The 57,671-nt window shown below is 38.5% G+C and carries 32 protein-coding genes and 1 rRNA gene (1 of these 33 running past the window's edge); 19 read left to right on the forward strand and 14 right to left on the reverse strand.

Annotation, left to right across the window (positions count from 1 at the left end; all coding sequences use genetic code 11):
- Nucleotides 1–96, forward strand: a 5S ribosomal RNA gene (rrf, locus tag BR30_RS35450); the annotation flags it as partial.
- A 103-nt stretch (nt 97–199) separates the two neighbouring features.
- Here rrf and BR30_RS0126685 read toward each other — a convergent pair.
- The 7 genes from BR30_RS0126685 to BR30_RS0126710 form a co-directional block, all read right to left on the reverse strand.
- Nucleotides 200–3,043, reverse strand: coding sequence for a GAP1-N2 domain-containing protein (locus BR30_RS0126685; protein WP_026567693.1), 2,844 nt, complete (start codon nt 3,041–3,043; stop codon nt 200–202).
- Entirely contained in the window at nt 3,040–4,308 is a 1,269-nt protein-coding gene (locus BR30_RS0126690; RefSeq protein ID WP_026567694.1) for a TRAFAC clade GTPase domain-containing protein, read from the reverse strand. The genes BR30_RS0126685 and BR30_RS0126690 overlap by 4 nt, the downstream gene beginning before the upstream one ends.
- A 14-nt stretch (nt 4,309–4,322) precedes the next feature.
- A complete protein-coding gene (locus BR30_RS0126695; RefSeq protein ID WP_035446257.1) occupies nt 4,323–4,961 on the reverse strand; it encodes a hypothetical protein in 639 nt (212 codons plus the stop codon).
- 6 nt (nt 4,962–4,967) lie between these two features.
- On the reverse strand, nt 4,968–5,102 hold the full coding sequence (locus BR30_RS38570) for a hypothetical protein (RefSeq protein WP_269320655.1): 135 nt from the start codon (nt 5,100–5,102) through the stop codon (nt 4,968–4,970).
- Nucleotides 5,103–5,121: 19 nt separating this feature from the next.
- Nucleotides 5,122–7,470 (reverse strand): hypothetical protein, encoded by a 2,349-nt coding sequence (locus BR30_RS0126700; RefSeq protein ID WP_026567696.1) that lies wholly within the window; start codon nt 7,468–7,470, stop codon nt 5,122–5,124.
- 146 nt (nt 7,471–7,616) lie between these two features.
- Nucleotides 7,617–11,009, reverse strand: coding sequence for a tubulin-like doman-containing protein (locus BR30_RS0126705; RefSeq protein WP_026567697.1), 3,393 nt, complete (start codon nt 11,007–11,009; stop codon nt 7,617–7,619).
- A gap of 125 nt (nt 11,010–11,134) precedes the next feature.
- Nucleotides 11,135–12,856, reverse strand: a complete 1,722-nt coding sequence (locus BR30_RS0126710) for a vWA domain-containing protein (protein ID WP_231507828.1) — start codon at nt 12,854–12,856, stop codon at nt 11,135–11,137.
- A 258-nt stretch (nt 12,857–13,114) separates the two neighbouring features.
- Between BR30_RS0126710 and BR30_RS36990 the strand changes: the two genes are divergently transcribed.
- From BR30_RS36990 to BR30_RS0126725, 3 genes are read left to right on the forward strand one after another with little or no spacing between them, the layout of a single operon-like run.
- Nucleotides 13,115–13,264, forward strand: coding sequence for a hypothetical protein (locus BR30_RS36990; protein ID WP_155928862.1), 150 nt, complete (start codon nt 13,115–13,117; stop codon nt 13,262–13,264).
- Nucleotides 13,265–13,322: 58 nt separating this feature from the next.
- Complete coding sequence (locus BR30_RS0126720; RefSeq protein WP_231507829.1) at nt 13,323–14,189, forward strand: hypothetical protein; 867 nt, start codon at nt 13,323–13,325, stop codon at nt 14,187–14,189.
- A gap of 15 nt (nt 14,190–14,204) precedes the next feature.
- A complete protein-coding gene (locus BR30_RS0126725) occupies nt 14,205–15,986 on the forward strand; it encodes a hypothetical protein (RefSeq protein WP_026567700.1) in 1,782 nt (593 codons plus the stop codon).
- Nucleotides 15,987–16,070: 84 nt separating this feature from the next.
- Here the strand turns inward: BR30_RS0126725 and BR30_RS0126730 are convergent, their stop codons facing one another.
- A complete protein-coding gene (locus BR30_RS0126730; RefSeq protein WP_026567701.1) occupies nt 16,071–16,370 on the reverse strand; it encodes a DUF4359 domain-containing protein in 300 nt (99 codons plus the stop codon).
- Between the two features lie 351 nt (nt 16,371–16,721).
- Here BR30_RS0126730 and BR30_RS0126735 point away from each other — a divergent pair, with 351 nt between their 5' ends.
- Nucleotides 16,722–17,648 carry a CPBP family intramembrane glutamic endopeptidase gene (locus BR30_RS0126735; RefSeq protein WP_197032419.1) on the forward strand — a complete coding sequence of 309 codons (927 nt, stop codon included), beginning with the start codon at nt 16,722–16,724 and terminating at the stop codon, nt 17,646–17,648.
- A gap of 41 nt (nt 17,649–17,689) precedes the next feature.
- Here BR30_RS0126735 and BR30_RS0126740 read toward each other — a convergent pair whose 3' ends face one another.
- The gene (locus BR30_RS0126740) at nt 17,690–18,301 is read right to left on the reverse strand and encodes a hypothetical protein (RefSeq protein WP_026567703.1); all 612 of its coding nucleotides are present in this window, start codon (nt 18,299–18,301) and stop codon (nt 17,690–17,692) included.
- Nucleotides 18,302–18,640: 339 nt separating this feature from the next.
- Between BR30_RS0126740 and BR30_RS35455 the strand changes: the two genes are divergently transcribed.
- A complete protein-coding gene (locus BR30_RS35455; RefSeq protein ID WP_051633803.1) occupies nt 18,641–20,032 on the forward strand; it encodes a L,D-transpeptidase family protein in 1,392 nt (463 codons plus the stop codon).
- A gap of 137 nt (nt 20,033–20,169) precedes the next feature.
- Here the strand turns inward: BR30_RS35455 and BR30_RS0126750 are convergent, their stop codons facing one another.
- Nucleotides 20,170–20,745 (reverse strand): 3D domain-containing protein, encoded by a 576-nt coding sequence (locus tag BR30_RS0126750; RefSeq protein ID WP_026567704.1) that lies wholly within the window; start codon nt 20,743–20,745, stop codon nt 20,170–20,172.
- A 330-nt stretch (nt 20,746–21,075) separates the two neighbouring features.
- Between BR30_RS0126750 and BR30_RS0126755 the strand changes: the two genes are divergently transcribed.
- Nucleotides 21,076–21,591, forward strand: coding sequence for a hypothetical protein (locus tag BR30_RS0126755; protein WP_026567705.1), 516 nt, complete (start codon nt 21,076–21,078; stop codon nt 21,589–21,591).
- 194 nt (nt 21,592–21,785) lie between these two features.
- A complete protein-coding gene (locus BR30_RS35460) occupies nt 21,786–24,776 on the forward strand; it encodes a S8 family serine peptidase (RefSeq protein WP_231507841.1) in 2,991 nt (996 codons plus the stop codon).
- A 49-nt stretch (nt 24,777–24,825) separates the two neighbouring features.
- On the opposite strand, the gene tagU is transcribed toward BR30_RS35460, so the two are convergent.
- Complete coding sequence (tagU, locus tag BR30_RS0126765) at nt 24,826–25,758, reverse strand: polyisoprenyl-teichoic acid--peptidoglycan teichoic acid transferase TagU (protein WP_026567706.1); 933 nt, start codon at nt 25,756–25,758, stop codon at nt 24,826–24,828.
- A 269-nt stretch (nt 25,759–26,027) separates the two neighbouring features.
- Here tagU and BR30_RS34670 point away from each other — a divergent pair, with 269 nt between their 5' ends.
- Nucleotides 26,028–30,488 (forward strand): bifunctional 2',3'-cyclic-nucleotide 2'-phosphodiesterase/3'-nucleotidase, encoded by a 4,461-nt coding sequence (locus BR30_RS34670; RefSeq protein WP_155928866.1) that lies wholly within the window; start codon nt 26,028–26,030, stop codon nt 30,486–30,488.
- A 54-nt stretch (nt 30,489–30,542) separates the two neighbouring features.
- On the opposite strand, the gene BR30_RS0126775 is transcribed toward BR30_RS34670, so the two are convergent.
- A complete protein-coding gene (locus BR30_RS0126775) occupies nt 30,543–31,751 on the reverse strand; it encodes a HupE/UreJ family protein (RefSeq protein WP_231507830.1) in 1,209 nt (402 codons plus the stop codon).
- Nucleotides 31,752–32,026: 275 nt separating this feature from the next.
- On the opposite strand from BR30_RS0126775, the gene BR30_RS0126780 reads away from it, so the two are divergent.
- The 3 genes from BR30_RS0126780 (at nt 32,027) to BR30_RS34685 (ending at nt 40,651) form a co-directional block, all read left to right on the forward strand.
- Nucleotides 32,027–38,104 (forward strand): Ig-like domain-containing protein, encoded by a 6,078-nt coding sequence (locus BR30_RS0126780; RefSeq protein WP_026567708.1) that lies wholly within the window; start codon nt 32,027–32,029, stop codon nt 38,102–38,104.
- Between the two features lie 251 nt (nt 38,105–38,355).
- A complete protein-coding gene (locus BR30_RS35465; protein WP_051633805.1) occupies nt 38,356–39,627 on the forward strand; it encodes a serine hydrolase in 1,272 nt (423 codons plus the stop codon).
- Between the two features lie 70 nt (nt 39,628–39,697).
- Entirely contained in the window at nt 39,698–40,651 is a 954-nt protein-coding gene (locus BR30_RS34685; protein ID WP_051633806.1) for a C39 family peptidase, read from the forward strand.
- A gap of 189 nt (nt 40,652–40,840) precedes the next feature.
- Here BR30_RS34685 and BR30_RS0126795 read toward each other — a convergent pair whose 3' ends face one another.
- A complete protein-coding gene (locus tag BR30_RS0126795; RefSeq protein WP_026567709.1) occupies nt 40,841–41,965 on the reverse strand; it encodes an acyltransferase family protein in 1,125 nt (374 codons plus the stop codon).
- Nucleotides 41,966–42,136: 171 nt separating this feature from the next.
- Here BR30_RS0126795 and BR30_RS0126800 point away from each other — a divergent pair, with 171 nt between their 5' ends.
- The 6 genes from BR30_RS0126800 to BR30_RS38575 all read left to right on the forward strand — a co-directional run bounded on the left by BR30_RS0126800 (nt 42,137) and on the right by BR30_RS38575 (nt 53,856).
- The gene (locus BR30_RS0126800; RefSeq protein ID WP_026567710.1) at nt 42,137–42,853 is read left to right on the forward strand and encodes a polysaccharide deacetylase family protein; all 717 of its coding nucleotides are present in this window, start codon (nt 42,137–42,139) and stop codon (nt 42,851–42,853) included.
- Nucleotides 42,854–43,447: 594 nt separating this feature from the next.
- A complete protein-coding gene (locus BR30_RS34690) occupies nt 43,448–45,622 on the forward strand; it encodes a bifunctional glycosyltransferase/CDP-glycerol:glycerophosphate glycerophosphotransferase (protein WP_081825601.1) in 2,175 nt (724 codons plus the stop codon).
- A gap of 6 nt (nt 45,623–45,628) precedes the next feature.
- Nucleotides 45,629–47,047: an MBOAT family O-acyltransferase gene (locus BR30_RS0126810; protein WP_026567711.1), complete on the forward strand. Its 1,419-nt coding sequence runs from the start codon at nt 45,629–45,631 to the stop codon at nt 47,045–47,047.
- 17 nt (nt 47,048–47,064) lie between these two features.
- Complete coding sequence (locus BR30_RS0126815; RefSeq protein ID WP_026567712.1) at nt 47,065–48,267, forward strand: DHHW family protein; 1,203 nt, start codon at nt 47,065–47,067, stop codon at nt 48,265–48,267.
- Nucleotides 48,268–48,314: 47 nt separating this feature from the next.
- Nucleotides 48,315–51,020 carry a bifunctional glycosyltransferase/CDP-glycerol:glycerophosphate glycerophosphotransferase gene (locus BR30_RS0126820; RefSeq protein ID WP_026567713.1) on the forward strand — a complete coding sequence of 902 codons (2,706 nt, stop codon included), beginning with the start codon at nt 48,315–48,317 and terminating at the stop codon, nt 51,018–51,020.
- A 319-nt stretch (nt 51,021–51,339) separates the two neighbouring features.
- Entirely contained in the window at nt 51,340–53,856 is a 2,517-nt protein-coding gene (locus tag BR30_RS38575; protein WP_051633807.1) for a glucosaminidase domain-containing protein, read from the forward strand.
- A gap of 49 nt (nt 53,857–53,905) precedes the next feature.
- Here BR30_RS38575 and BR30_RS0126830 read toward each other — a convergent pair whose 3' ends face one another.
- Nucleotides 53,906–55,234: a glycosyltransferase family 2 protein gene (locus BR30_RS0126830; protein ID WP_035446258.1), complete on the reverse strand. Its 1,329-nt coding sequence runs from the start codon at nt 55,232–55,234 to the stop codon at nt 53,906–53,908.
- 345 nt (nt 55,235–55,579) lie between these two features.
- Between BR30_RS0126830 and BR30_RS0126835 the strand changes: the two genes are divergently transcribed.
- Nucleotides 55,580–57,671 carry the 5' portion of a CDP-glycerol glycerophosphotransferase family protein gene (locus tag BR30_RS0126835; protein WP_026567715.1) on the forward strand. 1,031 nt of this gene lie beyond the right edge of the window, so 2,092 of the gene's 3,123 nt are visible here — the first part of the coding sequence; its start codon is at nt 55,580–55,582; its stop codon lies beyond the right edge, outside the window.

Below are 57,671 nucleotides of genomic sequence, written 5' to 3' on the forward strand. Positions count from 1 at the left end.
GTCACACCCGTTCCCATACCGAACACGGAAGTTAAGCTTCTCAGCGCCGATGGTAGTTGGGACACGCGTCCCTGTGAGAGTAGGACGTTGCCAGGCACGAAAAGGACAATCTGAATACAGGTTGTCTTTTTTGTTGTTTTTTCCTAACTATTTTCTAGTCAAAAAGAGCATTCCTTAAGAATGCTCTACCGGACAACATTTATTGATTTATTACTTCCACAAACTTTTGCACTTCCTTTGAATACTCGTACATAAGCTCAGGTTCCGCTTTGGATAATATTAGTTGATGCCCCGCCAACTGCACATCAGCCTTTCCCTTTTGGACAAGTAGAGGTGTGAGCAGTTCCCCCACATTTTCTGTTCCATCTAAAGCATAAATCCAAATATAGGATTCTGCAAGATTGTCACTCGCAGCGAGGACGACCTCAGGTTCCCCATCTCCTGTAAAATCATGTTCCGTACTCGAGAGGGAGTAACCCTCTTTCAAAATCATGTTCTCATCAAAGGGGCTTGCTTCAGATGGGGCTGTCAGGTCTAACAGGTATTTTCCATCCTGATTATCAGTTAATATGATACTTTGCTTACCGTTCTGAACTTGTCCATAAATGGTTTTAGCTCTTTTTCCCTCCATATTTATTGAGAAAGTCTGTCCGGCCGCTCCTAAATAGGTAGGTTTGAAGGAATCTAAGGTCACAATCGATTCAGCCGTTTCCTCATTCCTATCCTTCGATGCTGCGCCCTTTGCCGTCCCCGTTGTTTTTACGACAGGTCCAGGCGTTTTGTCTTTACTGAAAAACTTATTTATCCCGTACCAGGCTCCACCACCAACACCGCCAAACAGTACAAACATTACCAAGAGTTTCAGGCCATACTGTTTTAAAAATTTCACTAGAGGTGGGGCCTTTTCGGTTTCTACTTCTTTTAAAAAATTTTTAAGGCTGTAGTTTTTAATTAATTTTAGTTCTTTTCGAAGAGATTTATTTTTCCAAATTGATTCAGGGTGGCTGACTAAATACTTTTTCAACGATGCTTTAAAAAATGGGTACAGGTCAATTAGTCTTGTATTACCACGAATAAAGGCGACAATTGTTTGGTCGTCACAGTTTTTTATCAGGTATTCCAATAAACCTTGATAGTCTACCCCGCTGCCCTCCGTTTCAAAAGCCATGAATAATAGCGGAAAATACTCAGGATTAGACTGGCTGCGCAGGACTTGTTTAAGTGTGCTTCTCATTTTCCCGCGAGTTGCACCGTTCAAGGCTCCGAAATTATACGTATCTGAATGTGCGGGATTGCTGACTACCTCATAAAGGGCCTTGATAATCAGATAATTTTCCTTCACCTTTGGATCCTTTATATCTCTAACATTTAGTCCCTTTGTAAAAAGCTGGCCAAAGGACATGATTTCGGTTACTGTCAGTTCCTCTAGACGAATAGAACGCAATAAGACGATTATTCCATTTGCGAGCAATTCCATTTTAAAGTGTTTAAATTCAGTGCTTTCCCGCTCGATGGAAAAGTTCTTAATGGCCAAGATATCCTTAAATGAAAGATAGGTAATCGCCGAAGACAGCTTTTTTATGGAAACAGCTTTAAATGTTTCATTTTCTAAAAGAGTGTGTAATTCCAACATTTGTTGTAACTCGGAAAGAATTTCGTCGACTCCAGCGGCTGGTTTAAGTCGTTCCATCACATAGACTTCAAGGAGCCCATTATAATCAGGATGGTTATTCATAAACAAGACGATGGATTGATAAGTCTCTTGGTCCTGTTCAATTTCCTTCCATAACTTATGGAAAAGCGGATCTCTTTGATGATGGTTCAATGTCTCGAGTATGAAGAGAGTGGCCTCATCAAATCTTAGAATTGAATTCAAAGAAACAACGGATTGGATGTAGTCGAGAGCTGTTTTCGGATCTGCGGCCATTTTTTCCTGATGAAGCAGCTTCAAAAAGAGATCCACCAAATCGGCTTTCTCTGCACAATTTACCTGCAAGAACTTTTGTAAACTATGTAAAAAACCAAGTTTATTTTTTTCATAGTATGAAGTATCTTGCCGTGATAAAGTTAAAAACAAGTCAGTCAGCTGATAGTAGCTTGAGAGTTCCAGCTTTTGTACTTCAGGTAAACCGGCTAATGAATGGTCAGCAAACTCAAGGAATGAATCGATTCGATCTAATCTTGAAAAATGTTCGAGTACATAATCCAAATACTCATGCGTCTGACCGCCAATATCTACACCGGAGATTCGCTCAGCGGCAAAGTCAAAAATAAACTGTTTTTCGATGCTTCGATCGGCTGTATTTAATGTTCCCGGCTCAAAAAATGTAACATGGATATAATTCTTGCTCTCCGGTGCACTAGTAAAGGTAATCGCTCCAAGTTTTCGGCGATAAGCATAGGGTAAATATACCGAAATTAGCTCTAAAAGTAATAGGGCGTAGTTCGTATAGTCTTGCAGCGGCACATCCAGTGAAATAAAAACCTTTTTCTTGCCTGCTATGGAGGTCATCACAGCAAATAAAAGCTGCTTGAATTGATCCTCGCTAATCGCTAAGCGGACTAACAATTCATCTTTTACTGCGAGAATATCGGTCGTGTTATATTCAACTGCCTCTACGTCAGGCAGGACCATCCCAGATTCGATATCATAAGAGGTGTGAAACTCGTTCCATTGAAATAATCTTTCCGGCTGTTTGACCCACTCATCCTTCAGACCCGGAGGAATAATATAGTTATGCATAAAATACGTGCTGCGGCTCCCCGTAAAATCCGCGGGAACAAAGACTGCCTGACCGATGACAAGATCACCGGTTTCAGGCTGAAAAAGGGTCACGGCCTCTGGATAGTATGAGGGATCTTTTTCGCCGCGTTCCGTTAAGGTCTTTGGTGCGTGATACATACAAAAGGGATGTAAGTATTTTTTTACAAAGTCTTTATCAAGGCTCTCGGAAATGGCAATGGTATCATATCCGTCAGTAGCATGAAAAACGCCGCCCCGTTCGCGTGTATAAATTTGCTGTGCTATCAACTTGCCGGTCACTTCTCATTTCTCCCTTCTATATAGCCCAACTTATAAAGCAGCCAAATTAATGGTTCATCGACACGAATCGGACTAATAATCCCACTGACCTGTTGATCGACAGGATTACTGCCGAGGGCCGATACGGCAAAATAGGAGGTATCCCGAAAGTAAACATCAAGGGCATTCACAAATGGGGTATCAACTTTTGTTAGGAATCTTCTAATCTCCCCGTTAATATTCTCGTACTCATCTAAATTTAAGAAACCCCGGTGAATCACATGGCGAAACACATTACTATTTGTCCGGATATAGTCTCCATCATCATGTTTTAAGGAATTTAAGAGATCGCTCTTTGTCAAAACAACTGCCGTTGGAATATCCGTTTTGCTGTTTTCGAGATGGGCAATAAAATCTCCAAACAGGGAAATGACCACCTCGCGCGGCTCATCGCCTTGACCAACAATTTTCCCAGGATTTTCACCCATTTGATGGATTAGCTTTTCACGGATGGCGCGGATTTGCATTGGATCCACCAAGAATAAAATCCCTGAAGAGTTTTTGATATGTGCGGCATGAAGCTTGATATAGTCCATGTCTGTCATTCCTTCGCCTGCTACATCGAAAAAGACGAGCGTTAATGGGGCTTTGTCATCATCCTTAAAGATGAATTGAAAAATAAACGGCTCCTGGCGGTTCGATTTCTCGGTTGATTGTAATAGACTGCCATTTTCAAAGAGTGGAATTTCATAGTTCACTCGAAATCGTTTACTAATCTCGTTATCAAGCGGAATACATGCTGCATCGAAATTGTTGGCCGTCACATGCTGAAGGGTATGAATCAGCGATGTCATATAAACAGATTTACCCACCGATGTTGCGCCGACAATGGAAACGATGTTACTTGGATATTTCCCCGCAGTGACGGGAAGATCATTATGGCAGGAAGGGCAAAGGCGATATCTCGTCACAATGGAATATTTATCAGATACGCCCATAAGAACACGGTTGGAATAAATTTTGTTTTCATCGGGAATCATTGAGGGATCGATAATCGCCTCGAGCTCATCGATGGGGGCAAGCCCAAATTTTTCCCTGTATTTGTTTAACAATTCATCTTCTTGTAGCGCTAATGTTTCATCATCGTCGCGGTGATGGGCGGCACGAAAAACAACCTCTTCATGCTGAAATTTCGAAAAGCAATAAGGACAAACAATATCATAAAATGGCAGCCTTTCCTTGGCCGGTTGTTTTTTTTCAAACATTCGTTTAAGCAGTGCGAACATACGGATAGTCTCCCTTATTGTGGAATTAACTCATAGCTTTGCGCTGATTTCTTTCCATCGCTAAAAAAGATGCGAATAAACTCATTTTTATCAATTTCTATCTCTGGCGGCACAGTTTTCCCGGAGGGGAACTCGCGCACAAATGGGTAGACGGTTCCATCTTCAACCGAAACGGGAACTCCTCCGTTTTTTTTCACATACACTAACAGATCTTTTTCGAGTGGCAGTTCGGTCATAATGGACATCTGTACTTTTTTGCGTGCCTGGAAAAGCTTATTTTTATAGGAAATGGAATAATAAATTCTTGCTTTCGAACCTGAAATATAAATGAGATTATGATCATTTTCCTGGTTGAAAACAATCAGTTTACCCTCCCGCTTTTGGCAGGGAAGAATGCGATATGCCGTGCGGCCAATCCCATCAATCCTGCCAAGATAGCCTTGATTTGCCTTATATTCCTCCCGTGTGTAAAGCTTTAGGTCCTGTAACTTGAGCGCGTGGAGAGGCTTCATATTTTCAGTAGAAGTTTTATAAATATAGACAAAGTCAACTGACTTTGGCCAAAACCATGTTAAATGAGCATCGGAATCTCGTATTGTCTTTTTAATATCCTTAATTTCATGATCAGGAGAAGAAATGGTTTCCCAATTCACCAACAATCACCCAATTTCTAATAGAATACATTTGCCATGGACTCGAGCTTGATTTTCAAGGTAAATCTTTTCAAAAACATTCGTTAATTCGTTCGCAATATCATCAGGCGGTTTTATGTTTGAAAAATTAAGAGAGTACAAGAATTGAAAGAGTTGTCTGCTAAACGGACGCCTCCGCTTTGGAGTGGAATTCAAATCCCTCATTACAATAGGCTTTGTAGTATTTTTCACCATTACGATAGTACATTAGGTCCGTTAAGTGAAATCCGCCCATGAGGGTGAGCTTTTCAATCCCGCTTGCCTTCTTTTCATGGGCACATCCGACTTTGTATTGTCTTGTTTCATGTTCTTTTTCTAAGGCGTACTCCATGAACTTACTGTAAAAATCACCGAAAAAGTATTTTTCTTCATAGCGGTGTTCCTGTGTGTAATTAAATACTTCTATCTGTATAGGCGATTGATCATCAAGGCGGTTATATAACTGCTTAAATAATTCACTTTTTGACAGAACTTCCTGGTTTTCATAATAGGTCATGACATTGGCCCGGTCTAACAGTTCATCCTCAAAGCTGCGATGGAACTCCTCTTGGGTGAGCACCTCACGACTGCAAACATGCAGGACCCGTTCCAACAGTGACTTGGTTCCTTTTTCAAGCAACAATGTGAGGCTGCCAAAAAAGCGATCGTCAGTAAAGAAGTGAGCCCCCCGTTTCTCCTTTAATTTTGCGGTAATCCTTTTCAAGATTTCTTCATAATATTCAGGGATATTTTTATCTAAATAATCATCTGCCTCATAAAGACTTTCCACTGCCATCTGTTTCAGATAGGAACCCACTTCGTTCAGATGTTCCATTTTGGTTCGTAATTTCAGGTGGTTTTCTTCAAGTACCTCTAAGTACTGCTTCAGAATTTCCCGCTTTACGTCAAGCTTAATGATTTCATACTTGGTGCCATACACCGCTTCAAATAAGTAGTGTAAAAAATTGTGCAGATTCTTTCTTTCGGAAAAAGGAAGATAACTCTTTTTAAAATCACAGCTATCGACCAGTTGCTGATAGTACTGCTCGAGCCATGCTTGTTTTTCAACTTGTTCATTTTTTGTGTCTTGGAGCATTTTGTGGATTTCATTGATGACACTCATCTCCGAACTATTTGAACTAGCGGTCCAGATGTAGGCACAATATAAACCGTATTGTTCATGATGAATCACCTGCTCATCAAGGCAGCGTTGGATTTGTACTTTCAAATTTAGCTGTGTAAGTCGCTCACGGACAGGTTCTTTGAAATTGGCAGCAAAGAATTGTTCCGTACCTCCTTCGAACAAGTAATCCTCCGCATCTCTGACCGACATTCGTTTTACCGTTTGATATGAATTTGTGGTACCAATTAATGCGTTCATATCTGCAAGCTTGTCAATGGAAGGCAGACATTTATGATAATACGTTTGAAAAGAAGAATCTGAAAGGGCAAATAAGTTAAGCACTTTTTCCCTGGGCTTGGAAATCGGCGCTTTCAATGCTTCCATCAGTTCATTATAAAAATAGCTTGCCGCATAAAGAGCAATCGCCTTGTTGGGACGATTTACCTTGGCAAAGCCAGCTGAGGCATAGACTGGTTCGTTTGAATTTCCACGAATTCCCTTACGAAAGGCTGCATGATTATAGCTGTCCATCTTTTCGTGATAGTCCTTGATCATCTTACGGTTTTTTAAAAGATTAAGATTACTGATGATTGCATAGTTTTGCAGCACGGCTTCACTTGATAGTAAGCCATCTTCATTTTTATCGCTTAGTAAATACACCATGTCGAAGAGTGGGGAGGGTGTGTGACTCACCGGCAGCCGAAGGTGATCTTCTGTCAACTGGAGATCTTGCAGAAAGGTGTATTCATCGCGTTGATAACGATCTAATTCTTTGAAAAAACTAATCCCAAGCGAGGTAGAGAGAGCAAAGTTAGTGCCGTCCTGTTTTTCCTTCATTAATCCATAGAGGTCAACTTCGACCAATCGGAATGATTCTTGAAGAATACTTTTTAGCAGTAAGGTGAATTCTTGAATAAGAATATTCGCCGGGTCATCAATTGCCGTGACTACGCACAGGTTTACTTTTTGAAGAGAGGAATACATCCTTCCATACTCTGCTATTTTTGAAGAAAGCAGACGATAGGCTTTATTTAGTTCAATCAATTTATCTTCATCTTGATAAAAAGCTTCATAGATATCCTTTCGCTGAGTTTTACGATCAATGTTATGGTCTGGCAGTTGAATAGAAAGCACGTTTGGATTCGTAATTGTCTCTGTTTGACAGGCGTGAAAATATAGCACACCTGAACTGTTATGCCATTTTTCTTCATTAATAGTCATAATTGATTTTAGGGCATCCAAGACGAGGTCCCCGATAAATAAGAAAACTATTGGATGGTTCACACTCCGCTGTTCATTTACTTCAAGTGTCATTTTTTCTAGTTGGTTGGAAAAGGTGTGTGCATAAGTTTGTAAAAGGTCTCTCAAGTTGTTTCCCCCCTCATCAGAAAAACAATAGTAGTATTCTACTTTGAAAATTGTCTAGCACCCAAGCGCTTGCGCTTTTATAATAGGCGGGCCACAAGCATATCCTGCATGTGGCCACATCAATTCTGCATCCTATCAATCTTTCATTATGATTTTAACTGACGGAGCATTTCCTGAACTTTAATCATCATGTTTTTATAGAAGGTGTACAATTCTTCACCGTTCACAAAATCCTTGTAGTCATAGTCAAGAGCTTCTTTTTCCTTTTGATAGGTGGCAGCCATTTCCTCTAAGGCAGAAATCAGCTCAATTGCCTGATCCTGGCTAACCAAGTCATTGCTCCTGCGTTCCGACTTTTTCTCGAGCTGGGCCATTTGTTTAGGATTCAACTTTTTGAACGCTTGATAAATCTCAAAATCTACAAATTTTGTCGTCTTCATCAAGTTCACGAATGGTTCCCAAGCATCCTCCTCAATCTCTTTATCGAAAACGTAAAGAGCACCCCTTTTTCGAATCGTCTTTGTATAAACCGCCTGGATAAACTGATTCAGGGAGACCTCTCTATCTTTTTGTAAGTCAATAAATTGCTCAATCTCTGCTATTTTCTCTTGAATAAGGCGATATTTTCGGACTTCTAACTTCACCTTTTCAATCAGTTTTGGTGAGCGAATGAAGTTTTCTTTGGCTAATTCCAAATTGGTGCTTCCGAAAATATCACTTACACCATCTGATTCCAGCCCGCCTGAGGACATGTCTTTGAGCTTCGTAAGCACTTGTTTTAGATTACCGAGGCTTGCCTTTTCAATCTGATTCGGGTCAACTTCATACTGTGCATATAAATCTGGCAGACTAATCTCTTTTGTAAAATGGCATTGGAACCGTGCGCTTGTATTATGATCCGCATTTTTTTCTGAGATACATTTGAATCCGGAAGCCTCATCAAATAGGGTGCGAACACTAGCATTGTATTGCTTGATGCGCTCATTTTGGTACGTATCCCCCCAGGACTTTTCCGGAATCGGTGATGGGAGGTAGGCCCAGTTTTCTTTATCCGTTTGGACGAGATGGCGGCCGACGCCTTCTTTTTCTAAGATGGTCTTTTCATAGGAAGTTTCGTAGATAGTTAGTGGCGAATAAGCAAATAAAGGAATCCCATTTTTCGTGTTCAACCAGAATATCCGGTTCTTCAATTCGCTTTCTTTAATCGTGAAGCGGGAATGACTCAAGGAATGCTTCTCGAAATTTTTAATACCATTGAAAATATTCGGCGCCTTTACTGGTACAGAGACAAAGCCCCACTGCGGGAAGTGCAGCTGTCCGTTACTGTTGGCAAGATGGAACACAGGCAGTGCATCCCGATCAAGCCGTGCGGCAATCTTATCTTCAATAATTTTGTCAATCGGCTGATCCTCACCGTATTTCATTCGTAAAAAGTCTTCCATTGATTTGGTTATCAATTCTCCGAATTGGTCGGTTAAGAATTCAGATACCGTGCTAACGACATCCACATCTGATTCCTTGACCCAATAGGTTGATTTCTCCAAAAGCATTTCAGACCACTGCTGAACCAATAATTCGCCGTCCTTAGAATCAAACATCCGCTGGATTTCTCGGGCTACATCCGGTACACTGACCAAATGCCAATAATAGGTGACATCGTTATCGTGTTTGACTTCCTCACCATCAACCAGGATATCCGCATTCTTTTCAAAGATTCCCTTTAACGTTTCAAGGATTTCTTTATACACTTCATAGATTTTATTGTTTTGACTATTGAGAAGCTGATATAAGTCCTCATAGAATTCAATCATTTCTTCAATTCGGACCTTTTCAGCGCGGGCATCATATTCATTCAGCTTGGCCTCAATATAGGCATTCTTTTTGCGATCCTTTGAGATAAAGGCACTTCTGGCATCTTCAAGTTTATTTAAGGCATATTCCTGTTCAGACTGAATCGCTCTTGGTAAGCGCTCTAGGCGGTCGCGAAGTCCTTCCATATAAGCCTGCAGGGTTTTTAACAAGCAGAATCCATCATTTGAATAGATTAAACGGGATGCATAAATCGGTCCTTTTTTCGGGTGGAGGAACAGGCGCTCAATTTGGCGGCGGAACTCTTCCATAATCTCTCCAGGGAGCTGTTTCTTACATTTACGATACTGTTCTTGGGCTTTAAGTAAGAATTCACGATCTAATTCGTCATCAATATTAATAACAGAAGTTTTAATCACGTTGTTGTAAGAAAAGCGGTCACTATTTTCAAAACCGGATAACGGCTCTGGAACTCGTTCATTAAAGCGGTGATGGACAGAATCTGGATCTATCCGCAGTTTTTCTAAAAATTGCTCGACCTCTGTTTGGTCAGGACCTGCTTCAAACATGCTGTTCATTTTTTCAAACAACTTATAGCCGATATAGGTGGTCATTTCCTCGAGCGGAATTTCTGCCATCGAGGCACCGATAATGTTGTATTGATAATTGGCGGCATATGGCTTTGGCATTTGGGCAATATTGGTCCGGATGTTACTGATATAATCGTGAATCGCGAACTCTTCACCCGATTTCTTTTCTTCGTTAGCCATGAAGTTGGTAATATTTTCAGCGGTGACATTCATGCAGTAATCATATGCGTTCTCGAGCCATTTTCCTTCTAGGTTCGTCCCGGAAATTAAATGACAGAGATTAAACGGCGGCATGGGAGAGTTAACCTCCAAGAGGCTGCCGTACCTCTGTTTGAATCGTTCATTTCGTTCATCGGCATTCATCCAGTAATCGAGTTCTTTTAAGGCAGCATAGCCATTTTTCTCAATGTATTCAACAGTGTGTGAGCTAAGGCCGCGTTTGGATAAATTCACATCTGGTGTGAATAGGTAGCCCAGAATACTGACCTTATCCACGCCGGTCGGGCCAAATTTACGCTCCATAATCCCGCGGGTAATATAGGAAATATCAAGATAGCAGCCACTGCCAGTACCGCCGGACAGGCCGGTTAGGATGAAGACATATAACCGTTTATTGGTCCCTTCTAGGACCGCTTCAATTTTACGTTCAATCGTTTGGACGACCTGGTTGATTTTAGTGAATAGAAGTAATCTGCCAGCTTGACGAACACCCGATGCTCCGCTGATTCCATCCGTAATGAGGAGTTCTGGTGAGAGCCATTCTTTTATATACGGCTCAATCGTACTGCGATTTTGGAGCAGGCCGCCGATTTCCGGGTTGGAAAGGAGGACAAATTCTTTATTTGAATCAAGGCCGATGCCTTTGTACTTTTTATTTTTGTCATACTCATTGGTTTCAAAGGCTAAGAACTCAATATTATTGGGCTTATCCTTTTTCTTTTTGGATAAAGGGTCTTGCGGGAGCTTGAAACGGCGATTGACTTGATATTTCAAGCGTAATAGGGCATCGATGCCTGTGCCGCCAAGGCCAATGACCAGCATTGGATTATCTATGGTATCAACGCGGATTTTCTCTGAAATAATCCCTCCGCCTAAGGAAACATCTAACTGCTGAATATGCTCTCTCACACTTGCTCTCATGCAAAAATTCCTCCTTGGCTGTAAAAATACAAACTCTCACAACTATATGACGAAAACGATCGTAACTAGGATTCAATTTAGGGTGCCAAGCTCAATAAAAGGTGCCTGACACCCTGTCTTTTTCATTAGCTTATATACTCTATAAATATGGACTTATTAACCCTTTTTAGAACGATACGCAGACGGTCATTTTTCTTTATTTCGAAGCCTTTTTTGGCATCAATGGCGCGTCCGCCTTTTTCGACGGTACTTTCAGAGTTATTGATGAGCAGAAGCTTATCACCGGCAGTTGGTTTGAAAATGATTTGCTCGGTTTCGGCAAACTCAGGTGCCAGTGCCAGAAGCTGATGCATGCGAAATTTCCCTTTAAAGCCTTTTAATTTTTTGTATTGCGGGTTGGTGCGTTCACCTGTATCTTCATCTTTAATTTCCACAACCATCTGCCCGCTAAAGCCGCGACTCGCTTGCTTCTTTTTGGTTAAAAGAAAAGAAACAATGGCAGCAAGCAGGAGGGCACCAACGACAGCAGCTATGACATACAGCCATGGAAAAGTCTTCTCATCTTCTGTATTTGCTGGTTTAACGGCTGCAGGAGATTTGGCTGTTGTCTGAACAGTAATCTTTTGAGGAGCGGTTTCCCGGAAAAAGCTATTGTCTTCCGCTTTGACCATCACCTCATAACTTGAGGCATTCCCTAGCTTGAATTCTCCTGTAAAACCCTGACTATTTGAATTTAGAGCAACTTCCTTAATTTTTCCTTTATCGAGGTCTTTTACAAAAAGTGTTGCTTTCATTGATTGATAGATTTCTTTTTCAGAAATGGCCGTTCCATTATCTTCAAAAAAGGCACCAATCTTGACGGTATCAACTGCTTTGTAGCTCTGCTTGGCAAGTGGTTGGAGTTTAAGCTGTAAATCATAGTTAAAAACGAGATTAACATCGATCTTATCCTTATCAACGCCTTTAACTCTCAGCGTCCAATCACCTTGTTCGGGCTTCAACAGTTTTACCATTGAGTAGGTCCTTGATTTGGAGAAAAGGACTTGGTCTGAAGGGATGGCGAGTTCTTGACCGGCAGGATTAACAAGTTTTACCTCAACAGGTTTGCTAGAAATCAACGAGATGTTGGCTTCTAAAACATTTTCATTCGGAACATGCAGGCTGATATCCTGAAATTGACCGTTCCCGACAATTTGATCGACCGGAACAATTTTCAACTTAAGGTGGTTGGCAAAGATTTCACTAAGGATGCCAGGCAGCTGATCGGCTGAACTTGCTTCGAAGAATTTACCGTTTGTCCGATTGGCGACATCAGTAAGAACATCCTTGTTCAGCGTGCCGTTGGCGTTCAAACCAATCGTATAGATCGGATATCCCTTTGCCTTTGCGGCAGCGATAGCTTTTTCCAAATCGCTATTCGCTTCTTTAACAGTCCTAGCCTTTTTAGGATTCAACTCATTATTTCCATCAGCAAGAAGGACTATCAGCGGGGCGTAATTCTGTTCATGGCTGGAATCGAGTACATTTACCGCCTCTTTCACCCCGGTTGATAAATCTGTATACGTATATTTCTCAAGTGAATCGATGAAATCCTTCAGATCCTTCTTATCTTGATTCGAGCGGATTTTAACTAATGCTTTTTCACGCATGACCGCATCTGCATAGGCGATGGCGCCAATCTTATCACCATTAAAGGAAGCCATATCGATAAACATCTTCATTGCTTCATTGCTAATATTCTTTGGGTCGCTGCTTTTCATTGAATTACTAACATCCACCACCAGCATCCCTTCAATTCGGGAAGTGGAATTTATTGGACTTGCAGCACGTACACTATAATAGTTCATGCTGCAGAAAAGACACGAGATTACTATCAAACTACTTATCCATTTTTTTATCATTTGTGTGCAACCTCCAACAACAGTTTCCTTTTTTTGAGCATTACTTACATTTTTTTGCAGTATAATTCTATTTTACCATCGCTTCCAAAATATTCACAAACATATCCCGCCTTTAAATATTAAAATATAAATCTTATAATAGCCTTAATGTATTTTTTGGAAAATGAACGATATTGATAGAACTGTTCAAAGAAAGGAGACAGAATGTACAATATTGTATTTACGAGTATACTAGTTATGCTTCTTGGCTGGAAAACCTATAAATTAGTTAAAAACAAGCGGAACGGCGGGAACTTCGATGATATCGACGATGAGTTAGTGATCATGTTGAATGAAGGTGATTCTAATAACTAAACACGCTATCCAGCTATCCAAGAAAAAAAGGACGAAATATCGTTTCCAAAAGTTGAAAATGTGTAAAAAGTGCAATCGGTATTCGGTTTTAAAGGATGAAGAATGCTCAGAATGCGGTTCGAAGTTTATTGGTATTGAGGGGTTGGTTCATTCCATTTTTAAAAATCGATTATATACAGAAGCTATTCGAATATTGATTCTAGTTTGTATAGGGATTGTCGCTGCCCCAACGGTAAAAACGCTCTATCTATCACTAATCACGGGGATCATTTTTGTGATTAGTTATATCATGCTCACATTAATCTTTATGAAAAGTGAATATTTTATCGTGCTGAAAAAGCTTTTACGTTCAGATTTTCGAAAGATTCAGGCCGGTATCCGGTTCGACAGCGAGCTGGCCAAAGAGGATGTAAGAGAGGAAAGGCTGGCCGCGGCCGATGAAAAACTACGTGAGATTGGGGATTTTATTTATAGTGATCAGGTGAAAATACGCCGTGTCATGGTCTTAAATAATATCTTGCTAAGAAGAGATATGGAGCTTGAATTGGAACCTCTTATTCCTTCATCCTATGATAAGGATTTTGTGAAATATGCCTTGGAGGTTTTAAAAATCAATCGGACCCTTATTACTAAAAAGTGTATTATCTACTTTATTAAATATCGCGATACCATTGTTAGGGATTTTGGGATGGATTCGCTTATTGCCGTCGCTGGGACCACGCTGCGAATGAAACTGTACATTCTGGAATTCTCAGCGTTCATTGAGGAATTCCTTGAATATTTTCCAAAGGACCGTTTTTTAAGACTGTGTAATATTATCCAGTCAAACCCTGATGAGGATTGGGGAAGTCTTGCGGTAAAAGCGAAGCGTTTAGTTGAAATAAAGTATCATTATGATCCAGATTTTAAGCGGTTTGTTTCGTAGAAAGGATTCAAAAACATGTTTAAACTAACCGTCTATAAAAAAGTAAGATGGTCCCGCAATGTTTCCTTGCTCATACTATTTGTTTTACTTGTTGCTGTGTGCGGGAAAATGATTATGGCGCATGAAAAACTTAGCACCTATAAAGAAGCAATAAAACTATATAAGGCGGGGAAATTAGCGGCTGCAGAAGAAAAGTTCCAGGCAGCCAAACTAAATATTTTCGTTACAGACCATAACAAAGATATTAACCAAAAACTCTCGATCCTCTCACCAATTCGAAAAGGTATCGAGGAATTCGATGAAAAAGCAGCCAATTACTATAGGGATCAGGATCTAAACAAACTCGTGGAAACCTACGAAAACTGGCAGGGTAGTAAGAAAAATTGGGTGTCAGGCACCAGTGTACAAAAGGAAATGTATGAAGAGATGGTGGCACTGACTAAATTGGATAGTGAAATGAAGGGGTATTTTACTTCCTTTAAAAAAGAGAGTTTTGGAAAATTAGAGATTGACAGTGCGAATGTGATATCGGAAGAGGAAGATATTTTCAACGTCCTTCATAAGATTCCAGCCGAATATTATGGAAAAAGCTCGTCAGCTAAGACAAAGGAAATTGAAACTGCGTTTATTAAATATTACTCCACAAAAATCAATAAGGAAATTGAAACAGGTTTGGCTTCATCGATTGTTGATGAGGGGATTCGACAATTTACTGCGCTAACAGTATTGTCGCTTGATTCTAACTGGCTGGTGGAAACACTAGATTCGCATTTGTTAGAAATTGTTACAGCTTCGATAAATAAAAAGGATTACGCCGCGTTTGCAGAAGCAGCTATTACGATTAAGAGGCTAGAAGGAAATATGAAGAATGCTGAAGTTTTTTCTTATATTGAATCCGCAACAGTGGAAAGCCTTGACCGCGCGGAGCAATTGACGGCTGCCCATAAGTATGAGGACGCACTCAAAATCTATGAGGAGCTAAAACCATTAGACGATACGACGAAATTAGTTGCCAGCACCAATCTTGCATGGGATAAATATGAACCCATTCGTGTCTTAGAACGCTTGTATCCTGGGAAAGAATTTTCGAAAGTCGTGAAGGCTAGCAAGAAATTTGGTGCAGATAGCGTGGTTGCTGCCATTTCAACCGACGGTGGCTTATATTTTGGACGACTCACGGGTGAAGAACCAATGATGGTAACTGAGGACACCATGGAAGGGGCGCCGGCCATCAATCAGCTGGTTTTTCAAAGCGGTTTAAGTTCATCTGATCATCCAGTCCTTTATATTGATGCGAAGTCATCAGAACGAAAGCATCATTACTTGGCCTATGAAGTCAGCGGTAATTCGATGGTGAACATTCTTGATGTGGAAGCTGATGGCTTGACCATTGAATTGGACCAAGTTTTAGTTGTTGATAATCCTGTTGGACAGGGGGAAGGTGAACTCGCCTATTTCGAACCTGATGATAATGGGAAATATCAATTTTCGAAAACAAAGGAAACCTATGTAGAAATCAACGTAGAAGATCTAGCGAATTACTATGGGAAAAAAGTCCGATTCAGCGCCCACACTGAGACACAGCAGGATGACGGAATGCTGGTAACCTTATCGGTAAATTTTAATGAAGAAACAGAAACATGGGAAAAAACGTATTTGTTATTAAAGGGATACTCCGAATTTACGACGAATACAACTTATACAATAAGTGGTGTTTTTGACAGTTATTCGGATATTGTGGATGAAAATGGCGAAACGGTTCGTGTCCCTGTTTTCCAGGTAGAAAAAGTTGAATAACCACGAGAAGACCAAACGCTATTGTTTGGTCTTTTTAATAAAAAAATAAGCGAGCCTCAACTGAGACAAGCTTTTGAAAAACAATTATTTTTTATTGGAAATTGTAATGAACTTATTGAAGATGCCAATCGACGTAACAGATCCAAAGCCTACTTCGGAAAAGTCAGTTTTGTAGATGGTGAAAATAAAATAATCCTTCTGTGTAGTTCCGGCATCGAAAATGGATTTCCCTGCTAGAGATAAAACTCCTTTTTCAATCAAGCTCGAAGATTTATCCATGGTTTTGTGATTAACCCAGTCGATATAGGCAGAACGTTTAGGATTTGTTGTTGATAAAACATAGATAACCGCGATTAAAATAATGATAGGAACAATACGTTTCATTCAGCAAGACTCCTAACTTTTTAAAAGATTAATATGGAAAACAAAATACTGACTAAAACATGACTGCTTGTACAATCATATGTCTTCACGACATGGAAAATCACAAAAACATTCTGATAACTTGGAAAAAGAATATGGATGATTATTAACTATTAATATGCTAAATTATTACTAACATCTTTTGTGAAAATGAGGGGATTATTCCGTGACGAGAAAAGGGAAGTGGATGTTTTTCTGTTTCTTATTCCTGCTTTTTATGAATGCGTTTGGAATCATTGCAGTAAAGATTTTAGGCAGGTAAGGGGGAAACAGGATTTCTCCACGAAATTTTTCAGGTAGGGAATGATGGGGATGACAACAAATTTAACCAAACCGATTTCAAAAAAATTACTATTTGCGATGCTTATTGTCACATTTGGTGCGGAGATTCTCCTCTATCTCACTCGTTACAGCTATTTGGCCAGTACATTATATGATGCTGTCATGGTATCCTCGTTTTTTATCGGCTGGAAGCTTTATGGTAGACTTGGAGGTAAGATGGCCCATCTAAAAAGTCCGCGCCAGCATATGCTTCAATTCACTGGAGCCTTTTTGATTTTTTTCCTGGGAAGCTCGTTTGTTAATGTCTATTCTAGTCTCACCTTTGAAGATTTTAACGATGATTATGATCAATATGTTCAAGATTACACGGATTCGCAAGTCGTTGAAGGGAATGAACCGGAAGTCCCTGCCTTTCAAGAGCAAACGATTGGGGACTTCTTTGAAAAAATAGATTCGATTGGAACGGATATTTATAAAGATTTATTAGCTGGCCTGGAAGAAGTTTGGCGGCTAGCTTATATGATTCTACTGCTTCTCGTTTTTAAAAAGGTTTTTCCACGGCGCTGGGAGAGGGGATCAAGGGATGTATTCCTTATGGCTGCATTGTTTATCACTTCTATTCTATTCGGGATTGACCATACGCTCGATACCGAACAGCCATGGACGATTCGCATTGGGGCGATCGTAACCTTCGCCAATATGGGATTTTTGTTTGGGCTGATTCTTTTATGGACGCGGAACCTTTGGTTGACGGTTATTGTCCATGCTGTATATGACATAACGGCCACACTCTCATGGTCCTATATCGATTATGCTGTGGAATATTTTACGTTAGGTGTATTAATTGTTCATTTGTGTCTTGTTCTTTTTGAAAAAATAGATCAAAAACCAACTTTGCAACAGATTGTGACGGTTCAGGAAGATCAGTTAGATGGGTTGTCGCAAAAGGTAGAATAAAAGGAAAGAGGCTCCCGGAAAATTGGGCGGCCTCTTTTCTTTTAATTTTTTAGAGAATAGGATTTGGAGTTTATCCAGTATTGAACAGTTCCATTTTCTTTTTGTTTAAACTTAATTTTTTCCTGCTCAAAACCTTTGATTAAACTATCAGCAGCTAATTCCTCCTTCACACTTAGCTCGATTAATGATTTATTTAATTGCACCTGGTCGGAATGGTCGGGGTCCTTAAAGGAGGTCATCATGGCAAGACGATGTTTGAAAACAGTGATGATATCCTGTTGGTGTTCATGAAAGTTCTCTGCCGACTTTAGGTTTGTTACTTTTATTAATAGATCTTCTTGTTGTGCTTTACTTTGCTCTATATTTCCACTATTACGTGTGAGGAAGTCGGTTAGTATCCGTTCACTTAGTTTGTTGTAATCATGAACATTAGTTAAGTAGGAGGTTACGCTTATTTCCTTTTGAGTCCAATACACTTTTAATAATAGAGTACAAGTCACCATCAACAGAATGATAGAAGTTATTGTTCTCATCCATTTTTTATTCGAGCGTCTTTTGCGGGAAAGCACTGGTTTATTGTAATGTTGGGTAAGGGCGTAAATCTGCAATTCTTCAAGTTCTTGCTTTACTTTTTGTTGGGCGGTTGTGAGCATTTTGCTGCCCTCCAATTTTCCTAGGATAGTGTGTTTGGAAACTATTACTATCCTACTACACCAAGTGACAAAAAATCCATATTTTCTCCAATTATTCTTAATTTTGAAGAGTATTTCCCGAGAAATGGCGATATTTATGCAATGGTGTCAGGCACCATAATTTTTTAATGCAAGAACTATATTAATAGTTTATATTAATCTATGGTGATTATGAAAAGTTTGTAGAAAATTGCCGAAATAAATATAAGGTTTATCTGTTTCTATTAAAACATTAATTATGGTATTGTTGTAATATTGTAATATTGTAGTAATAAATGGAAATTACAGGGGGGTTCACTTGTGTTAAGGCGTATTTTGATTGGATTTATTATTTTATTTTTAGGTTTTTCTGTTTTTCCTCATGCTCAACAAGCTGAGGCTAGCACCGTATCAAAGAAGCAACTGATTATTGTTAACAAAAAGATCAATAAACTAGCATTTTATGAGAATGGTAAATTAGTAAAAACATACAATGTTGCAACAGGCAGAACATCTAAACTGACACCAGAAGGAACTTTTTACATAAGGGAAAAGATTAAAAATAGACCTTATTATAAACATAATATTCCTGGTGGCGATCCTCGCAATCCACTTGGAAAACGCTGGTTGGGGATAAGTAAACAAGAAAATGGCGGCTATCCGTATGCAATTCACGGGAATAGTGATGAAAGTTCGATTGGGAAGTATATCTCGGGTGGATGTATCCGAATGCATAATAAAGAGGTAATTGAACTATTCAGCAAGGTAAAAATCGGGGCGAAAGTGGTCATTACTAGATCAAGCAAGACCTTTAATCAACTAGCAGCACCATACTACAAAAATATTGATTACAAGGCTCCAACGTTTCCATCAGTAACAACAGTGTCAGATAAATCAAAAGAAGTGTCGGGCGTAACAGAAAAGAGTGCAACGGTTACCGTTAAAATCGGCTCAAAAAAATATACAAAAAAAGCAGATTCGAAGGGGAAATTTAAGGTAACCATCCCGAAACAAAAAGCCGGCAAAAAACTATATTTATCAGCTAAGGATAAATCTGGAAACATTAGTAAAACGAAAACAGTTGTTGTAAAAGACAAAACAGCACCAGTGGTAAGTGGAGTAAGCAACAATAAGACTTACAATAAAGATGTTAAGATTACCTTCAATGAAGGAAAGGCTACATTAAATGGGAAAGCAATTAAATCAAAATATGTAGCTAAAGCAGAAGGAAAACGTACTTTAGTGGTAAAAGATGTGGCTGGTAATAAAACAACTGTTGTGTTTACTATTGATAAAACAGCTCCAGTGGTAAGTGGAGTCAGCAATAAGGCTTTCTATAACAAAGATGTTACTATCTCCTTTACTGAAGGAACCGCGACATTAAATGGAAAAGCAATTAAGTCTAAATATATTGTTAAGTCAGAAGGAAAACATACAGTAGTGGTAAAAGATGCGGTTGGCAATAAGCGGACAGTCGTGTTTACGATTGATAAAACAGTACCAGTGGTAAGTGGGGTAAGCGATAAAGTAGAATATGATAAGGATGTTACAATCAGCTTTAATGAAGGAACTGCGACATTAGATGGGAACTCCTATACATCAGGAACTCCTGTCACTACAGATGGACAACACACTTTAGTAGTAACAGATGCTGCTGGAAACAAGACGATTGTGGAATTTACTATTAAAAAAGTGGCGCCAATGCCAGTTTAATATTTTAATTGCCGAGAAATAAATGGCGCAGGAAAGGAAGACAGCACTCAATCATTCGTGATTAGAGTGCTGTTCTTTTATTGTAGATTAATATAAAAAGTCCCAAGTGAATGAACTCACTTAGGACTTAGACTTGATTATTTTAATATTTGAACTTTCACTGTTTTTCTTCCCCATTGAATAGCTTTCTTATAAGAAGGAACGAAGATATCAATCTTTTTCCCTTTAATGGCACCGCCTGTGTCACCGGCGATTGCGTAGCCATACCCTTCAACATAGACCTTTGTGCCAAGTTTGATGACTTTAGGGTCAACAGAGATTACTTTAAGTTTTGGATTTTTCTTAAGATTAAGACCTAAAGCAGTGATACCAGAACAATTTTTACAATTTGCTGTATAGGCAGTAGCGCTAACAGTGATTGTTTTTACTACTTTTTGCTTCTTTGAGCTCGTTGTAGTAGTTTTGGCTTTCTTAGCCGTTGTAGTAGTAGTTGTTGTACTACTTACTTTTAACTTCTGATTCGGATGAATTGTATTTGATTTAAGGTTATTCCATTTTTTTAATGTATTTACCGAGACTTTATATGTTTTTGCAATACGATAAAGTGAATCGCCACTCTTAACTTTATATGTATTGGATGCTGCGAATGCGCCGTTACTACTTCCAAATAATATCATACCTGCCAAACCAAACATGACGAGGAATTTCTTCATAATTAAAACCCCTTTCTACTGTTATATAAAAGTTACCACAATAATATTACACAAATATTTCAATAGCTTACTAGTTTCATGACAAATCCGTTATATTAAGGTGTCATTAAGTAATAATAAGTAATTAATTTGGTGTCAGGCAGCACTCGTGGACAAAATCACTATTTTGTCCGTGTGAGGTGAACAATTGTATTGTTTGGAATTATTTTACAAAACCTAAAGGGTAAGTTTGCTAGTTTTTAATATAAGGTTTGAAGGTTTCCGGGTATTTAATCAATACCTGAATATAGTATAATATTAAAAAATGGTATTTTTGGAGGTAATTAGGTTATGAAGAAGTTGATGAGGATTACTTTTATCCTAATTGCTTTTGTTCTTATTTTTGCAACAGTGAAGCCAGAAGCAACATCCGCAAGCACGTATGTCAATAAAGATTTTGCTGCGTTTGCAAAGAAAGGAAAATTAAAAGGGGTATATGGAAATGTAAACATGACATATAAGACCTTGAAAAAGAAGCAAAAAGGTAGAGTAGGGCAATCTGAATCATATATTTACTATAGTACGAAAAATGCTTATTACGGCTTCTTTTATGGAAATTCAGACACCAAATTCTCATCAGGACAAAAAGTTGTAATAATAACTAAAATGGTTTCAACAAAAGTTACAGCTAGCCAAATGAAAAAATATTTTGGTAAACCCGTCGCATGGCATACATACAAAGCAGGAAAATATTACGTTCGCTACGTAGATATGTCAAAGGGTAAAGTTGAAATTCAACTCGGAACAAAAGCTGGGATGAATGCCTACTACAGTACGGATGAAGATGGGACAATAACTATTAAATAGCCATTCAAATCTTAATAAATGTCTTGTAAAAAGGGGAAATCGGCCACATTGTCGGTTTCCTCTTTTCAAGTTATAGAGTAACGAAATAATATTTCTTTCAATTCACCTAATCTATCAACCACGTGATAAAATGTAAATAAATAGAATGACATATTACGTGAAATAACCATAATGGGGGATAACTAGTGAAGTACATGTGGTCTCTGAGCTTGATGATGCTCAGCTTACTTTTTATGTCTTTGGACGCCAGTGCTGATGGGATCAATGCCCATCCAAAGAAAATCGATCCAGATGTGTTGTTTAAGGAGAAAACAGAATATATTGCCGAAGAACTAATAGTCAAGTTTGCGCCAGATACGACACAAACGGAACGGGAGGACCTGCTTAAACAAGTGGATGTAGAGGAAGAAACTCCATTAGGTGACGAGGATTTCTCCTTAGTTAAAGTCAGGCCCGGTGCGAATTTAACCACGATTGCGAAACAGTTATTAATGAGTAAGCAAGTTGCTTTAGTCGAACCAAATTATAAGTACAAAAAAGCATATCTGCCAAAAGAGCCGAGCTATAGCCGGCAATGGTACCTTACTAAACTCCAACTGCCAAAAGCATGGGACAAAACAAAGGGGTCTTCGAAAATTACTGTCGCAGTCATCGATGGAGGAGTTCAGAAGGACCACCCAGACTTAAAAGGGAAAATCGTCAGCCCTTATAATGCCGTAAACGGTTCTTCCAGTTATTATCCCGATGAACATGCTACACATGTAGCTGGCATTATCGCAGGAAGTATTAATAAGTTTGGGATTGCTGGGATTGCTCCGAATGTAAAAATCATGCCAATTAACGTTTTTCAAGGGGATCAGGCAAGTAGCGATACAGTCATCCGAGCCATTTATTACGCTGTGGCCCACCACGCTGATGTCATTAATATGAGCCTTGGTGATGATAGTTATAGTGATTTACTAGAGTCTGCAACAAAATATGCCAGATCAAAAGGTGTTGTCCTTGTGGCTGCGGCCGGTAATTCTAGCACATACATGCCGATGTATCCTGCTGCATCCGAGGGTGTGTTAGGTGTTAGTGCAACCGATCGAAACGATAGAATTGCCAGCTTTTCAAACTATGGACATTATATAGACCTTGCTGCTCCAGGGGTGGATATTTATTCATCCATAGCTGGAAGTACGTATGCTTCATATGACGGCACATCCATGGCCGCGCCAATGGTTTCAGGAATTGCTGCACTCGTCCGGACGAAGAACCCATTTTTAAGTCCAAGTCAGGTAGAAACCATTCTAAAAAAATCAACGGTTGATCTCGGCAGCAGGGGATGGGATGAAGATTTCGGGTATGGAAGAATTGATGCGTATAAGGCAGTTTCGAATACACATGCACCGATTTCAACCATTACGGCTCCGAAAGCCTATACCATGACAGGGAAAAACAAAGCTGCATTTTCATTTAAAACAACAAGTAAAACCAAGGTTTCTTTATCGATTAAGGATACACACGGAAAAACGATTAGGAAAATACTATCTAATAAAACCTCAACGGGAGCAAAAATCTCCGCTTCTTGGGATGGAAAATCAACAAGTAAAAAGTTTGTATCGACAGGTAGCTATAAAGTAGAAGTAAAAATCACAAAAGGGTCCGACAGCTTCTATAAAAGCACGATAATTAAGGTTGTGAATCATACGAAAGCCGCCATTTTGGTGTCAGGCACCTACTCCTATTCTCCGAATGTAAGCGGAAAGGTTACGATTCCATATGAGTTAACACAAAAAGTGAAGGTAACTGCTGTTGTGACGGATAAGACCAGTAAAACGGTAAAGAAAATTCTCTCTAAAAAAACAATCTCAGCCGGTAAGCATTCAATAGTATGGGATGGGAAAACAACCAAAGGGCGACTAGTGAAGGATGGGACATATCAGATCGTTTGGTCATTTACAGATAGCCACAATAAAAAAGGGAAAACCAAAAGGGTTCAACTAACAGTGGACAGCGTACGGCCAACAGGGAAAATAACACTATCATCAACACTGTTTAAAATGGACACTAAAAGCACGAACACCATGAAAGTGGCTTTAAAAGAAACCTCATATGTAATCGTCTATGTTGTCAATGAAAAAGGGACAATCATTAAGAAATTGATTAACAAAAAAGCCAACCCTGGTACAATCACCGCTATCTGGAATGGAAAAAATGATAAAAATAAATTAGTTCCTGAAGGAACGTACCGATATTTCGTTCAGTTAAAGGATATGGCTGGGAATATAACTAAGATGAACAGCACTCCGATCATCCTGCAGGACTGGCGTGTTCCTGCTATTGCCTCGGGGAAAGAATATTATTTAAAAACAAAAGGGACCATGACCATCGGCTATACCTTAAACAAGCCTGGAAAGGTGACAATTGGAATTTATCAAAGCGGGGAACGCGTATCTACTATTAAAATAGCTGCTTCCGAATTAGCAGGGCAGCACTCCTTTACTTGGAATGTGACGGATGATGCCAACAACCAGCTTAACGATGGTCAATATCAGTTTAAAATTAAAGTCGTGGATAAGTATAATGTCACTCAAATCTACTCAGGGAATGTCCATGTCGATCTTAATAAAATCGAAATAAGTTATCCTGCTGTTGTCATGTTCTATCCAGGTGAGGGCAGTGAGGTACATTACAAACTTTCACGGTCAGCGAATGTGACGATAGAAATTTTGAATCAAGCGAATCAAAAAATTAAAACGATAGCACAAGATAAAGCAGTAAATGCGGGAAGTCAATATTTTACATGGCTTAGTGGCGATGAAAAGGGTGACACTTATTATTACGTCATCACCGCTAAGAATGCCTACGGACAAATGTCTGTTAAGGGGAAAATGACTTCAACAGGTAACCCAGCGTGGTTAGTTTCACATAGTCTTAGCTTTCACTTAGCTTCCGATCAAATTTATAACGATCAATTACAGATGAAAATTAACACAACACAGCAGATTACGGCTATCGTTCATGTTTATAACTATGAGGGCAGTTCGCAAATTGTCCAAAAGCAATATACGGTGAAGTCAGGTTCCAATACGCTTGTCTATACCAAACCTTCAAAATATACCAGGTATTACTATTTGATCGAATATCGTGATTCATTAGGAAATGAATATTGGTATGAAATAAATGAGTTAAATTACTAAATAACCTAAAAAACCCTCGGTCTAAAATCTCAGACCGAGGGTTTTTAACTTAATTAGTTTCCAATTGTGTTTTCAATTCTGTTTGAATTCGTTGTTTTTCGTCATCTGGAACAACGTAATAATAGATTCCGTTGATTTTTGTCCCTTTACCTTTTATGGTCATTTGATCGACGTTACCTGCCGCACTTCTATAATTCTTCTGAATGTCCATCATTTGATCAAAAGTTAGGTTCGTTCTAACGTTATTGCCGAGTGCTGCAAAAATATCCTGATATTTGGTAAGTGAAGAGAGACTTGCACCCTCACTTAATACACCTTGAATAATTTCACGTTGACGTAATTGTCTCCCAAAATCGCCACGAGGATCCTCATGCCGCATACGAGTAAAGGCTAATGCCTTTTTGCCATCCAAAGTCACCTGACCCTTTGGAAAATGGTAACCACCTTGAGAAAAATCTAAATCATTGTCAACGGTTATACCGCCAACAGCATCAACAATATCTTTAAAACCTTCCATGTTGACCTTTACGAAATAATCTATTGGGATGTCCAAAAAGTTTTCCACTGTGTTCATCGCCATTTCCTCATTACCAAAAGCATATGCATGGTTAATTTTATCCACAGTTCCTTTACCTACGATTTCAGTGCGTGTATCACGTGGGATACTCAGCATTTTAACAGAATTCAGTTTAGGGTTGACAGAAAGTATAATCATTGTGTCAGAACGGCCTTTATCGCCTTTACGCTGGTCCACGCCCAAGAGTAGAACGGAAAACGGTTGTTTGTTTTGTAATGATACCTCTTCGACACGTTTGTCGGATTTAACTCGATCAATTGGATGATGCATGGTTTCTACAGCATTCGTTAATGATCTATATACTGAATAGGCATAAGCCCCAATTCCAATTAATAGAACTAATAAAATTATTCCAGTAACGCGGAGCCATTTATTCTTTTTCTTTGTTTTCTTCTCAGCTCTCATCTATTTTGCCTCCAAAACGAAATTTAAAACCATATAATAGATTAGCAGATTTTATCGAAATTTAATACATTTATTTGAAAAACTTACATATTTTTATCTGGATTTTCTGGAAAATATTTTTTCTAGGACTTCATTTAAAAAATTTCCCGAAATGGAAATAATTTTTTGTATTATATGACAAATTTTTCAACAAGGGTCTATGATTCTATCCCAATAATTAGTAGAATAATCTTGCAATACTAATATTATTGTCGAAGGGTGGAAAAAGTGTGAAGAGACAGATAAAAAGAAGCATGAAAAGACGTATGCTTAATACTTCTCTAGCAACAGTGTTAGCGCTTACAACCGTTCCGTTGAATATTTTCCCATATGCTGCAAAGGCTGAAGGAACAGGGAATACTGCTACACTACGTATCTTGGAAACTACGGACCTGCATTCTAATGTTCTTCCGTATGATTATTTCAAAGATGCACCAGTAACAAATTATGGATTAGCAAAAACAGCTACATTAATTAAACAAGCTAGGTCTGAAGCTGACAACTCTATGCTATTTGATGCTGGTGATACGATCCAAGGAAATCCACTTGCTAGTTATGTAGCAAAAGTAAATAAATTAGGACCGACTGATACTCATCCTATTTACAAAGCAATGAACTATTTGAAATATGATGCAGGTATTGTTGGTAACCATGAATTTAACTATGGATTAGACTACTTAAAAGATGTTCAGGAAGAAGTCCAATTTCCAATTGTGAACGCTAACATTTATAAAGACGACCACGACTCCGACTCCACCAATGATGTTAACTATTTCACGCCATATAAAATTGTAGACAAAACGATTAAGGATGCTGCCGGCAATGAACATGTGATTAAGGTTGGGGTCATCGGCTTTGCTCCACCTCAAATTATGCAATGGGATAAAGATAACCTAACAGGTAATGTCATTACTAAGGATATTGTTTCCCAAGCTAATAAATTTATCCCACAAATGAAGGCAGAGGGAGCAGATGTAATTGTTGCAATTGCTCACTCTGGCTGTGATATTGCTGCCGAAGGACAAGAAGCAGCGGAAAATGCTGTTTATGATTTAACAAAAGTGGCGGGCATAGATGCCATGCTTTTCGGACATGCACATGTTAACTTCCCTGGTGATGCATCATTTACAGGGAAGACTGGAATCGATAATACTAATGGTAAAATCAATGGTGTTCAAGCTGTTGAAGCAGGCTTCTGGGGAAATAACCTTGGTGTGCTTGACTTAGCTCTTGTTCAGGATACAAACGGCAAATGGACCGTTGATAAATCAAATTCTAAATCAGTTAACCGTCCTGTGGACGCAAATACAGTTTCAGACGCACAAATCGTAAGTGATGCAAAAGCTATTCACGACCAAACAAGGGCATATGTTAATGGAAAACTCGGTACGACAGAGATTCCAATGCACAGCTTCTTCACACGTGTCATGGATGACGCTTCCACACAAATTGTTAACGCAGCGCAGATGGATTATGTGAAAAAGGCGATTGCAAACACAGAATATAAGGATTATCCAGTCCTTGCTGCAGCAGCTCCATTTAAAGGCGGCCGCGGCGGCGTAGCCGATTATACAAACATTGCTAAAGGCGATGTAACCATTAAGAGTGCAGCGGATTTATACTTGTTCGATAACACATTAAAGGCTCTTGAAGTTACAGGCGATCAAGTGAAGCGATGGATTGAAGAATCAGCGAAACAATTTAATACGATTGACCCGAATAATGCAGAACAGCAAGATTTACTTGATTACGATTTCCGCCCTTACAATTATGATGTCATTGATGGTGTGAAATACGAAATTGATGTGACAAAGCCTAAAGGTGAGCGTGTTGTGAACCTTAGAATGATGGATGGAACTCCTGTAAAGATGGACCAAAAATTCATCATTGCCACAAATAACTATCGTGCTGGAGGAAGCGGCGGTCTAGCTGAATTGAAGAATTTAAAACCTGTTGTAGATTCTCCATTCGAAAACCGGCAAATCCTTATGGATTATATCAGTGCGCAAGGTAATATCAATCCTGTCGCAGATAACAACTGGAAAATCGCTCCGATTGGCGGCGTAGCAAAGGTTGTATTCCATTCTGCTCCGGATGCTAAGGCATACATTGATCAACAGCCAGATGTTAAAGATCTTGGTGCATCAACAACTAAACAAGGATATGACCTATTTGAATTAGACCAAAACGTACACGTTCAATTATTAGGAATCAATGACTTCCACGGTCAATTAGATTACTCTACAAAGGTTTCTAACCGTGATGTTGGTGGAATTGAGTACTTAGCTGCTTACCTAAAACAAAGAGAGGCAACTAACCCTGCTAACACTTTAATGGTACAGGCTGGCGACTTAGTAGGTGCAAGCCGTCCGGTTTCGGCCCTTTTACAAGACGAACCAACCATCCGTTTCATGAATGAAATCGGTATGGACATTGGCACAATCGGTAACCATGAATTTGATGAAGGCGTTGCAGAAATGAAACGTTTAATCAATGGTGGTTCCCATCCAAAAACCGTTGAAAAGTATGGTGAATTTGAAGGAGCAGATTTCCAATACGTTGTGGCTAACGTTGAGGATGAAAAAACGGGCGAATTAATTTTACCTCCATATGCAATAAAAGAAGTTGATGGCGTCAAGATTGGTTTCATCGGTGTCGTAACAACTGAAACACCAACTATCGTTACCGCAAGCGGTGTGGCAGGTGTTAAATTCACAGATGAAGTGGAAGCAATCAACAAATATGCTGCTGAGTTAAAAGAACAAGGTGTAGAATCTATCGTAGTTCTTGCCCATGATCCTGGTACATCAGCATCTAATGGAGACAATCCAACAGGTAAAGTTGTCGACATGGCCAAAGCAATAGATGATGAAGTAGACGTTATTTACGGTGCACACGATCATAAATACTTGAACTCAACAGTTGACGGTAAATTACTCGTTCAATCTTATTCATATGGTACAGCATTCTCTGATGTTGACCTAACAATTGACCCAGTTACAAAAGATATCGTCACAAAAACAGCTGAAGTTGCCTCGACCTTTAAAGACGGTATTACTCCAGATGCAAAAATTAAGGCTGAGCTTGATGCGTATAAGGAGTATATTGCTCCACAAACAAACCAAGTTGTTGGGGTTACAACTGCACCAATTTCTCGTGCACAAAATAAATCTGGGGAAGCCCCAATGGGTAACCTTATTGCCGATAGCATGCGAGCTAAAACTGGTACACAGTTTGCATTCATGAATATTGGCGGCGTTCGTGATGAAATCAAACAAGCAGGAAATGTTACTTGGGGTGATTTATTCGCCATCCAACCATTCGGTAATGATGTTGTTAGCTTAAAGATTACAGGAGATCAAGTAAGAACATTAATCAATCAGCAATTCCAAGCTGACAGATACCGGATTATGCAAATTTCAGGTTTAAGCTATACCTGGTCGGATAAGTTACCTTTAGGACAAAAAGTTGTCGACATCTACCTTCCAGACGGTTCAAAAATTGACCCTACGGCAGAGTATAGTGTGTCGGTAAATAACTTTATGGCTGATGGCGGCGACGGATTCACCATCCTTAAACAGGGTAAAGAACGTACAACTTGGACTTCTGACTTAGACGCTTTAGTTGATTTTGTTAAAACGATTGAAGGTCCAATTACTGCTGAAATTGAAGGAAGAATCAAGCAAGAAGAGGTGACATTGGCAGCACCTACAGTTGCTTCTGTAACTGACCAATCTACAAAAGTAACAGGTACAGCTTTGGCTGGAACACAAGTTAAGGTAAAAGCAAATGGGACTGTTTTAGGTAAAGGAACTGCTGCAGAAGATGGAAGCTTTACAATAGACATTCCAGTTCAAAAGGCAGGAACAGAACTAATCGTGACTGCAATGGATACTGCTCTAAATGTAAGTTATGATGCAAGAGTGAAAGTATTAGATGTCACAGCACCATTAGCTCCCGTAGTTAATAAAGTAAATGACCAATCCAGATTTGTAACAGGTACAGCTGAAGCTGGAGCTAAAGTAGAAGTGAAAAATAGTGAAGCTGTTATCGGTACTGCGACAGCAGGAACAGATGGCAAGTTCACTGTTACAATCCCAGTACAAACCAAGGGTACTGTACTTGCAGTAACAGCAACTGATGCATCTGGTAACGTAAGCGCCGTATCAACCGTTACAGTAACTGATGGAACTGCACCTGCAGCGCCAATGGTTAATGCAGTAAGTAACATAGATAAAGTAGTAACTGGAACAGCTGAAGCTGGTTCAACTGTCACAGTATCTAGCAGCAAAGGTGAGCTCGGCACTGCCACTACTGGTATGAACGGTAAATTCTCTGTTACCTTATCAGCTGTTCAAGCAGCAGGTACTGGTTTAACTGTAATTGTGTCAGACGCGGCTGGTAATAAGAGTGCATCAACAACTGTTACAGTTCTTGATCAAATTGCTCCAAGTACACCATCTGTTGATAAAATAACTGTGAACACCACTAAAGTAACTGGTAATGCAGAAGCCTATTCAACAGTTGTAGTGAAAGTGAGCGGCCAAGTGATTGGTTCTAATACTGCTGATATATTTGGCAGGTTCTCCGTCTCAATCAAAGAGCAAAAAGCTGGCAAAATGGTTGAAGTTGTTGCAATCGACAAAGCTGGCAATGTAAGTAAAAAGGAAAAAGTAAAAGTAATAGATTAACAAGAAAAAAATCCCTGATGAAGTTTTCAGGGATTTTTTTCTTTGATATAAAAACTATGAAAAGATTCGTTCCAACAGCCAAATCGCTCCTAAAAAAAATATGATCAGAGAACCAATTTGGACGATTCTACGAGAAATCTTTAATTTAAACAAAAAAGTAAGTAATGGCAATAGTAAAAGAACGATAGCTAACTGCACAGATTCAATTCCCAGATTGAAATTAATTAATGCAACAGCAAGATGACTCTTAGCAATCTCCATTTCCTTTAAGATACTAGCAAATCCAAGACCATGTATTAAACCGAATAGAAAGGTGATACTCCAGCGGTGTTTAATCTCCTTCCGTAAAATATTCTCTAACGCGACGTAACAAATACTAAAGGCGATGGTGGCTTCAACAAAACGAGAAGGCAGTGTGATCCAACCTAACACAGCAAGGGTAAGGGTGATGCTGTGTGCCAGTGTAAAGGACGTGACTATCGAAATGTACTGTTTAATAGTTTGTTTTCTTAACAACAAGGCAAAGAGAAATAATAGGTGATCATAGCCCGTAATTATATGAAGCATCCCTAATTTGAAAAATGAAAACCAAGAAGAGGTCGATGATTGCTCCACTGGTTGAGCCGTCTTTGGTTGTGGTTGTTCCGTATCAGGCTGGGTGGTTTGATCCTGACCTTGCTCTTGTTGCACCTCTGTTAAAAGAATCGTCCAAGTCCGTTCCTTCCCCTGTATTATCGCCTCACTTGACTGGCCCATATAGGATGCCGAAATCAAATCAACATAGTTCGTTCCTGTATCATTAAAATAAAAGCCGTCATTATAAACAATCGTGTCTCCTGCCGAAAAGGCCGGAAAGGTCATCGTCGTGGAAAGAAACTCTTTATTTTCCTTTTTAACCAGCTTCATTGTTTCGACTGTAGGAGTTACTTCTTTGTTGTTCTTGTCCAACGTCAAGCCTTCAGTAATTAACTCTTCAATATGATGCTGCTCTTTTTTTATTTCAGATTTTTCAAGGACCCAGTTTTTATTTAGGTCAATATCGGGTAATAGTTCAATAAGGGATAAAGTATCTAGAGTGAATACCAATTCAGTCTTCTTTTCATCCATCGTTATTTTTGTATAACTTGCACTATATGCATGGGCATCAGCAAGCGTAGGGAAAGAGATGAAAGTAATAAGAAGGATGGAAAGAAAACTACCGTAATATCGACTTCTATCGAAAAAACTCACAGATCGTCGTAATTTGTATAAAAATGAATGCACAAACGAACCTCCTGAAAACGTTTAAAATAGTTTACGAAATTTACAAAAATTTTTAATAAGGGCAAAGCCTCCTTAAATATAATCACATTTTATCTGAATTTGTATACAGTAATGAAAAATTATTTTGGCTATTTAGAAATAATTGTATAAATATTTCTATTTCCAAAGTATTGAAAATTTTGTAGAATTATAGAGTAATATAATACCTTGGTATGATAGCGATGTAAGCGTTTTTTACTAGGGTAAATGAAATTACTACAAAGGGTGGTAGATGGATGAAAGTAGGACATAGGAAGTTTAAACGCTGGACAAGCACGTCCATGGCATCACTCCTCTTGATCAGTACCTTTTTGCCAAGTGGTCTAAGTACTAGAGCACATGCAGAACAAGCTGATCATATTGTTATCTCTCAAGTTTTTGGTGGGGGAGGAAATGGAACTGGAACTAATGCAGCTCCATACAATAAAGACTTTATTGAATTATACAATCCTACTGATCAATCAGTTGATCTAACAGGATGGTCTGTTCAATATGCCTCTTCAGGGGGAACGGGTTGGACACCAACTCCATTGACTGGAACAATTCCAGCTCATGGGTATTACCTTATTTCCGAAGGTGGCGGTGCAGCAGGAGTAAATCTTCCAACTCCGGAGGCTTCAGGTGCTATTTCCATGTCCGGTACCGCTGGTAAGGTTGCGTTATTTAAAGACAAAACCACAGCTGCTTCAGGTGCCAAACCAACAGAAGCAATTGACTTTGTTGGCTTCGGGAGTGCAACTGCTTTTGAAGGATCAGGTCCAACTAAAGCTCCATCAAACACAACAAGCGTTCAACGCCGTCCATATGCGAACGTGGACCCTGCTCCTGGCAAAGGAAATGCATGGGACACAGATGACAACGCTGCGGACTTCAATACTGGTGCAGTAACTCCAAGAAACACAACAAGCACACCTGAAACCCCAATGGTTCCAGTAACAAGCTTGCAGCCAAAAGGAAATACGATTCAGTTTTTACAACAACAGGATAATTCAGTAACAGTTAAAGGTGGTGCCGAAGCGGCAGAACCTGGCTCAACGGTGAAGGTATATGAAACAGCTGCAAAGGGAACAGCCCTTGGCACAGCTACAGCAGCAGCTGACGGTTCGTTTGAAATCAGTTTCACCGCTGCTACAGCACTTCCAGCTGTTTACGTGTCGGCCAAGCAAGGCGACATGGATGAAAGTACAGCCATCCAAATAGATAAAGCAACAGCATCAACAAACATTAATGTCGAGAAATTAAGCTATATGGTAACAGGTGGTTCAGGAACATTAATCGGTAATGCGGGTGCAGCTGTTAAGGATTCCATCATCAATGTGTATCCAAATGAAACAGCAAGTGCATCTGAATTACTTGCATCAGCAACAGCAGGTACAACAGGGGACTTTAACGTTAAAATTGCCACCAATGCACCTGATAAAGTGTACGTAACACAACAAACAACAACAACTAAAGGCATCAAGCTTCCAAGTGCTCCTGTAGCCATTGAAAAGGCAGTATTAGATACCATTACACCGCTTAACGTAGTGAAAGCAACAGATTCAAAAGGGATCTTAACGAACCTAAACGGGTTCTTCACAGTGGATGGTGTAGTAACCATTCAAAATGGCATTCTTGGTACACAGAAAAATAATTTCTACATCCAAGATGTAACAGGCGGTATTAATGTTTTTGGCAGCTATGATTCTGGTCTTACCGTACAACGCGGTGACAAATTGAGAGTGACAGGTAAGGTCATTGTTTATAACGGTATGACTGAGTTTGAACCAACAGCAATTCAACGACTTGATGAAGGCCTTGCCCTTCCAACGACCAAAGATATTACGATTCTTGATTTAAATACATTTACCACTGCTGAACCACTCGAAGGAAGCCTTGTTTCCGTAACTGGAAAAGTTTCTGCAGTAACTGCAACAGGAACAAATTACAACGTAACTTTAGTGGATGAAAATACGAAAGCAACCACCATCCGTGTTATGGGGAATACTGGAATCAAACCAGATACGGATCTAGTAATTGGTAAAAGCTATACGATTACAGGTATTGTTGGTCAATATACAACCAATGCTACCCACGTGAATGGATACCAAGTATTCCCGCGTGACGTGAAAGATATTGCGTCCATTTTAGGAATCTCACACACTGCATTAACAGAAGTATATAAAGATACAAATGTTGAATTCGCAGCCAATGCTGATGGTGCAGAAGCAGTAACGGTTTACTACCGAGCAACAGGGGCAACTGAGTATACTCCATTACTAATGGGGACTGATGACAGTGGCCGTTATACAGCAACATTGGATGCAGCGAATGTTCCAGCAAACGGCTTTGAATACTATATCGAAGCAAAAGCTGGTACAAAGGTACAATCTTCTGGAACTAGTGCAGCTCCACATTCAGTCTCTTTAATTGAGGACAATGTAGGTCCAGCCTTCAGCGGCGAGACCCCTCAAAAAGATGCTAAAATGGAAACACCACATCCAGAAATTTCAGCATTAATTAATGACCCAAGTGGTGTGGATGAAGCATCTGTTCAAATGTGGCTAGATGGCAAAGAACTGAAGGCTCCAGAAGCTACCATTACACGAATGCAGGTAAAGTATACTCCAACCGAAGATCTTGCGATTGGTGTTCATACAGTTAAAGTATCTGCAGCAGACGTAAAAGGAAATACAAATACAAAAGAGTGGACATTTGAAGTTGTTCCTCGTTTTGATGGTGGTAATCACTATCGTGGTACGACGCACAACCACACTAACATTTCACATGATGGTGCTGGTACACTAGAAGATGCATTAAAAGCTGGTCAAAAATATAATTACGACTGGTTTGCTTTCTCTGATCACTCGCACGATATTGACCCTGAAAAATTAGGAACAGATACAGTTGAGCGTAAAGCAAAAGATGGTACAACTGTCATGCAGGAACGTTCCGGTGGAACACAGTGGCAAACAACGAAAGATCTTGCAAAACAATATACAAAGAACGGTGAATACGTCGTCTTCCCAGCATTTGAAATGACCTCGACAACATGGGGACATTCCAATATCTTTGGTACAGAGAATTTTATTGACCGTAACATTAATGGTAAGCAATACCAAGACTTAAATCAGTATTATGCATGGGTATTAACATACGACAATATCGTTGGTCAATTTAACCACCCTGATATGTCAGCCAATGCCTTTAACAACTTTAAGCCTTACAATAGTGATGTCGATAAATTATTTACCATGCTAGAAGTAGGTAATGGTTCCGGTCACTACGGCTATGCCAATGCCGAAGCAAAATATTTCTCAACACTAGATTTGGGCTGGCACCTTGCTCCTACTTATGGTGAAGATAATCATGAAGGAACATGGGGTCAAATCAATGCCCGTACAGTTATCGTTGCAGACGATCTTTCTCAGGATTCTTTAATGAACTCGATGCGTAATATGCGCGTGTACATGGAAGAAGATCCAAACTTCACATTAGATGTTTCTGCTAATGGATACTATATGGGATCAACTGTTGATAGCAAGAAATTAAACTTTACCATTTCTGGTAGTGACACAGTTGCAGAAGCAAAAAATACAACTGACTATGATTATCTTCCAGCATCTTATAAGTCAGATGATAGAATTGCTAAAGTTGAATTAATCTCAAACGGCAATAAAGTAGTCGACTCTATTACACCAATGGAAAAAGACTTTACTTGGACACCAGAATATACGGTAACAGGTGGCCAGCAATGGTTTGTTGTTAAAGTTACTCAAATGGACGGCGAACGTATTTATTCTTCTCCAATCTGGTCAAAAGAAGAATCGGTTGATGTAAAAGTAAACAGCATTGATATTGACGGCGGAGTTATCGTTGGCGGAAACCCTGCAACATTAAAAGCAGCAGTTGCGAACAATGGTACTGAAACTGTTAAAAATCTAAAAGTAGATTTCTATTATGATGAAGTAAAAACTGATAATTTTATCGGCACAAATAATATCTCATCTATTTTATCTAAAGCGTCCGCTACAGCAACAGCTACATGGGCAAGCCCAATTAAAGGCGACCATAAGATCATTGCTGTGGTAACATCCTTAGACGGACTTGATCTTGGTGATGTTCAATACACATTACCTGTAAAAATCAAAGAGCCGCTTGGAATAAAAGTATTAATTGATGCGAACCACAACAACGAAAACACAAGTACAGATGGCGGTACGTATAAGGATAACTTAAAAGCCTTTACGCTTATGCTTCAAAAAGAAGGATATACAGTTACTGAAAATAAAACAACCTTAACAGACGAAGTGTTAAGCACAACAAAAGTATTAGTGCTTACACACGGAAAAGCTTTAACAGCGGATGAAATAGCAGCTGTAGGTAAGTTTGTAAAAGGTGGCGGTTCCTTATTAATGGCTGGTAAGAGCAATAACAGTACAGACCCTACCATTAATAACGGAGTTCTAAGTGAAATTGGTTCAAGCATTCGAATGGGTAATGATGGTGTATTTGATGATAGTAAGAGTGGAAACTTCTGGAGTGATCCAGCTGTTAGCCCATTTGCAGTTAGAGTACATCCAGGATTAGTATCCAACCATATAACTGACCGCGTATCATTTGTTGATTATTACAGCGGAACAAGTTTATCTGGGGCGGATAATAAGGCATTAACCGAATCAGATAAAGTAACCATCCTTGCAAAAGGAAATGAAACAACGTACCAAGGAAAAGTTTTAGGCGGATTCACATATGATGCCGTTTCTGATGCAACAGGCGGATCAGCCATTCCATTAATCGCCTCTGAAGAAATCGGCGAAAATGGGCGAATCATTGTTTCAGGGATGAACATCTTTAATGATAAGCAGATGGATGAATCTTATGAACCAAAGGGCAACGACGAATTAATTTTTAACTCAGTCAATTGGTTGGCACATCGTGAAATGAAAGTGCAAAATATTGCAGATGTACGTAAACTGGCTGATGATACTGATGTAGTAGTAGAAGGAACCGTTACAACTGGAGCAGGCGTCTTCTTTGATGCATTCAACTTACAAGATGAGACTGGCGGTATCATGGCTTACCTTGAAGTTCCAGATGGTTCGATAAAACCAGGCGACAAAGTACGTGTTTATGGACACATTAAGAGATTTGATAATAATATTGAATTAGAGTTTACTAGCTTTGCAAAAGATGTTATTAAGCTTGGATCAGGTGAACCTGTCCAACCGAAACTAGTACCAACTGGTGAAGCAACTTCTCTTGCCAACCAAGGATTCCTAGTAAAGGTTAGAGGGCAAGTCGTATCTAAGTTTGACGAAAATTCTTATGTAATCAATGATGGTTCTGGTGATGTGTTAGTGTTCACGGATGGATACATTGTGAACCAAAGCAATGTTCAGGTACCAGTTCTTAAAACGGGTGACACATTAGAAGCAGTTGGTTTATCTGGTGCTTTTGCACAGGGTACACGTATCCGTGTAAGAGACACGAAAGAATTAATTGGAACAGCAGATACAACTGCGCCAGAAAAACCGTTTGTAAATGCTGTGACTGATGCTGATGAAGTAATCAATGGAACAGCAGAAGCGGGCTCTAAAGTTGTCGCAAAAGTAGAAGGCAAAGAAATAGGTACAGCAACCGTTAATGCTGAAGGTGAACTTACAATGACCATAGCTAAACAAGTAGCAGGCGTAAAGATTGCTGTAACAGCTACTGATGAAGCGGGTAATGTAAGTGAAGCGGCTGAAATAACTGTAAGTGACGTAACTGCACCAGCAGCACCTGTAGTAAGCGGTGATGTGAAAGATAACGATTTAGTTATCAAAGGTACAGCAGAGGTGGGAGCAACCGTTAGTGCTCACGTAAACGATCAAGAGATTGGCACAGCAACAGCTACTGATGAAGGTAAATTTACAATGACCATAGCTAAACAAGTAGCAGGCGTGAAAATTGTTGTAACAGCTACTGACAAAGCGGGAAATGTAAGCTTAAAGACTGAAAAAACAGTCCAAGACGAAAAAGTTACTACTGTGAGTGTCGCAACAGACAAGCCTGGTACACAGGTCTTTAAAGATTCAATTCAGTTTACTGCTACTTCAGAAGGAAGCAGGAGCCCTGAATATCGCTTCTATATCCTAGATAAAAAGGGAGTCGTAATCGTATTACAAGATTATGGAGTCGGCAATACTTTGACATGGACAGCAAAAAATACAGGCACCTATACTATTTTTATAGAAGCAAAAGACAAATATAATTCCGGATTATCTTCATATTATTATGAAGCGCGAACGGAATTAACCTTTGATGTAGCTGCAGGAAAAGCGAAAAATTAAATATTTCACTAAATTAAAAAGGTGGAAAGAGTAGGGACATCACTCTTTCCACCTTAGACTGTCGACAAATCCGAAAAAATTGGATTTGCCGGCAGTTTTTTTTATGTCTTTGTTAATTTGTTGGTTAATTTCCGCACCAATCAACATGTGATACTTTTTTTGATGCTTAATAAAGGAGAAACATATATTAATATTTTACTATTTTTGTTAAAATTTAAGAAAGATAAAATATATGAAGGATGGAGAAAGAGTTGAAGGTTGGACGTTTTTTACTAGGAATAATTAGTGCTATTTTAGTATTTTCCATGATTATACCGAGCCAAAAGGCAAGTGCAGCAGAATTAACAGCGCATCAGAATTTTACAAAGAAGGTGTCTGTTGAACTAAACAAGTACATAAAGAAATCTGGCGGTCTGGTTACTCTCCAGTATCAGGATTTGGTAACAGGTGAAACCTTTCAAATCAAAGGGAAGACCTCAAGCCGTGCGGCAAGTACAATTAAACTGCCGCTTGCCCTCTATATTATGGAGCAGGCTGATAAAGGAAAAATCAATCTCAATCAGAAACTAAAATTCAAAAGCTATCATTATTATGCCGGCAGTGGCGTCATTCAAAAAGATAAGGTTGGGACGTACTACACGATTCGAGATTTGGTCAAAAAAGCAATGATTTATAGTGATAATATTGCCTTTATCATGTTAAAGGAACGAGTAGGACAACAAAATTTTATTAAATATATGAAAAGCGTTGGCGGTCAGTATGCTTATCCGAATGGGAAAAATTTAACTTCTGCAAAAGATTTAACGATCTATGCGAAAAGGCTCTATCAATTTTCAAATAAAAGCCCGCTAGGCAAAGAACTAGTCGGCTATTTGAAAAAGACCGTTTATAATACGACCATACCACGCGGGATTAAGGGGACATCCGTCGCCCACAAGGTTGGGATGATTCCAAATGACCGAATCTATAACGATGCAGCGATTGTGTATGACAAAAACCCTTACGTATTAGCAATCATGACAAGAGGTATTTCCTATGGGAAGTCACAAAAGGTTATTGCTGGGTTAGCAGCTATTGTTAATAAGCATCACAAAGCGAAAGAGTCAGCTCCATATTTTAAGAGTAAAGCAGATGTAACCATCTATCAAAATAACAGCAAATCAGCCGCGATTGGAACTTTGGAAAAATACCAAACTCTAAAAATCATCTCAAGTAAGGGTACTTGGTTTGGAGTTAAATTTGGGAAAGGAACCGGATATATCGAAAAGAAATCGGTGGTTGCCTTAAAGAAAGCAACGGGTAGCGGCTGGGCTGCAAATCTTCCCCAAATCGGCATCATTAAAATGAAGGCGAAAACACCTGTGGTTGACAATACTATTTCAGGTAAGGTCATTGCCTATATTAATAAAGACCAAGATTACTATTTTTTCAAAAGGGAAAAAGATTACTATGTTGTTGATTTAGGTGGAAGGGTTGGATATGTCGCTAGTAAATATATTACCGATCTTAGTGTAAGCATGTAAATTTTCCGTCTTAGCTAGGGAGCATCCACCCCTAGCTTTTTTTAATCATTCTATGGAGGGTTGACGAGAGATGAAGAAAATAAAATGGATCGTATCGTTGCTTATTTTGCTGCTATTTGCATCAAACTCAGGTAAGGCAGAGGCAGCCACCGGAGTGATTGATAAAACTCCGCCGAAAATGCCGACGGTGAATAATTTGACCAATAAATCCTTTACGATTAATGGTAAGGCTGAGGCAAATTCAATCGTCTATGTAAAAAGGAACTCAAAATATTACTTGAAGAAAGCTGCAGACCAAAACGGGAATTATTCTTTTCCGATTCCGCAGCAAAAAAAACAAACTGTCATCGAGGTTTATGCCGTCGATCAGGCCAAAAATAAAAGTCTAGTGAGAAAAGTGATTGTTAAGTCTCAACCCAAGCTAAAAAAGCAGAAACTAAATGTGTCTGTCATTCGCCAAATGCCGGAGCTGCCGCGTGGGTGTGAAGTGACGAGTTTAGCGATGATGTTGAATTATTCAGGTACAAAAGCAAATAAAATGACACTCGCCAAACAAGTGAAGAAGGACCCAGCAACAATGAAACGAAAAAACGGCAAAATCTATTTCGGGCATCCTAATTACGGGTTTGTCGGCAATATGTATACCTTCAATAAACCGGGATTTGGTGTATTTAACAAACCCATTGAAGCCTTGGCTGAAAAATATAAACCGAATCGAATTAAAAATTTGACCGGAAAACCGTTTGAAACCATTTTAAGTTACGTAAGTGCCGGCCACCCGGTCTGGATTATTAATACGAGCTGGTTCAGCCAAGTTCCCAATTCTTATTGGCAGACATGGTATACCTCACATGGTACTGTTCGGATTACCTATAAAGAACATTCGGTTGTGATTACTGGTTATGATTCCAAATATGTCTATTTCAATGATCCATTAGATGGAACGAAGAATAAAAAGCGTCCAATTAAATCATTTGTTGAAGGTTGGAAACAATTTGGAAGCCAGGCGATTAGTTATTATTAGGCTATGTTAAACTAGTCTGTTGATTTCCTCTCCAGGCGCTTCGCTTTCCGCGGGCGGTCCGGGGAGCCTCCTCGTCGCTGCGCTCCTGCGGGGTCTCCCCTGCACCGTCCTCCCGCAGGAGTCTTCGCGCCTTCCAATCCAATCAACAGAGTGGCAAAATCAACAAATGCTTTTTAACCCAGCCTATTATTAAGACGTTCCCATCCTCGTTTTTCTGAAAAATGGAATATGAGCCAGACGGATTAGGAAGTTAATTCCAAACGAAACCAAGATGGTTAGGATAAACACCCAAATCACGATTAGTGTGGAATAGTATGGAGCAAAGCTCATTTCTTGAAAAAAGTAATAAATAAAAAATGTATGTGTCAGCCAAATAACCGTTGAGTGTTTCCCTAATAGTAGGAATAACCTCTCTAAAATGGTGATATTTTGAACGAGCTTAACAAATGAAAAAATCACGATGGGCGCAAGTATAAAATCTGCGAAGTTATAGATTCCAGTTATTTCAGGACCTCTGGTTTTAATAATAAATGGGTACGTGTATTGTCGTAAATAAAAGCAGAGGACAAGTAGTAGTAAAAACACAATCTTATTATTTAAGTGAATTTTCGAAAAAAAAGCATTCATTTTTACAAATATGGAGTATTTGGAAAAGTAGATTCCGGTAATGAACATGATTTGCCAGGTGAATAAAGTACTTAGATGGTTAATAGCAATTTGGACTAGTTCCAGTGTAGGAAAAAAATCATCCACATGTTGAAAGAAAGCCGCAAGAAACAGGCAAATAAAGGAGAGGTAACTTGTCAGTACAGGCCATTTTTCAATCAATTTTATGATTAGCGGGAATAGCAATAACAATTCAATATAAACAGAGATGAACCACCATTCGCCATTATAGGTATGAATCAGGGCAAATAAATTATAAATAAAAAGTTTAGGGTTCCACGCATACCTTACCGTATCATCAAAATATTTGAGGCCAATCGGAATAAAAATGAAAAAGACAAGCCAATAAATTGTAAAAAAGTTGATTGCTCTAATGAGCCCTTGACGAAAAGTGAATTTATGTTTCGATTCGAAGCTTTTATAAAGACCCAACCCGCTTAAGAACAGGAAAATAGCCACACATAGTTTACCAAACTGACCAATGAGCTGGTCTAAAGGCAAGTTATCAACCATCATAATCGGCTTGTAATCGACAGCAGCAATACGGTTGGGAAAAGCAAATAAATGGTGATAAACCATTAAGACGATGGCAAGTCCCTTTGAAATCGCGGTCATATCTCTAGAAAAAATAAATGGTTTACCTTCCATATATCATTCACCTCAGGAAAACAATCTGATTTTATCCATAGGTTGTTTGGAATCATGCAGGATTATTCATCACAGAAGGTTTTTCTTTTGCACGAGACTTAAGGAAAAGCGTCCATTGCATATCTTAGAATAGAAGATTTAGAGTTTTTTATTTTAGAGGGGGAAAAAGATATGTATAAAAAAATAACCACAGTCATTCTAGCGATGTCGCTCCTGCTTAGCACCTTCTTTTTTTCAACAAATAAAACCTATGCGAACGATTTAAAAGCTAGTCAGGTTGTTTATCTGACCTTTGATGATGGTCCCAATCAATACACGCCCAAAATACTTGATATTTTGAAAAAGAAACAAGCGCATGCGACCTTTTTTATGATTGAAGGTAATATTAAACGGAATCCGAAAACCGTTAAGAGAATGATTAAAGAAGGCAATTATCCAGCATTACATAGTGTTTCCCACAGTGTTAGAAAATTATATCGTGGCAGCTCTAAAAACGTTGCTGTTGAAATGGAAAAGACACGGCAAACATTATTAAGAGTTTCAAATTTTAATAGTCTGTTAACCCGTGCGCCGTATGGAAGCAAACCCTATATGAAGAAACCATTAAGGGATGCGCTAGCGAAAAAGGGCTTTAAGATGTGGGATTGGGACATTGATACACTTGATTGGAAATATAATCGAACAAGTCCGAAGACGATTACATCAAGGGTTAAATCAGGGCTCAAAGGTAAAAAAGGACCAATCGTGATCCTATTCCATGATTCAAAAGGAACAGCACAGCAGCTTCCAATTATTATTGATTACCTGCGCAAAAAGGGCTATACACTAGAGGTCTATAACCCGCAAAAACATATTGTAAAGAATTTTTGGAATGATAAGCGATTTTAATCATACCATTTAATAAAGTTTAAAATGTGTTTGACCGCGATACTATTAAGATTTACTTACAATAATAAAACACAAAAAGGGCTGCAAGAGAGGCAGCCCTTTTTGTTGTGGTTGGGGTATAAGTTTATTTAGAACTGGAAGCTTTATAATGATATTAACCACAAGTGTGCTGATGGTGATTTTTGATGAAAATCACAAGAATTGGAGTAATCAAATATAGCCCTAAAATCACATACATACACCATAAATGGTAGTTAATTTGATCGGTTACTGAATAACAAAAAAATTGCGGCACTGAAAATTCATAGGATTCCTCCGAAACTTTGTATAAAATGAATCAAGACAACCGCAATAATGGCATAAACACGAAGTCAATCTAAATAATACTTTCTCATCTGTTCAATCCTTCTCCTTATGGTGTATGCTTGTCTATCTATATATGTCCCCAATCATTTTATTTGATTTTCATTAACACAAATCGTCTAATAAACAGATAAAATTGTATAAATTAACAAATTCTATACATAAGAATGATTAATTGTTAAAATCTAATAGGAATATTGTCGAAATTTCAGGGAGTGTGACAGAAAAAGCATGAATACTAAACAAAAAGCGACGGTATCAATCATAATCCCATATTATAACTCCATGGAATTCATCGGAGACTGTTTAAATTCCGTATTATCACAAACCTACACTAATCTGGAGATTATTATCATAAATGATGGTTCGGATGCTGAAAATACAGGATACATTGAAACGTTGCAACACGACAAAAGAATGGTCTATTTAAAAAATGAATCAAAAAAGGGAGTAGCCTACTCACGGAATAAAGGCTTGAGTTCCGCAACTGGAGAGTTTGTGTTTTTTCTAGATAGTGAAGACATCTTAGCAGAAAAAGCGATTGAAATTCTTCTAGCATATATTGAAGATGCACCCGCGATTGCAGGGAGAACTAAACGATTATTAAGGCCAACTGATTTAGAGGCTCCACAGCCTCCAGAAGTCATCGTGACCCCTAATCCAAGTCAAAAAATATTCCATAGCGGAAGTATTTTAAATGTATTGATTCGGAGTAGTTTCATCAAGGAACATATGGTTCGCTTCTATGAGGGAACGGAAGGCGCCACAGATATATCTGGGATCATCCCGTTTCTCTTATACGTAAAGAGTTTACCCAGCTTAAATATCCGTACATATTTTCAACGGGTTCGTAATGACCCCATTTCCAATCCAAGTCTGGTCCAACGTTCTATCCAAGAGAGAACTCGTGATTTTATCAAAGTCTATATTGAAATGAATCTACAGTATGGAACGTCTCAATCAGTTAAGGAATATTTGGACGGCCTGCTTCTCAGGTTTTACCGACGACAGGTTATTAATATTTTTAACGATCAAAAACACTTGGATGAGTTCTTTGACTTATTATCGTCAGCAATGAGAATTCTCAACCCAGCTAGCATTGCTTCGCAGCCTGGTCATATTAAAAGGGAAGTCAACCAGTTACGGGCTGGAAATAAAAATAAATTCATCAAAGGATATAGATTCCATGTAGAAGCAAGGGATTTTAAAAATGCGATAAAAGGGTTTACTAGGCTTAAAAGGTACATCTATAATAAATTTTTCTTAAGATTCCCGATGAAGGATAATTACATTATTTTTGAAAGTTTCTTAGGAAAAAACTATTCGGATAGTCCCCGTAATATTTACGAATATATCAATGAAAACAATCTTGATTATAAATGTATCTGGGTATTTAATGATAAACATCGTCAAATCCCTGGGAATGCAAAAATTGTGAAACGATTCAGCCTTGCCTATTACTACTATTTTGCGGTATCGAAATACTGGATTAATAATATGCGGCAGCCGCTGCATCTTGTAAAACGCGAGGGAAATGTCTTTTTAGAAACCTGGCATGGTACCCCGCTTAAAAAATTGGTTTTTGATATGAAGGATGTCTATTCGGCCAATCCAAGATATAAGCGGGATTTCTATATGCAGTCACGTGCCTGGGATTATTTATTATCGCCGAACAGCTATTCTTCGGAAATTTTTCGAAGCGCCTTTAAGTTTGATAACGAAATGCTGGAGTTCGGCTACCCAAGAAATGATATTCTTTACTCACCGCAAAAAGAAGAAATTGTGGCAAGAGTAAAGAAAAACATTGGAATACCTGACAACAAAAAGGTAGTACTATACGCACCAACTTGGCGGGACGATGACTTTTATGAGCCTGGCAAATATAAATTTCAACTGCAGTTGGATTTACATAAAATGAAGGAAACCCTTGGGGATGACTATGTGGTCGTACTAAGGATGCACTATTTTATTGCGGATGATATTAATGTGGAAGGCTTGGATGGCTTTGCGTACAATCTTTCAAAGTATGATGATATTGCAGAATTATACCTGATTTCGGATATTCTCATCACTGATTATTCTTCTGTATTTTTTGATTACGCCAACCTAAAACGGCCGATTTTATTCTTTACGTATGACCTCGATAAGTATCGCGACCAATTAAGGGGCTTTTATCTCGATTTTGAAAATGAGGGCCCAGGACCGTTGTTGCGGACAAGCGATGCCGTCATTGATGCGATAGCCAATATTGAAGAGGTAAAGAAGCAATATGAAGATAGATATGATGCATTCTATGAAAGATTCTGCAGCTGGCATGATGGGAAATCCACGGAGAAGGTAGTTAAAAGAGTACTGCTGGGTGAGGATCCATCCCTTCAAAAACAATCAGAGAATTACGGAGGATAAAAAATCGTGCTATTTAGTTCAACCGTATTTTTATTTTTATTTTTGCCGCTCACACTAACTTTATATTTTTTAGCCCCCCGAAAGTTAAGGAACACCATTTTACTTTTGGCTAGTTTATTTTTTTACGCATGGGGCGAACCAAAGTTTGTGTTATTTTTGTTTCTTTCCATTCTTCTCAATTATGTTTTTGCCCTGTTAGTTGATCAAAATAGGGAAAAACACGTCTTGGTTAAGTGGGTAATGGGGGTGACTATTTTTGCGAACCTTTCCATTTTGATTGTTTTCAAATACGCCAATTTTATTGTCGATAACATTAATGAACTGTTTGGAACTACGATCGAATTAGGTAATATTCCTTTCCCGTTAGGAATCTCCTTTTTTACCTTTCAAGGACTAAGCTATGTGATTGATGTGTACAGAAAAGATGCGAAAGCGCAAAAAAATCTCATTAACATGGCAATGTATAAGGCATTGTTTCCACAATTGATTGCCGGACCGATTGTCCGCTATGTCACAGTGGCACACCAAATCGATGAACGAAAAGAATCGTTATCGAAATTTGCATATGGGACGAAACGATTTATCATTGGCCTTGCCAAGAAAATGATTCTAGCCAATAATTGTGGCTGGGTCGCCGACCAAGTTTTTTCTATGCCGGCAGGTGAAATGTCCGTGGGCATGGCATGGATTGGGATCATTGCTTATTCATTACAGATCTACTTTGACTTTTCAGGATACTCCGATATGGCAATCGGTTTAGGAAGAATGTTTGGCTTTGATTTCCTTGAAAACTTTAATTACCCGTATATATCTCGTTCCGCAACGGAATTTTGGAGAAGGTGGCATATTTCTTTAAGTACCTGGTTTAAGGATTATTTATATATACCATTAGGCGGGAACCGTGGTGGAACGTATAAAACCTACCGTAATTTGTTCATTGTCTGGCTCGCGACCGGGATTTGGCACGGTGCCGCTTGGACGTTCATTGCCTGGGGTGTTTATTACGGAGTGTTAATTATGTTAGAAAAAGCCTTCTTACTGAAATGGATCAAAAGTATTCCAAAGGTATTCCAACATCTTTATGCCCTTATTGCCGTGCTGATAGGCTGGGTATTCTTCCGTGCCGAAACATTTACGTATGGATTTAACTATTTGAAAGTGATGTTTTTTGCTAATGGAAACCCAGTTTGGGATCAACAGGCAAGCTTTTACCTTTCCCAGTATGGCATCGTCATTTTGATTGCCATCATTGCTGCCACGCCTGTATTCCAAGTTCTTAAAGAAAGAGCCTTTAAACCGGGAATAACGGGAATCACAAGCGGCAGAGATTTCGTGGTCACAGCAAGTTATGCCGTTATTTTCTTTTTAACGCTTGTTAGCGTGGTATCGTCCACCTTCAATCCATTTATCTATTTCCGGTTTTAATGAATATGGAGGAATTTATGAAAAAAGCTAATGTACAAGGCCTTGCTGTCATAGCTATTTTTCTGTTAACAATCTTTGGCTTCTTAATCTTTACCTTCATCACCCCGTCGAAGTCCATGTCGTTACTAGAAAATCGAAAGCTTGCGCAAAGGCCGGATTTAAAAAAGGATAATTTACTTACAGGGGAGTACTCCAAGCGGTTTGAACAATATTACAATGATCAATTTCCGATGCGTGATTCATTTATTGAAACGAACGCTTTAATTAATAAGAATTTCTTCCGACAAAATATTATTGAGGATGTCTATGTGGCGGATGATGGCTATTTGTTATCACAAATTGCTGAAGTTACTCCTGCCGATGCGAAACAAACAGCGGGCAGAATTAATGACCTTGCGACACACCTTGCGAAAAAGAACATCAGTGTGTATACCGCATTAATGCCCAATAAATCAACCTTAATGGAGAATAAATTTCCTGCTTATTTTCCAAGCTATGGTCAAAAAAATATGAACCTTCTCTATAAGGAGCTTGGAAAAGCGTCCCATCCGATTGACTCCCGGTCCGCACTGAATAAGCATATGAATGAAGACTATATGTTTTTCTATTCAGACCATCATTGGCAAGCAAAGGCTGCCTTTTATGCCTATCAAAATGTCATGTCTAAAATTAATGCAAATGAGAAAATCGATAATAAGGTTTATCAATTTAACGATTACACATGGAACCTATCTGGAAAACCGTTTTATGGTTCCGATGCGCGGAAAACAACAAGCGCCAATGCTAAGAAGACTGATACAATTTTAGTGGCTCAGCTGAAAGAAAAACATCAGCCGTTTACGATGAAATGGGGAAATCGTACAAGAAGCGGATTATATAATATGGATTTTTTAACGATGGAAGATCCGTACACCAACCGTTATCAAGCATATTTAGGCGGCGATTATGCCCAATTGTTAATTAGCAATCCTAATAAAGCAAACGGAAAAAAGGTATTAGTGATCAAGGATTCTTATGCCAATGCATTTATTCAATTTCTTGTTCCACACTATAAAGAGACGCATGTATTAGATCTACGTCATTACAACAAAATGCCCATCGAAAAATATGTGGAGAAAAACAATATTGACCAAATCATCTTGCTATATAATATCAACTCAATATTTGTAACCCCTGCATTAACGAACTTTAACCATCCAGGGCAGGGTGAAAATCAGTAAATTGATGTTTGCCCTTTTTCTAATCTATTCTTTCGGAGGTAGTAAATTTGGAGCCAGAAAATTGGTCTTATAATGATTTTTATTTTTCGATCATTATGGCGGTGTATAATGTTGAAGATTATTTAAAAGAAGCTGTCGAAAGTATTATTAACCAGACGTTAGGCTTCGACAAGCATATTCAATTGATTTTGATTAACGATGGAAGCATAGATGAAAGCGGGAACCTATGTAAAAAGTTTCAAAAAAAGTATCCTAATAATATCGTTTTTATTGATCAAGAAAACCAAGGGGTAAGTAGTGCGCGTAATGCTGGGTTAGAGGCGGCAAAGGGGAAATATGTTAACTTCCTCGATCCAGATGATAAATTATCATTAAATGCCTTAGAAAAGGTCTATAACTTTTTTGAAAAGCAAGGCAAAGACATCGATGTTGTTTCCATACCCATCTTTTGGTTTGACCAAGCTAAAGGTGAGCATCTACTTAACTATAAATACGCATCCAATAAAATCATCAATATTCTAAAGGACCATCGCTTTATTCAAATGTCTGCATCAAGTTCGTTTGTTCGAAGGACGGCAATTGGCGAGCAAAGATTTAAAGAAACCCTAAAATATGGGGAAGATGCAGAATGGTTAAATCGGATTATTTTAAAAAAGTGTGAATATGGTGTTGTAAAAAAGGCTAAATACCATTACCGTAAACGAAGCACCAATACTTCTGCGACCCAGCAGGCCTTACAGGATAAGGATTATTATTTACACAGTTTGAAGAACTTTTCGTTTACGTTTATTAATATGTCCCTGGAGATTTTAGGATTTGTCCCAAAATATTTCCAATATATGATTATGTATGATTTGCAGTGGCGTCTTAATAATAATGATTTAAATGTACTCATGACAGCGGAAGAAACGGAAAATTTCCTCAAAAAGCTGAGAGACCTGCTAGGTTATATCGATGATAATATCATTTTGGAACAGAAGCATTTAAATATGTATCGGAAAAATTATTTGTTACGAATTAAGTCCGGCCAGAATAATGCTGATTTTTACCAACCGTTCCATTCACCTAATAACGCCATCTTATTACATGGCAATCAGGTCATGGATGCATTAGACCAGCATCAATTCGCAGTAGAGTTAATCAATATTGAAAATGAGCAACTTTTTATTGAAGGTCATTTTACTTCCCTTTTTGAAAATAGTGATACAAAAATTGTTGCTGCCGTTAATGGTGAAATGATTGAGGCTCAAATCGTCGACCGTTTTTATAAAGATATTAATGTCTTTGGGAAAAACATTAAAAAGGCCCTAGGGATTAAATTCAACCTTCCATTAGCTAAAATAGGAAAACAGAGTAAATCTCTAAGAGTTACTTTTTATGCGATCGTTCAAGAGAGTCAAGTAAAGTTAGATGTGCTATTTAGCGGGCAAAGCCACCTAAAAGATAATAGTTATTCTTATTTTGATAAGAATGGCTACGTGGTTATTTACCAAAAAAAGAAGAAGCAATTTTTGATTAGAAAAAGCGAATTTAAATTAATCCGAGGGAAAGAAATTGCTGTTCTTAAAACTTTATACAAAATGAATAAACCAGGATCCAGAAAGGCGTTATTGGTCAGATTAGATCATTTTCTCCAAAAGCATTTCTTTCAAAAGAAGCCCATCTGGTTATTTATGGACCGGGTAAACAAAGCCGATGACAATGCGGAAGTCCTGTTTGAATATGCGACAAAGCAGCAAGACGGAATTCAGAAATACTTCGTTATTAATCAAGATAGTGAAGATTTTAAACGACTTCAAAAAATTGGGAATGTCATACCGTATGGATCGCGCCAGCATAAACGTTATTTATTACTTGCCGACAAGTTAATTTCTTCTCATGCTGATGAGTTTATTGTCAATCCATTTGGGAAAATGAAAAAGTATCTAAAGGATTTATTTACGTATGATTTTGTTTTCCTGCAACATGGCATCACTAAGGACGATATTTCGAGTTGGTTAAATAAATATAAAAAGAATATTCGTTTATTTATCACGGCGGCCAATAAAGAATACGATTCGATTGTAAATGGCCATTATGATTACACCGAAAATGAGGTCCTATTATCAGGGTTTCCGCGTTTTGATAAGTTGCAAAATGATGATAAGAAGCGGATTCTCATCATGCCGACATGGCGCAGCGACTTGGTAGCAAAGCTAAATCCAATCACGGGAACGCGCGAATATAATCCTGTCTTTAAGGAGTCAGAATACTTTAAAGCCTTCAATGATTTGCTGAACAATGAAAAATTATTAAAAGTGGCAAAAGAAAAAGGCTATAAGCTTGTCTTTTTCCCGCATCCTAATATCAGGCAGCAGTTAAAGGATTATCAGATTGATGATTCGATTGAAGTGGCGGACATGAATAGCAGTTATCGTGATAATTTTAATCAATCCAGTTTACTGGTCACGGATTTTTCTTCAGTTGCCTTTGATTTTGCTTATTTAAAGAAACCGGTGGTTTATTATCAATTTGGTATGAACCATTTGGCAGAAGGTTATTTTGATTATCAAACGATGGGGTTTGGTGATGTCTTGACCGAAAGTGAGCAGGTGGCAGACAGAATTATTCAATATATGAATCAAAATTGCCAAATGGAAGCAACGTTCCAGGAACGAGTGAATCAATTTTATTCCTTTACGGATCAAGATAACTGTAAACGGGTTTATGATGCGATTCGCCAAATAAATCAACCAAATAATCTGAAAAAATAACCTAATACAAGATTCAAAAGAGCTATTTTCCAATTTGGGAATAGCTCTTTATTTTTTGAGATTATGATATAAAAGCCTCATAAATTGTCGTTTTTGGTATAAGTAATTTGTCGTAATTTGTAAAAATAGATTAAAATTCTATAACTATATTGTTACAATAGAAGTTAGTTCGTCTACTGAAATATGGTCTTGAAGTTTTACAGTTAGATTTTGCTAGATTTATAGAGAACACGATGATTCTCATTTCAAGGTCAAACTTTGTAGAGGACTGAGGGGACAATTGGTCTCTTGGAAATTATTTACCATTTTTGGAGGTATTATGGAGAAGGTTAGAAAAATTGTTGGGCATGCCGCTATTGCTGGCTTATTGCTCACAACAATGAGCCCTTTACCTGCGTTTGCAGAGGGGAGTGCGACGGAGGCAGCAATAACTGCTGTCGAGAAAGAACAGGATACTACAGCTACGATTAACCAGAATCAAGTAATGGAGGATACAACAGCTGCGGTTGAAGAGGAATCTGTAACTGAAGCAACAGCTGCTCCAGTTGAGAAGGATCAAGTAACAGAAGAGAAGAATCAAGTAACAGAAGTTAAAAAAACCACAACGGTGGAAAAAGAAAATGTGACGGTGCAAAAAATTGCGAATGTAGAGGTCGAACTTACAGGGATAACGATCCTGCCAGTGACTAATGTCTTTGCCGAAACTTCTACGGACTCAACCAGCCTTCAGACATATACAGAAGGTACTTTAATAAAAGTGTATGATTTTTCAGCTGATTGGTATGTTACTACGGTCAATGTCGATGGAACCGAGAAATCAGGTTACATTCCAAAAAGTGCGATTGATTTAGTTACATCCACCCCGGTAAAATATGAAGGGATTGCGTTAAAGGATCCGACCAACTTATACGCCTCACCAACAAAAACGTCTGATACGGTAAAATCCTACCGCCAGGGTTCCTTCTTACTCTATTATTCTTATACATCACAATGGTATAGGACGAGTGTGAATATCAATGGTAAATATCAAACCGTTTATATCCATAAGGATGATATTGAACAAGCTGAAAGTAATCCTGAAAAACAAGAGGGAATTGCGATCAAGGCAGAAACTAATTTGTACGCCTCACCAATGAGAAGTTCAAAAGTAGTAAAGATTTATAGCGAAGGCTCACTACTAAAGTATTATACTTATACATCGGGTTGGTATAAAACCAGTGTAAATGTTAATGGTGTGCAACAAGCCGTCTACATTAACAAGGATGATGTGGAGCAAGTCACCTCTAATCCAGTTAAACAACAAGGTTTTACCACAAAGAACCCGACTAATATGTTTGCCTCACCATCTAGAAATGCGCAAGTGTTACGAACGTTCGCCATTGATTCCTATTTATCTTTTTATACCTATACTTCTGAATGGTTTAAATCAGTTGTATCTGTGAATGGTCAACTTCGCACAATTTATATCAATAAAGATGATATTGAAAAACCAACAAACAATCCGGTCAAACAATCCGGGATTGCGGTAGCAAATCCAACGAACATGTACTCTGCACCAATAAAAGGTTCAAAGGTTTTAAAAACCTATAGTTCGGGAGCAAGGTTATTGTATTATACCTATTCATCCAATTGGTATAAGTCGACTGTGACTTATAATGGGGTTTCAACTGTTGTCTACCTAGCAAAGGATGATGTGGACCAGCTAGTTGATCAAACGGAAAAAGAGGAAGGAATTGCGCTCGTAAATCCGACCAAATTATACGCTTCTCCAACAAGGGATGCGAAAGTATTGAAAAGCTATTCACCAGGTACCATTTTGAAATATTATTCGTATACAGCTCATTGGAAAAAGTCATATGTAACGGTGAATGGGAAAGTTCAGACGGTGTATCTTCATAAAGACGATCTCGAGCAAGTTAACTTCTCAAATACTACTTTACAGGGGCTGACATTAAGATCGTCTACCCATGTTTATTCTCTGCCTTCGAGAGATTCGAAGATTCTGAGAGATTATTCGAAGAATATGATTCTAAAATTTTATAACTATAGTGAAAACTGGTATAAATCCTATGCTACAGTGAATGGAAAAGTTACGATATGTTATATTAAAAAGGAAGATATTGGTGAACAAAGAATCACCGTTTATGATTTGACATTAGATCAAGCCGTAAATATGCAAATGAAAGCTTCGCCAGTAACCGATACAGATTCATCATGGGAGGGTGCTACGTCCTTACAGATTGAGTACTATTTAGATCCCTTGAATTTCCGTGCAAGTTCTGATACGTATTTGCAATTCTTAATTCTTTCCAATCCGGCAGGGACCAATGCAACTGAGTTGAATAACCGCATTCTTTATGGTAAAGGGGTTTTAGCTGGTAAGGGAAGTTCGTATATCAAAGCTGCACAAACCTACCGCATTAATGAAATATACCTCATCAGTCATTCGCTTTTAGAAACTGGTAATGGAACAAGCAAGCTTGCCACTGGGATAAAAGTGAATGGTGTAACGGTCTATAATGTATACGGCGTCGGTGCCTATGATAGCAACCCTGATTACTATGGTTCCAAGTTTGCTTATGAACAAGGGTGGACAACTGTCGAGAAAGCGATCATTGGCGGTGCCAAGTTTGCTGCTGAAAAGTATATTCATGCTGGGCAAGACACCCTCTATAAAATGCGCTGGAATCCGGAAGCGATGGATACCTATGGTTCTGCATCCCATCAATATGCAACTGATATTGGCTGGGCTGTAAAACAAACGACGAGAATGTCACAGATGTTAAGTACGCTAACACAATTTACACTGCTATACGATATTCCTGTTTATCAATAATGAAAAAGGGGTTGATCCAATTGGATCGGCCCCTTTTGTTTTAATCCAGCTATACTTCTTTCAAGTTTACTTCATTCAACAAGTATTTTTTGCCTGATTCGGTTTCTAATCCAAATTGGAATTTACTTCGGTAGAAGGGTAAGGTTGTTTCAAAACCAGTATGTTCGTAGTTACGGACGACGGTTCCCCAGATAATCCGCAGTTTTCCGGGAAGTTCGGCTTTCGGTAAATACGTGACCTTATCTTTCGCCTTGATAAACAGACGATCATTTGCTTTCATGAAATATACTTTATTCATGAAATGACCTTTTATTAGCCACTTTAATCCTTTGTAACTACATTCTGTTATCACTACCATTTGTTTTTCAATCTTTTTAGGACTGAATTTCTCCTTGTATGGCCAGCCGTTTTCGTTTAGGTTTAACAAATAGGTTTTATAATAAAAAGGCATGTCCTGTTCCTTGATGTATTTCTGATCAAACAGTTGAATTAACTTCGCAAATTCCTCGAAAAACTCATCTTGTTCTTCTTTGGTTAATACTTCATAAATAACTGGGTTGTTTTTTGGAAAAAGATACAACCGAATATGGTACGTGATTAAAAACTGCACATAAGGGAGGATCTCGTTATAACGGCTCTTTGATTCGTTAATCAACGTTAAATAGCAGCGTCTAATCATTTCCGTGTATCTTGATTTTTGATACCAAGCGTTACTTACGAGTGAATCCTCATCGACACGTCGGCGGTAATGATATTTTGCTTCCGAGACTACACCATATTGCTTGTGCTCTAATAAAAAGGTATTGATAAGGAGGGCATCCTCCCAAAATTTGATGTCGGTTTGAAATCGCAAATCAGGATTAGTTAGAAAATGTTTCGCTTTAAAAAAGCATCCGCCAATATGAAAATGAATCCCCGTATACTCCTCGAGAATATGGATAACGCGGTCTCCTTGCTCAAAGCGATAGTTCAATCTGTGCGGAGTATCGATTCGTTCAAAATGGTAGAGGGGAATCACAGCTAGTTGTATTTCTGAATGCCGCGAAAAAAAGGAACTTACTTTTTCAAGTGTATCCTCAGACAGAAGGTCATCGGCATCTAGGAAACCAATATAATCTGAATGTGGTGATACATGATTAAAACCGGTATTCCTTGCACTGCCAGGACCAGCATTTTCACGATAGATATATTTAATATTGCTAGGGTATTGGTTGACATAGTTTTGACAAATATCTTTTGACTGATCGGTACTGCCGTCATCAACAAGAATTATTTCGACATTTTGTTTAAAGTCAACTGTTTGATGGATAAGGCTTTCAAGCGCCTCTTGTAAATATTTTTCTGCATTATAGACAGGAATGATCATCGAAAAAAGCATGTTGTAACTGCCCCTTAACTGTATTTGTTGTACATCTTGTATCCATTATAGTAAAGTGGCTGGATTAGTACAATGTTCATAAACTTGAACATACACCTGACGAATTTAGGCGCGAGGAATATAATCAAAATGCAATGGAAATGTTTTATAAGGTATTGGAGTAAAAATGATAGGAAGTTCTTTATAAAGCAAATGGATGACAAGGAAATCTTGACATCCATTTGCTTTTTTTGTGGTTTAGGAAAAGTAGATTGTCTGCTCCGTACATATAAAGCCTCAAAGATGGTAAGAATAACTAATAAAAAATCATAAGAAAGTGAACTGGTAAGGGAGCTGTAGATTTTCATGAATAAAAAGGTTTTAAAAAGAAGAATTAAATTTATTATCGGACCCCTCTATAATTATTTTAGAAAGGCCAATCATCGCAGAAATTTTCAGTATAGAAGTTATTATGAAAAATCAAACGTGATGGACCATACTATATTTTATGAGAGCAGGGACGGAAAAAGTGTAACCGATAGTCCATATGCCATTTTTAAATACCTCTTACATCACCCCGAATTTCAGCATTTCAAACATATTTGGTCAATCAATCATGAGAATGAGTTAGAAAGCGTGATTGTAAATTATAAAGACTTTAAAAATGTGAAATTTGTCAAACGTAATTCAAAGGAATATCTTAAATGGTTAGCCACGAGCAAGTACCTGATTAATAATTCTACCTTTCAGCCTTTTTTTATTCCCAAAAAAGAGCAAGTTTATATTAATACCTGGCATGGGACCCCGCTAAAAAGAATGGGATTCGATATCCCTGGTAATCCAGCCCATTCGCAGAATGTAGTCAGGAATTTTCTGAGTGCGGATTATCTCTTAAGTCCGAATGACCATACAACCAAAATGTTTCTAAATAGCTATAAACTTAACGGACTATATAATGGAGAGATTATTCAAGAAGGCTATCCGAGAATTGATCTAACCTTTCATACCGATTCCGATAGGTTCTATTCCTTCCTAACTCGATTAGGGCTAGAAATCGATAAAAATAAACAGACGATTCTGTATGCACCTACATGGAAAGGGACTAGTGTATCAAAGGCGAAAAATGATATGTTTCAAATCATTAGTGAAATGTCATATTTGAGGAAAAAGGTAGGAAACGAGTATAACCTTTTGATCAAAGTTCATCCCTTTTTGTATAATCAAGCGAAGAAATTTAGTGAGATTAAAGATATCTTAATTCCGGATTTTGTAGATACCAACGAGCTGTTAAGTGTTGTAGATCTTTTAATCACCGATTACTCGAGTATCTTTTTTGATTACCTTGTAACAGATAAACCAATTTTATTCTATATTTGGGATTATGATGACTATCGAGAAGAAAGAGGTATGTATTTATCTGAGGATGAACTACCAGGACCTACGCTCTTTACTATTGAAGAAGTGGCTGGCGCTGTTCAAGATATCAAGAAAATAAGTGATAGCTATCGACTTGTCTATCAGGCCGCAAAAAATAAATTCACAACACATGACGATGGAAAGGTAACTGCTAGGATCGTCCAATACGTCTTTAATCAGGAAAAGGCTCAAGTCAATATCATTAATCAATTAGACCGGGAAAAAAAGAAAATCCTTATTTATCCGGGCGGGTTGCATAACAATGGTATTACATCATCCTTTATCAATCTGGTCGACAATATAGACTATAGTAAGTTTGATGTTAGTATCTTCATGAAATCACCAAAATCGAAAGAAGCCTTAAATAATATCGCAAAGGTAAATAAGAATGCTAGGTTCTTGTTTCGAAATGGATTAGAAGTACATAGTCTTTTCGAAGTGTATCGGGATAAATTTGTTCATAATCGAGGAGCACATAGTAAAGTGACCAAAAAACTATACCCGGAGAACGCCTACAAGCGGGAATACAACAGATTATCCGGTCGGGCACAATTTGATTATGCCATCGATTTTAGTGGTTACAGTCTGTATTGGGCAAAATATTTGCTTGCTTCCGATGCAAAGAAAAAAATCTGTTATATGCATAATGACATCCGTTCGGATAGTGAAAAGGTCATTAATGGGCGTCGTCCTCATCGAATTAATTTAAGAGGCCTCTTTTCCGTCTATGATCGGTTTGACAAACTTGTAAGTGTGTCTCCAGCAACAATGGAGTTAAACAGAAGTAGTTTAGCGGAATTTGCCGAGGAATTTAAATTTGATTTCGTCATGAACTCGATTAATCCGGAAAAAATATTAAGATTAGGGAATAAAGAATCGACAGAGAGTATAACGAAATCGTTAATCAAAGAGGCGATCGCTGAAGACCAAATCATTACTAATACGGTCTTTAAAGCAAGGGCAATGATCACGAACCCGAAAAACGAGGTAATCTGGAACAGACCACCTGTCGTAAACGGAGCAGCTGAAATGGCACCAGCCA

It is taken from the genome of Bacillus sp. UNC41MFS5, assembly GCF_000686805.1.

Coding starts and splice junctions, on each gene's coding strand:
- BR30_RS0126690 (WP_026567694.1), bottom strand. CDS start 4,308: ATGTTCGCACTGCTTAAACGAATGTTTGAAAAAAAACAACCGGCCAAG.
- BR30_RS0126705 (WP_026567697.1), bottom strand. CDS start 11,009: ATGAGAGCAAGTGTGAGAGAGCATATTCAGCAGTTAGATGTTTCCTTA.
- BR30_RS0126710 (WP_231507828.1), bottom strand. CDS start 12,856: ATGAACTATTATAGTGTACGTGCTGCAAGTCCAATAAATTCCACTTCC.
- BR30_RS36990 (WP_155928862.1), top strand. CDS start 13,115: ATGTACAATATTGTATTTACGAGTATACTAGTTATGCTTCTTGGCTGG.
- BR30_RS0126720 (WP_231507829.1), top strand. CDS start 13,323: ATGTGTAAAAAGTGCAATCGGTATTCGGTTTTAAAGGATGAAGAATGC.
- BR30_RS0126725 (WP_026567700.1), top strand. CDS start 14,205: ATGTTTAAACTAACCGTCTATAAAAAAGTAAGATGGTCCCGCAATGTT.
- BR30_RS0126730 (WP_026567701.1), bottom strand. CDS start 16,370: ATGAAACGTATTGTTCCTATCATTATTTTAATCGCGGTTATCTATGTT.
- BR30_RS0126735 (WP_197032419.1), top strand. CDS start 16,722: ATGACAACAAATTTAACCAAACCGATTTCAAAAAAATTACTATTTGCG.
- BR30_RS0126740 (WP_026567703.1), bottom strand. CDS start 18,301: ATGCTCACAACCGCCCAACAAAAAGTAAAGCAAGAACTTGAAGAATTG.
- BR30_RS0126750 (WP_026567704.1), bottom strand. CDS start 20,745: ATGAAGAAATTCCTCGTCATGTTTGGTTTGGCAGGTATGATATTATTT.
- BR30_RS0126755 (WP_026567705.1), top strand. CDS start 21,076: ATGAAGAAGTTGATGAGGATTACTTTTATCCTAATTGCTTTTGTTCTT.
- BR30_RS35460 (WP_231507841.1), top strand. CDS start 21,786: ATGTGGTCTCTGAGCTTGATGATGCTCAGCTTACTTTTTATGTCTTTG.
- tagU (WP_026567706.1), bottom strand. CDS start 25,758: ATGAGAGCTGAGAAGAAAACAAAGAAAAAGAATAAATGGCTCCGCGTT.
- BR30_RS0126780 (WP_026567708.1), top strand. CDS start 32,027: ATGAAAGTAGGACATAGGAAGTTTAAACGCTGGACAAGCACGTCCATG.
- BR30_RS34685 (WP_051633806.1), top strand. CDS start 39,698: ATGAAGAAAATAAAATGGATCGTATCGTTGCTTATTTTGCTGCTATTT.
- BR30_RS0126795 (WP_026567709.1), bottom strand. CDS start 41,965: ATGGAAGGTAAACCATTTATTTTTTCTAGAGATATGACCGCGATTTCA.
- BR30_RS0126800 (WP_026567710.1), top strand. CDS start 42,137: ATGTATAAAAAAATAACCACAGTCATTCTAGCGATGTCGCTCCTGCTT.
- BR30_RS34690 (WP_081825601.1), top strand. CDS start 43,448: ATGAATACTAAACAAAAAGCGACGGTATCAATCATAATCCCATATTAT.
- BR30_RS0126815 (WP_026567712.1), top strand. CDS start 47,065: ATGAAAAAAGCTAATGTACAAGGCCTTGCTGTCATAGCTATTTTTCTG.
- BR30_RS38575 (WP_051633807.1), top strand. CDS start 51,340: ATGGAGAAGGTTAGAAAAATTGTTGGGCATGCCGCTATTGCTGGCTTA.
- BR30_RS0126830 (WP_035446258.1), bottom strand. CDS start 55,234: ATGCTTTTTTCGATGATCATTCCTGTCTATAATGCAGAAAAATATTTA.